The organism is Stutzerimonas nosocomialis, from assembly GCF_005876855.1.
GTDB classification, from domain to species: domain Bacteria; phylum Pseudomonadota; class Gammaproteobacteria; order Pseudomonadales; family Pseudomonadaceae; genus Stutzerimonas; species Stutzerimonas nosocomialis.
The window spans coordinates 1-56,443 of record NZ_QLAE01000030.1; the positions used below are offsets into that span (position 1 = coordinate 1).

The window sequence follows — 56,443 nt, forward strand, 5'->3', positions numbered from 1 at the left end:
CCCGACAACCCTGCCCGCCCGGTGTCTGCGATTGCGCCCGTGATCGCCTGCTGGAGGCGCAGGATGCCGATCTGCGGATCCTGCGGCTGACCCGGCAGGAGGAAAAGCGGCTGCTCGAACGGTTGGCCGATATCCAGAGCCTCGCGGACCTCGAGCGCATGCAGCAGCGCATGCACGAACAGCTGGGCATCCGCCTGGAGGTGGCGCCGGGACGGTCCGAAGTACGCAGCATGCGCGGCATCGGCATCCACATCCACGAGCAACCCGGCCTGTGCCGCAAAACGCGCCAGTCCATCCCGCGCGCCATCCGCCAGGGGCTCGAAAGGCGCCCGGAAATCGCCTACGCACTGCTCAACACCCACGACCTGCTGCGCGACGCCTGACCCCCGTCAGGTTCGGCTGCACCGCCCATGTGATTCATGGCTCGACGGAGACCATCAGTGGATCTGCTCTTTCTCGGCACCTCGTCCGGCACACCGACCCGGGCACGCAACGTCAGTGGGCTGGGGCTGCTCGAAGAGACCGGCAAGGGCTGGTACCTGGTGGACTGCGGCGAGGGGACCCAGCACCAGCTGCTGCGCACGCCGCTGTCGCTGCACGAGCTGCGCGGCCTGTTCATCACCCACGTGCACGGCGACCACTGCTACGGGTTGCCCGGCCTGCTGGCCAGCGCCGGCATGCTCGGGCGCAAGGCGCCGCTGGAGATCATCGCCCCGGCCGGCATCGAGCCCTGGCTGCGCAGCACCTTCAGCCTGTCCCAGACCTACCTGCCGTTCGAGCTGGTCTTCCGCGCGAGTGAAACCCTCGGGCCCTGGCATTGCGGCTCGCTCAAGGTCGAGGCCATCGCCCTCTCCCACCGCGTGCCGTCCTACGGCTACCGCTTCACCGAGGCGCGGCCCGACCCGCGGCTGGACATCGACAGGCTCGACCGCGACGGCATCCCCCGCGGCCCGCTCTGGGGCCGCCTGGTGCGTGGCGAGGATGTCCTGCATGAAGGGCGCCTGCTGCGCGCCGACGATTACGTGCTGTTCACCCGCGAACCCCGGCGCATCGTGGTGGGCGGCGACAACGACCGGCCCGACCTGCTCGCCGAGGCCTGCCGCGACGCGCAGGTGCTGGTCCACGAGGCCACCTACACCCAGGCCATCGCGGACAAGGCCGGCGAGACGTTCGGCCACAGCACAGCGGCCAGCGTCGCGGCGTTCGCCCGCTCCATCGCGCTCCCCAATCTGGTGCTGACCCACTTCAGCGCGCGCTACCAGGCCGACTCGACGCGCGGCCTGTCCATCGACGACGTGCGCGCCGAAGCGGCCAGCCATTACCAGGGCGAGCTGTTCCTCGCCCACGACTTCGCGCGCCTGCGCCTGGACCGCGACGGCACGCTGAAGCCCGTCGCCCCGCCGCAACGCCGGGCAGGCAGCGCGAACGGCGAGCCGGCCACCGGGTCGGGCAGCGGTACACTCTGAGCCCCTCGGGACGCGCTATCGCGGATCGCCGTCGCGCTCCGGCGCGAAGACCACGGCGGGCGAACCGTCGGCATTGATCTGCTCGACCCGCAGCGGACGGCCCTGCGCATCGAGCCGAACCCGGCCGATGCCCGCCGCGTTCCACAGCCGCTCCCCGGACTCGCTGCGGCTCGGTAGCCAGGGCTGGACGCGCACCCGGCGGCGCTTGGTGAACCAGTTGAGCGGCGAGCGCGGCGCGTACAGCCAGCGATTGAGCCGGTCGAACAGGTCCAGCAGGCGACGCGGAAACTCGTTCTTCACCCCGCTGCTGGTGATCTGCCAGAGCCTGGGGCCTTCCTGGCGCCCCCGAACGTGCACCTCGTAGGCGAACGAATAGTGCACGTCCCCCGAGAGGATCACGTAGTTGCCGGGCGTGCGGGTGTGGCGAAAGATGTTCAGCATCACGTTGGCCGCGCCCCGGTGGGCCATCCAGTTTTCCGCATCGACCATCAGTGACTGGCCCAGCCAGCTGAAGACCCGCTGCACGGTCTCGATCAGCTTGACGCCGAACATCGGTGCGGGCGAGACGATGATCACCGAGCGGTGGTCGAGCAGGTGCTGCTGGAAATCGGTCAGCGCCTCCCAGTCCATCAACCCGGACGGGCGGCTGAGGTGGCCTTCGCTGCGCCAGCGCCGGGTGCGGGTGTCGAGCACCACCAGCACCGGCTCGCAGGGCAGCACGTAGCCCCAGTCGTTCCAGCGCAACAGCGCGTCGACCACCTCGTCGTGCATGGCGCAGTCGAGCCGTCCCTGCGCGACGCTGCCGAGCAGCCGCTCGATGGCCGCCAGCGGCGCCTCGAACGCCTCCGGCTCGTTGCCCCAGGCCTGGCACAGCAGGTAGCCGAGCAATGCGTTGCCGATGATGCGGCGCGAGAACGGATGACCGTAGGCGGTTTCTTCCCAGCGCGCGGTGAGGTTCCAGTCGTCGGTGATGTCGTGGTCGTCGAAGATCATCAGCGACGGCAGGTGCGCCAGGGTCCGCGCCACCTGCGCCAGCCCCGCGCGGAAGCCCTCGATGCAGGCCGCTTCGCGGGCATAGCGCTCGGCCAGTTCCGCGTCCAGCGGCGGCATCTGCGGCTCGATCAGCTGCCAGGGCACCGGCGACCAGACCAGCAGGTACATCGCCAGCACCTCGCCGAGGGACACCAGGTGGTTGTGGGCGTTGGAGGTGGTGAACACCGGCTTTTCGACACCGCCGAAAAACCGCTCGCGCAGCGCCTCGTTGGACTTGAACGCCGGCAGCAACTGTTCGCGGTGGTAGTAGCTGGCCGGATGGGCCATCAGCGCATCGCTGTCGTCGACCACCGCGCCTTCGAGGCATTCGCCATACAGGCCCAGGCGCCGAATCAGGGCATGGATCGCCACCAGCATCGGCCCGGCGACATCGTCGGCATAGACCTGGTCGCCCGTCATCAGCAGCGCCGCCGGCCAGCGCTCCGGCGCCTGTCGCGCCTCGGCCAAGAGCCCGTCGATCGGCACCAGCCCGTCCGGCGCGGCGTGATGCGGCTTGCGGCAGGAGCCGTGCAGCAGGTCGTCGAAGCGCGAGCGCACGACGAAGGCCGGGCGCTGCGCCCCCTCGTGGATCAGCTGGGGCGCCCAGTCTGCAATGCCCTGCTCGATGCCGTCGCGGTCGATCAGCAGGTCGTATTCCACCAGCCGGTCCAGCGGCAACGGCGATTCCAGGCGCACGTCGATCAGGTGCAGCCAGGCCGAGGTGCCGATCCGCAACACCCGGCAGGCCTCGCCGGGCAAGGCCACCCGACGCGGCGCCTCGCCGTCGGGGTGCAGCTCCAGCCGCGGCGTCAGCGCTTCGCTGCCGACCAGCCAGATCACCACGCGGTCGGCCTGCAGCCTGCGCAACAGCGGTCCGGCCAGTACCGCGGGCAGGGGCGAAGGGGTGGCAAAGGCCAGGCTGTCGTTCATGCATCACTCATCAAGGGCAGTCGAGGATCAGAGTGTAACCAAGCCCGTGGGTTCGCCGATGCAGCCACCGCTCTCGGCCGCGCCCCAGACGCCTCGCCTGCCCGGCCCGCACGACGCGCGACGTCGGTAAGCGGAACGGAAACGACGAAGCCCGGCACAACGCCCGAAAACCCGTGCAATAATGGTCTCCTACGCAAACGGTAGGACTTTATGGAAACGCCTCAACCCGCCACCTCCCCCGTACCGGAAGCGGAACGTTATCGTTTGCTGGTCGAAGCGGTCATCGACTACGCCATCTACATGCTCGACCCCGCAGGCTTCGTCAGCAGCTGGAACCCGGGCGCGGAACGCTTCAAGGGCTATCAGCAGGCCGAAATCCTCGGTCGGCATTTCTCGACCTTCTACACCGAAGAAGACAAGCGCACCGGCCTGCCCCAGCGCGCCCTGGCCATCGCGCAATCGGAAGGACGCTTCGAGAACGAAGGCTGGCGTGTCCGCAAGGACGGCAGCCGCTTCTGGGCCCACGTCGTCATCGACCCCATATGGTCGCCCTCCGGTGAGCTGCTGGGTTTTGCCAAGGTCACCCGGGACCTGACCGAGCGCCGGCTCGCCGAGGCCGCGATCAGGAAGACCGAGCAGCAGTTCCGCCTGCTGGTCCAGGGTGTGACCGATTACGCCATTTTCATGCTCGATCCTGACGGTCGGGTCAACAGCTGGAACCCGGGGGCCCAGCGCATCAAGGGTTACCTGCCCGAGGAGATCATCGGCAGCCATTTCTCCAGGTTCTACACCGAGGAAGACCGTGCCCGCGGCGAGCCGGACCGGGGCCTGGCCACCGCGGCGCGTGAAGGCCGTTTCGAGAAGGAAGGGTGGCGCGTGCGCAAGGACGGCTCCCGTTTCTTCGCCCACGTGGTCATCGACGCCATACGCGACGAAGGCGGCGAGTTGATCGGCTTCGCCAAGATCACGCGCGACATCACCGAGTCCAGGGAGGCGCAACAGGCGCTGGAGAAGGCCCGCGAGACGCTGTTCCAGTCGCAGAAGATGGAAGCGCTGGGGCAGCTGACAGGCGGCATCGCCCATGACTTCAACAACCTGCTGACGGTGATCATGGGCAGCCTGAGCATCGTCTCCCGACACGTCAGGGACGACCCGAAGCTCTCGAGCCTGATCGACAACGCCATCAAGGGGGCCCAACGCGGGGCCTCGCTCACCCAGCGCATGCTGGCGTTCGCCCGCAGCCAGACGCTCCACCTCGAACCGCTCGAACTGCCCGACCTGGTGCACGGCATGACCGACATGCTGCAGCGCACCCTCGGCCCGATGATCCGGATCGAGACCCGCTTTCCGCTGGGCCTGCCCGGCATCCTGGCTGACCTGAACCAGCTCGAGCTGGCGGTGCTCAACCTGGTGACCAACGCCCGCGATGCGATGCCCGAGGGCGGCAGCATCGTGATCGCCGCCAGGAACGCGCACGCGGCCGAGGGCAACCCCCTGGGGGCGAAACCGGGCTGGTACGTCTGCCTGTCGGTCACCGATACCGGCATCGGCATGGACGAGGCGGTGCTGGCCCGGGCCACGGACCCCTTCTTCACCACCAAGGCAATGGGCAAGGGGACCGGCCTGGGCCTGGCGATGGTACGCGGGCTCATCGAACAGCTCGGCGGAGCGGTGGCGATCCACAGCACCCAGGGCCAGGGCACCTCGGTGGAAATCTGGATACCGGCCGCGACGCAGCAAGAACAGGAGCGGCGCACGGCGCTGCCCGCAGAGGCCGAACCGGCCCCCGCGACCGCCACCCCGACGCTCAGGGTCCTGCTGGTGGACGACGATGCCCTGGTGCTGACCAGTTTCAGCGCCGTCATCGAGGAACTCGGGCACTCGGTGCTGGCCGCCCGCAGCGGCGCCCAGGCGCTGGAAATGATGTCCCGCGAGATGCCGGTCGACGTGGTGGTGACCGACTACGCCATGCCCGGCATGACAGGGCTGGAGCTGGCCGAGGCCATCCACCAGCGCTGGCCGGACCTGCCGATCATCCTGGCGTCGGGCTACAGCACCCAGGTGCAGTTCCCGGACTACCTGACCCGCCTGGCCAAGCCCTTCGGCCAGGCCCAGCTGAGGCAGGCGCTGGAGGGATCGGTCAGGAACCGGTGACGGCACGACCGCCTCGTCGGCCTGCGCCGGGGCGGTCCGCATGAACAGGAGTGGCGCCGCTCACTCCCCCAGATGACCCCGGATCAGACAAAGCCGATCGAGCGGCCCGCGATGAGAATGGAAAGCCAAAGAACGGCTGATCCGGCGGCCAGGACGCGAACGGGCATCGTTGGCTCGCCGCACAGGGCGGCATCGAAGCCCTCGCCGCGATGCTGGAGTGCGACGTTGCCGATCGCGAGCACCAGCAGGGCGGCCTTGAAGAGGAAGGCCGGGTTCCCCGCGTACTCCACCGGTCTCACCGAGAACAACCAAAGCCCCGTTATCACCGCCAGTGCGGTGCCCGTTGCCGCCACGCGTACAAGAAAGGGGCCAATGGCCGTCAGATCCCGTCCGTGCGTTGAGCGCACCAGGAGTAGATCGAGCGGCAGGATCGCCCCCAGCAGCAGCCCGATGCCAAGGATGTGGGCTGCATTGACGACGAGATAGGCGATCCAGTGCTCCTGCAGGAAGACGGCGCCAGGCCAGCCAGCGATGGATTGCAGAAAGGCGGTCATCGCCTTGTCGTCATTCCTTGATGCGTTCCGGATACATGTCGTATTGCTTGCCACCGACCGTAATGCGCACGGCTTTTATATGCGCTTCGTTCGGCTCCTTGCTGCGGTTGCCGAGTACGGTGATGTCATCTCCCACCTTGGCGCTATCAGCGGTGAAACCGGATCGTTGCGTCTGGCTCGGATTCCCCAGATCGACCTGCCATGAACGGCCGTCCTGAGCCTTTACGCGCAAGGCCGGATGAGGTGGCGCCATCGAAATCTCGGTAATCGTGCCCTTCAACTCCGACTGTTCTTCTTCCGCCCAGGCCCAACCGTGGTGAGCGAAGGCCTGCGTTGCAAACAGCGCCATCGCCGTGACGCAGAGCATCAGGACCATAGGTTGCACAGCATCGCGCGCCGTGAGGCTGATGACTCCGGTGACGGTTCGGCTTTCGTTTGATACCGACATGATCAAGCTCCTGGTGGGCCGACTGAATAACTGAGAGCTCGACACATCGAAACCAGTTCCCGGTTTTTGCAGTCACCGACTGCAGCCTTTCGAGCGTTCGCTTCTGGCCGAAAGCACCCCTGACGAGCCGCCGCCGTAGGCCCGAGGAAGACCACCATGGCCACAGGTCCTGGACGACCCGGTGATCGACGACTGCAGCCGCGTCGTCGGCGAAGGAGAAGGCGGCCGGCACGAACTCACGCGGTTCGCCTCGAATGAAGTCAGGGCCTTTCCCCTAACGGCTCGCCAATGTTCGCGCGTTTATCGGCACCCCTGCCCCCTGGACGAATGACGATCGCCAGACACGCCGCCGCTGCGAATGCGGTTAGCGCACCGACCGCGCCCATGGCACCCAGCATGGCGCCGAACAGGGGCGTGCCGACGCTCTGCCCTATCGCCAGGACGAGAAAGGGAATGCCAAGGCCCAGATCAGGGCGATCGGGAAGCAGCTCGATGCCCTGAATCAGGAAGGCACCGGACGAGACGATGTAGGCCGCGCCGAACACCGCCATGGCCACGAAACCGTAGGCGGGCGAGATTCCCGTCGCCAGAAGGCCAACGATGGCTGCAGCCATTGCCAGCAGCGCAGCGCCATGCACACGCCCCGTACCGAAGCGGTTCGTCAGAACGCCGGTCAGCGACCCGCTGATGCCGGCCACCCCCAGCGCGATCCACGCCCAGGGAATATCGCGCTCGGTAAAGCCGAATTCGCTGCGCAGGATTTCCGCGCCGAACGTCCAGATCGTCGTGCTCGCCAAGCCCATGAGAAAAGCGCTCGTGCAGAGCGGTAGCACACCGGGTCGCTTCAGAAGCCGGAACGCGAACCCCTTAGGTCCGTCGTCGCGCGAGCACGACGGCACGGCGCGCCACAGCCACACCGTCACGCCGGCACCGATCAGCGCGAACAGGCCATAGAGCTCGCGCCAGGCGCCTGCAGCCACGAGCGCCGCAATGCCGGAAAAGACGATCCCGGCCGCAGTGCCGGCATTGATCGTTCCGTTTGCCCTGGGCCGTGCGTCGTCACTGAACTGCGCGGCGACGGCCGAGGCGAGCGGCGGAGACGTCAGGCCTGTGCTCAACCCGGCCAAGGCGATGCCCAGGCCCAGCGACCATCCCGACGACGCGACGGCGACGAGCGTCAGGCCTGCCGTAGCGGCGACCCCGGCCAGCACCGCGATGACGCGGGGGCTGAGGCTTCCGCTGCTGAAAAACGCCGAAGCGATGCCCACGCAGTACGCGGCAAAGGCGCTGCCTCCAATCCACCCCGCGGCGCTTACGTCCAAGCCGAGCGCCTCGCGAATCTGCGGAAGCAGCAGGCCATAAGCGAAGCGCGCCAGACCATAGGAAAGCGCGGTCAAGGCGAACGCGGCGGCGACGAGGTTCAGGTTGCGCTTCATCGTTGGCCTCCCCGAGCGGACTCGAGCAGCGACAGCGCGGCGCTTCTGGCATCGTCGATGACCGCAGCGCGGGTGACGCTGGCGGCGGCGGTGGCGCCCTCGAACAGAAGCCAGATCTGGTTGCCGAGTACCGCGTCGTCACGGCCGAGCGCACGCCGGACGCGCCGCCTGACCGCCTCCAGGAAGTCCGCCTTCTGCGCCTGAACCAGCGCGACGATCTCTTCGCTGGCCCCGGCATATTCGCTGCGCGCGCGCAGCAGCATGCACCCGCGCGCGCCGCGCTCGTCGATCCAGTGCCTCAGCGCATCGAACAGCGACCCGACCGGATCGACGCCGTCAGACTGAGCGTCGAGCCTCTCCATGAACGCACGGTGCCGCGCGTCGAGCACGGCAAGGACCAGCCCGTCACGGGAGCCGAAGTGTTTATAGAGCGTGCGGGTTGAAACGCCGGACGGCTCGATCACCCGACCGATGCCAATCCCCCGGAAGCCCTCGGCTTCGAATATGCGAGCAGCGCCCGCGATGATCTCAGTGCGCTTATCCATGACCTCAGTGTAAAACGATCGCTTTACAGGTCAAGCACTGTACGAACCCTCGCCTTGGGTCCCGGCCTCGTGTCGCGATGACGCCGCTGCGCGGGGCTCCAGACAGCCTCAGGTCTATGGCCCTCAGCGGCGAAGGCATGTGGAGACGGCCGTGGTAGTACAGGGAAGGCCATCGCCCATCGAACCGGCCCACCGCCAGCGACTTCCAGCGCCGGCAGCAGGACGTTGACCAGGGGTGACAGCCCTCGGCGTCAGCCTGCCGTGACCGTCATGCCGCCGTCGGCCATGACCACCGAGCCGACCATGAAGCTCGCACGCTCGGAGGCCAGGAAGGCGACCACTTCGGCGATCTCCTGCGGCTGCGCGGCCCGGCCAATTGGCGCGGCTTCGCCGTGCCGGGCCAGAAACTCCGGACCGTCGTCGACGACATCGTTGAGGATGTTGGTGACCACGTCGCCCACCCCGATGGCATTGACCCGGACGCCATGCTCGATGGCCTCCAGCGCCAGGGTGCGGGTCAGCTGCACCAGGGCGCCCTTGGACGCGGCGTAGGCGGCGATGGTCGGGAAGGCGAAGTACGCGGCATAGGACGCGATGTTGACGATCGCCCCGGACCGGTTCGGCAGCATCGCCTTCATGGCCTCCCGGCAATGCAGGAAAGCGGCCGTGGCGTTGACCGCCTGGATGCGTTCCCAGTCCTGCCGGCTCATGTCCACCACCGGTTTGTTGATGATGATCCCGGCGTTGTTGGCCAGGATGTCGAGCCGGCCGAACCGCTCCACCGCCAGGCCCACCGCGCGCTCGGCGGCGCCGTCCTCGGTGATGTCGGCCAGCAGCGGCACCAGTCCGGGGCGGGCCAGGTCTTCGACCGCCGGGTCCAGGTCCTCGGCGACGACCTTCGCGCCGCGCGCATGCAGCAGCAATGCGATGGCCTTGCCGATGCCGCTGGCAGCGCCGGTCACCAGCGCGACCTTGCCTTCGACCTCCTGCACAACCTTGTTTTCGATCTCGGCCATGGGTGAATCCTCCGCCCCGTCGGGGTGCTGTGGTTGATGACGATTTCACTCTGGCCCAGGCGGGCGGGTACGGCTTTCGCCGATTTGCCGAAGCTGTCGGGGTTTTGCGCCAGATGCGCCAACCGGGTGATGCCCTGCCATTCGCAGCACCAAGGCACCCGGCAACCACGGCGACGTTGCAGCCGCATCGGCGTGCGCTACCCTTTCGATCGCCCGCCTTTCCCGAGGCCTAGCCGATGGATCGACCTTCGTGAACCCGCCAGGACCCGCGCTTGCCCCAACGGATGCCCATCGGATACTCGCCGAGTCCATGGTGCGGTACATGCCGGGTGAGGCCGGGGCGGTGCCGCCGCACCCGGGGATGAATGACGTCGTGCTGCAGCTGTTCACGCACCGCAGCATCACCGAGCCGGTACTCGTTCCGGCGGTGGCCGAACCGCTGCTGGTGATGGTCCTGGCCGGATCGGCCGTCGTCGAAGAGCGCTTCGCCGGAGAAGAATGGGAATCGGCGCGGGTGCAGGTCGGCGACTTCTACCTGACCAGCACCACCCTGCCCTACGAGATGCGCTGGCAGACCCTGGGCGGCGATAGCTTCGAGGTGATGCACCTGTATCTGGGCCACGCGCTGGTCGACCAGGCGTCACGCGACCTGCTGGGACGCCAGGCCGCTCCGGTCAGCCTGCGCGACGTGTCCGCCGGGCGGGACGACCTGGTGCGGATACTGCTCGAACAGCTGCGCCAGGAGCTGGTCGAGCGGCGCGAGCCCAGCGCGTTGCTGGTCCGCAGCCTGGCCCAGGCGCTGGCGGTGCACCTGGTCCGTACCTACCGAGACCCGGACAGGCCGGCCCGGCGCGGCAACGCCCTGCAGGCCCACAAGCTGCGCCGAGTCATCGAACTGATGAACCAGCGCCTGGCCGAGGACTTCTGCCTGGCGAACCTGGCCCGGGCGGCGCAACTGAGCGAATACCACTTCAGCCGCCTGTTCAAGCGGGCCACCGGCCTGTCGCCCTCGCACTACTTCATCCGCCTGCGCATGGCCCGGGCGAGAGCGCTGCTGCTCGACACCGACCGCAGCATCATCGACATCGGCATGGAGGTCGGCTATTCCAGCCCCGGCCATTTCTCCCAGGTATTTCGTCGCGAAGTGGGCGTCACCCCGAGCGACTATCGCAACCCGGCGCGCTGAGCCCTTCGACTGCCGTCAGTCCCGGCGCGCGACGTTCTCCTGCTGGGCGATCGGAGCCGGCTCCAGCGCGCCCGTCGGCGCGTCCGGACCCGGCATGAGCACAGGCTCGCCCCGGGTCTTGTAGAGCGACAGCAACACCCCGCCGGCGAGTAGCCCGAGGGTGACCGCCAACGAGACGGCGGAGGGGATCTTGCCGATGATGCCGACCAGGGTGATCTTGGTGCCGATGAAGATCAGGATCAGCGCGAGCGCGTACTTGAGGTAGGCGAAGCGATGTATGAGCGCGGCCAGCGCGAAGTACAACGCACGCAACCCGAGGATCGCGAAGATGTTCGAGGTGTAGACGATGAAGGGGTCCTGGGTGATGGCGAACACCGCGGGCACGCTGTCCACGGCGAACACCAGGTCGGCGCATTCGATCAGGATCAGTGCGAGGAACAGCGGCGTCACCCATAGCACCGCCTTTCCGCCTTCCCCGGGTTGCCGGACGAAGAAGCGCTGGCCATGCAAGCGGTCGGTCACCCGCAGATGCCGGCGGAGGAACCTGACCAGCGGGTTGCGCTCGAGGTCGGGGTGATCGTCGACCGGACTGAACAGCATCCTCGCGCCAGTCACGGCCAGGAAGACGCCGAACACGTAGAGAATCCAGCTGAACTGGTGGATCAGCGCCGCGCCAAGCCCGATCATCGTCGCGCGCAGCACCAGCACTCCCATGATCCCCCAGAACAGCACCTTGTGCTGGTACTGACGGGGAATGGCCAGGGAGCTGAAGATCATCGCCATGAGGAAGACGTTGTCCATGGACAACGACTTCTCGACCAGAAAGCCGGTCAGGTAGTCCATGCCGGCATCGCTGCCTTTCTGATGGAACACCCACAGGCCGAACAGCAGGCCGGCGCTGATGTAGCCGCCCGACAGCAGCAGGCTTTCGCGCACGCCGATTTCTCGATTGTCACGGTGCAGGACACCGAGATCGAAAGCCAGCAGTGCGAAGACGATGGATATGAAAACCAGCCACAGCCAGGTGGCCGTGCCGAAGAACTCGGCAAGGAGAAACGGTTCTAGGGCGTTCATCGAGCCCCTCCTCAGTCGTAATTAAAAGACTGTGATCCGACATCGCGGTATTAACCGCCAGAGGGGCCCGGCATCACGGGCGCAATATACGGCGGCGCCGAACGCGATACAACGGGCAGATTCGTGGGCCGTTATTCTTCTTTTTCATTAGCTCATGACTTCATAGGCCTGATCGGAAGGCGCCCGCCCGAGGCCGTTCCGTTCAGCCGAAGGGCAGCACGACCCGGACCTCCAGGCCACCTGCCTGGCGATTGCGCAGCGTGAGCGTTCCGCCGTGTTCGAGCACCGTCGCCCGCGCCGCGGCCAGCCCCAGCCCGACACCGCCGGTGTTCCGGTTGCGCGAACCCTCGATGCGAAAGAACGGCATGAACACCGCCTCCTGATGCTCCGGGGCGATACCCGGCCCCCGGTCGAGGACGCGGATTTCCGCCCGGTTCGGTCGGACGATCAGCCGAACGCAGGGGTCGCGCCCGTACTTGATGGCGTTATCCACCAGATTGACCAGCATCCGCTTGATGCCGATGGGGCGCCCCACGTAGACGAAGCGGCTCGGCCCGCTCAGGCCGAAGCCGGTCCCGGCGTCCCTGAAATCGTCGGCCACCGTGTGCAGCAGCTCGGCCAGGTCGAACGGGATGGCCGGCTCGAGCCGTGCGTCGTCGCGAAAGAAATCCAGCGCGGAATTGACCATCGCCTGCATCTCGTCCACGTCGCGGAACAGCTTCGATTGCTGCTCGGCGTCCTCGATGAATTCGCCGCGCAACCGCATGCGCGTCAGGGGCGCGCGCAGGTCATGGGAGATGGCGGCCAACATCTGCGTCCGGTCGTGCAGGAAGTGCTGCAGCTGCGCCTGCATGGCATTGAAGGCGAGGATTGCCTGACGAATCTCCTGCGGCCCTTCCACCGGGATCGGCGGCGCCCGGAAATCGCGGCCGAAACGCCGGGCGCCCTGGGCGAAACGCTCCAGCGGGCTGGCCAGGTGCCGCGTGGCGACCAGGGCGACGAGGATCGTCGAGAGCAACACCAGGCCCAGCACGATCAGGTTGCGCGGCAGCTCGTCCAGCCCCCAGCCGCGCGTCGGCACCGAAAAGACGACCCAGGAGCCATCGCTGAGCTCGATCAGCAAGGCATAGCGGCCATCGGTCCGGCTCTGCGGCCAGTCGCTGGGCTCGTACGCCTCGACCGTCGCCGTGGGCCTGCCCAGCAGATCGCGCAGCATCGCCGCCCCCTTCTGGAAGCCGGGATCGTCGAGACGGGGCAAGCGAGCCTCTTCGTGCCGTTGCACCCACTGGGTGGTGAAGGTCTGATCGCTGGCGGCGCGGGCGATCTCGGCTCGCTGCCCGGGCGGCACCGAATCGAGGATGCGGGTGATGGCGGCGAGCTTCTCCATCAGGCCGATTTCCAGCAGCGGCGGCCGGGCCCAGCCGCCGGCCAGCACACTGAACAGTCCGTTGAGCGCCAGCGCGGTCAGCATCGCCACCATCGTCGTCACCGCGATCCAGCGCGCCACGGTATACCGCGGCCGGCGAAACCTGGCCAACGCCCGGCGCAGCGGGCTCACCGCTTCACCAGCACGTTCGGCGTGAACAGGTAGCCGCCGTTGCGGATGGTACGGATCATGGGCGCGCGGTTGGGGTCGGTCTCCAGCTTGCGGCGCAAGCGGCTGACCTGGACATCCACGCTGCGATCGTAGGCGTCGTAGGCTTCGCCGCGCGCCATATCGAGCAATTGCTGACGCGTCAGCACCCTCAGCGGGTGCTCGGCGAAGACCAGCAGCAGCTCGAACTCCCCGCTCGACAGCGGGATCATCACCTTGTCCGGCGAGCGCAACTCGCGCCGCGTGACGTCCAGCTGCCAGCCGGCGAACTCCAGGATCGGGCGCGGCTTGTCGTTCCAGACGCTTCTGACCTCTCCCGTGCGGCGCAGCACGGCCCGTATCCGCGCCAGCAGCTCGCGGGCGTCGAACGGCTTGGTCAGGTAATCGTCCGCCCCCAGCTCCAGCCCCACGATACGGTCGCTCAGCTCGCCCATCGCGGTCAGCATGATGACCGCGATGCCCTGTTCGGCGCGCAGCCGCTGGCAGAGCATCAGCCCGCTCTCGCCGGGAAGCATCACGTCCAGGATCACCAGGTCGGGCATCTGGCGTTCCACGGCGTGCCACAGCGTCGGCCCGTCGGTGGCGGTATCCACGCGATAACCATGCTGTTCGAGAAACTTCTTCAACAGGGCGAGAACTTCGAGGTCATCGTCGACAAGTAATAGATGGGTCACGATGGGCACGTGCGGACTTGTTGGAAGTGGATATCTAAAACCATTCGACCGGTTACGTCATATATTTCAATCGGGCAACAAAACTACCGGCACGCAATACAGCGGAAATCCTGGAGCAAAGAATCGCAGTCAGCATCGCGACCATTTCCTACCGAGACAGTCCCGATGCCAACCACACCTTCCGCTTCGCGTTTCATCCGTCCCCTGTTCGCCGGACTCATCCTGTTGCTGGCCAGCGGCTGCGCCAGCCAACCGGCCGCCACGCAACCGGACGCCTGCGGCAACGTCGCCTATGGCTACTACGACCCCGCCGAGTCCATCAACCGGGGAATCTTCGCCTTCAACCGAACCCTGGACAACTATGCACTGGCGCCCGTGGCCCGGGGTTATCGCCGTCTTCCGGGATTCTTCCAGACCGGCGTCCACAACTTCGTCGCCAACTTCGGCGAGCCCAAGGTATTCATCAACGACCTGTTGCAAGGCAACTTCAGACGTTCGGCCAATACCGCCGGCCGCTTCTTCATAAACACCACGGCGGGCATCGTTGGTTTGATCGATGTTTCGGGCAAGTTGGGCATTGAAAGACACCGGTCGGACTTCGGCCAGACATTCGGCGTCTGGAATATTGCCAGCGGCCCCATCGTCGAACTTCCGCTGTTCGGCACGTCCAATCTGCGAGATGCGACCGGCCGGGTGGTGAGCTTCGCGGTAAGCCCCTTCGGCGACAACAGCGATACCGTCGATACCCTGAGCACCCTCAATACCGTCGGCGGCGTGGTCGACGGCCGGGCGGAAAACCTGCCGCTGACCGACGAGCTGCGCAAACGGCCGGATTACTACGCCGCGCTGCGCGATACCGTCGCGCAACATCGCTCCAACGTCGTCGCGGAAGGCAAACGGGGCACGGCCGCAACCCCCACGCACGCCTGCGAACAGGGTGAAGCCGATGGCGATTGATCACCCGCTGGTGCTGCATCGCCGCATGAGGGCACCGGACCCCTCCTCGCTGCACTGCCGCGAGATCGAACTGCGCCTGGACGAGGACGGCCGTCATCTGGTGCTCAGCCGGTACACCGAACTGTACCGGGAGGAACGAACCGCCTGGTGCTCCATCAGCCATCACCACATACCGCTGGTGAGCGTCATCCGCTGGATGATCGAGAACGGAACGCCCTGACGGCCGACAAGACGGCCCCAGGCAAAGTCTTCAGGCCAACCAGGGGTTGGCCTGAAGATGCCGGGCCTCGAATGCCTTGATCTGATCGGTGCGCTGCAGCGTACTGCCGATGGCATCGAGCCCGAGCAGCAGCGCTTCCTTGCGCAGGGCGTCGATGGCGAATTCGAGGGTGCGTCCGCCGTCGAGGGTGATCGTCTGCGCCGCGAGGTCGATGCGGATCGGGGACGACTCGGGCCGGGCGACCGTTTCACCGACCTCGCGCAGCTGCCCATCGCTCAGCTGGATGAGCAGCAGGCCGTTGCGCTGGCAGTTGTCGAAGAAAATCCCGGCGAAGCTGGTGCCGATCAGCGCGCGGATGCCCAGCTGCTTGAGGCCCCACACGGCATGTTCGCGGCTCGAGCCGCAGCCGAAATTGGGCCCGACGACCAGGAAGCGGGCCTGGTTCCAGGGCTTTTGGTTGAGGATGAAATCCGGGTTCGGCTCGCCGTTCGGCAGCAGGCGCAGGTCGAAGAACACGCCCCGGTCGAGGCCGTTGCGGTCGATGCCCTTGAGGAACTGCTTGGGCATGATCACGTCGGTATCGACGTTGGCGGCGAGCATGGGCGCGGCGGTGCCGCTGATGTCAACGAAGGGTTCCATCTCAGGCCTCCAGGGGCAGCGAACGTACATCGGTCAAACGGCCCGAGACCGCCGCGGCAGCGACCATCGCGGGGCTCATCAGGTGGGTACGCGCACCGGCACCCTGGCGCCCTTCGAAGTTGCGGTTGGTGCTGGAGGCGCAGCGATCGCCGGGCGCCAGGACGTCGTCGTTCATGGCCAGGCACATCGAGCAGCCCGACTGGCGCCATTCGAAACCGGCGTCCAGGAACACCTGGGCCAGCCCTTCCGCCTCGGCCTGTGCACGCACCTGGGTGGAACCGGGAACCACCATGGCCCGCACATGGGGCGCGACCTTGCGGCCGCGCACGACACGGGCGGCGTCGCGCAGATCCTCGATACGGGCGTTGGTGCACGAGCCGATGAAGGCATGGCTGATCTCGATGGCGCTCAGGCGCTCGCCCGCCGTGAGGCCCATGTAGCGCAGGGCGCGCTGCAGGTCCTGGCGGCGGATGGCATCCGGCTCGTCCTGCGGGTCCGGCACCCGGTCGCCGATGGCGGCGGCCTGGTCGGGGCTCGTGCCCCAGGTGACCATCGGCTCCAGGGCGCCGGCGTCCAGCTCGATGTCGACGTCGAATTCGGCGCCCGGATCGCTGTAGAGTTCGCGCCAGCGCGCGACGGCCTGGTCCCAGAGCGCGCCTTTCGGCGCCCGTGGCTTGTCGGCCAGGTAGGCATAGACCTTGTCGTCCGGCGCCATGAAGGCACCGCGCGCGCCCGCCTCGACCGCCATGTTGCAGATCGTCATCCGCGCCTCGACGCTCAGGGCCTCGATCGTCGGGCCGGCGAACTCGATGGCGTAGCCGGTGGCACCGGACGCGCCGATGCGGCGGATCAGCGCCATGATGATGTCCTTGGAAGTCAGGCCGACGCCGAGCTCGCCATGGACCCTCACGCGCATGGTCTTGAGCCGCTTGTAGACCAGCGTCTGGGTCGCCAGCAGGTGCTCGATCTCCGAGGTGCCGATGCCGAAGCCGAAGGCGCCCAGCGCCCCGTAGGTGGTGGTGTGGCTGTCGCCGGCCGCGACCACCATGCCGGGCAGGATGAAGCCCTGCTCGGGCGCGACGACGTGCTCGATGCCCTGGCGCTTGTCCAGCACATCGAAGAGTTCGATGCCGAAGTCGCGGCAGTTCTCGGCGAAGTAGGACACCTGCCGCGCGCCACCCGGGTCGGGCATGGCGGCGATGCGGTTCGGGCTCGTGGGGTTGACGTGATCCACCACCGCCAGGGTGGCAGCCGGCCGCCAGACCTTGCGATCCGCCTCGCGCAGACCGCTGAAGGCCTGCGGGCTGGTGTATTCGTTGGCGACCTGCCGGTCGATGTAGAGCAGCACATGGCCCTGGTCGTCGAGGTCGCAGACGGTATGGGAGTCGATGTGCTTGTCGTAAAGGGTTCTGGGGCGATTCATGGCCGTTCTCGCTTCGTGCTTTCGTCCAGGGCAGCGCAGCGCCCGGCTGCCAGGCCTGCCCCGCCAGCATATTGAGCGTCATCGCCCACACAAAGCGCGTTAGTGGGATGCGAGAATTCACGATTCGTGAACGATGCCGGCGGCAGGGCGTTCGGTAGACAGGCGACGGCGCGCCGGGAGAAAAGTACGAGGGCGCCGGCCGGATTCCTTCCGGCGGCGCCCTGCGCGGGGCTCAGCCGAAAAAGGCCATCGCTTCGTCGAACAGCAGGTCCGGCACCTCTTCCGGCAGGTAGTGCCCGGCCGGAAGGGCCTTGCCCTGGACGTTGGTCGCGACCTTCCGCCACTCCGCCAGCGGATCGAAGCAGCGACCGACGACGCCCTCGCCACCCCACAGCACCAGCACCGGCATTTCCAGTTGCCGGCCCGCCTCGCGGTCCAGCCTGTCGTGCTCCAGGTCGATGCCGGCGCTGGCGCGGTAGTCCTCGCAGATGGCGTGCGCCGCGCCCGGCAGGCGGAGACAACGCAGGTACTCGGCCAATGCCTCCTCGGTGAAGGGCTTCATGCCGGCGCTGCGCGTGCCCATCACGCTGCGCAGATACAACTCCGGATTGCCCTCGAGCAGGGCCTCGGGCAGCGGAGCCGGGCGGATCAGGAAGAACCAGTGCCAGTAGGCACGGGCGAACGCCTCGTTGGTCTGAGAATACATCGCCAGGGTCGGGGCGATGTCCAGCAGGATCATCCGCCGGACCGCCGTGCCGTGGTCGGCCGCCAGGCGATGGGCGACCCGCGCGCCACGGTCATGGGCGAGCACGTCGAAGGTCGGAAACCCCAGGGTTTCCATCAGCTCCAGGGCGTCGCGCGCCATCTCGCGCTTGGAGTAGGCGTTGTGGTCATCGCCACCGACGGGTTTGTCGCTGTCGCCGTAGCCTCTGAGGTCGGCGGCGACCACGGTGAAGTGCCGGGCCAGCCGGTCGGCGATCTTGTGCCAGATGACATGGGTCTGCGGATGCCCATGAAGCAGCAGCAGGGCCGGCCCGGTGCCACCCTTGCGGTAGGCGATGCGCACGCCATTGACCAGGCACTCGTCCTTCTGGAACTCAGCGAACATACCCTCTCTCCTCTTCATTCAGTGCCCGCCATGCTAGGTAAGCCGAAGACGAGCGCAAGCCGCGAAACCGTGACCCGATCATTCATGAATCGTGGATGGTCGGGGCGATCCGCACGGCGCTATAGCGACAGTTGCCTGAAATGCTCGGCCAGGAACTCGACGCACACCCGCAGCTTGGCCGAACTGGACAGCCGGGTCGGGTAGACCGCCCAGACGTTGGCGCTTTCACTATAGTCCGGCAGTACCTGGACGAGCTTGCCCTGCTCCAGCAGCGGCTTCACGTCCCACATCGAACGCAACAGGATGCCGCGGTCGTTGAGCGCCCATTGCAGGACGATCTCGCCATTGTTCGAGGACAGCGGCCCGCTGACGCGCACGCTCTGGGCCTTCCCGTTGCGCGTGAGCTGCCAGACGCCGAAGGCGTTGTTGCGCTCCTTGAGCACCAGGCAATCGTGCTGTTGCAAGTCCTCCAGGCTCGTCGGCGTGCCGCGACGGGCCAGGTAGTCGGCGCTGGCGCAGAGCACGCGCCGGTTGGTGACCAGGCGCTTGCTGATGTGCTGGCCCGGCAGGTCGTCGCCGACGCGGATTTCCAGGTCGAAGCCCTCGGCGACGATGTCCACGACCCGGTCGAACACTTCCAGGCGGATCTCCAGCTCCGGATAGCGCTCGGCGAGCGCCGATATCGCCGGCGCCACGTGGTTGCGCCCGAAGCCGAAACTGCTGCTGATGTGCAGTTGCCCGCGGGGCGTCAGCCGCGCCTGGGAGAGTTCGTCGAAGAGGTCGTCCAGATCGCCCAGGATGCGCACCGCCCAGCGCTGCGTGCGTTCGCCGTCGTCGGTCAGGGCGATCCGCCGGGTAGTGCGATGCAGCAACCGGGTCTGCAGCACCCCTTCGAGCACCTGGATGCGCTTGCTGACATAGGCGGGCGACAGCCCAAGCTCGTCCGCCGCACCGGCGAAGCTCTGCTTGCGGATGACGGTGAGAAACACCCGAAGGTCTTCCGGCAGCGGCAATTGATCACGAACCGTGTTCATAGATTCCACATTACGCCAGCTTTAAACACGAAGCCCGAAATATAGCATGGCGATCGCCGCCCTCTCGGCCCCGCCGGCCTCGGCTTGCCGATTGGCCTGGAGCTCCGCCAGCGGCCCTGAAACGAGACGAGCCAGGCATCGCCTGGCTCGTGTCTGGCTCGGAGCGCCCCGCAGGGCGCGGGTGGTTCGGGCTATTTCCGTCTCTCGACCAGGCAGTGCCGGTCGAGGTCCTCGACCCGGGTCACGCCCAGCAGCGCCATGTCGCGTTGCAGCTCGGCCGCCAGGAGGTCGATGGCGTGCGACACGCCCGCTTCGCCCGCGTACGCTGCGGCATAGTTGAAGGGCCGGCCGATGAAGACCATGCGCGCGCCGAGCGCCAGGGCCTTGAGCACGTCGGTGCCGCGCCGGAAGCCGCTGTCGACCATCACCGGCAGATCGCCGACCGCCTCGACGACGCCGGGCAGCGCCTCCAGGGCCGAGAGCGTGCTGTCGAGCTGGCGGCCGCCGTGGTTGGAGACGATCAGCGCGTCCGCGCCGAGGTCGCGGGCCTTGCGCGCGTCGTCCGGGTGGAGGATGCCCTTGACCACCAGCTTGCCGGGCCACAGCCGGCGCACCAGCTCCAGGTAGCTCCAGTTGAGGTGGCTGCGCCCGGAGAAGTCGCGCTTGACGTTGCGCGAGATCACCGCGATGCCGCGCGTGGCGTAGTTGTTCTCGAAGTGCGGCAGGCCGTGGTTGACCAGCGTGCGCAGGAAGGTGCCGAACAGCCAGCGCGGGCGGATCAGGCCGTCCCAGGCCAGGCGCAGGCTGGGCCGCAGCGGCGAGTAGAAGCCCGAGCGGGTGTTGTTGTCGCTGTTGGGCGGCACCGGGTAGTCGACGGTGATGACCAGCTTGTCGAAACCGGTGTTGCGCACCCGCTCGATCAGCGCCTCGATGCCGGCGTGGTCGCCCGGCAGGTAGGCCTGGAACCAGTCGGTCTGGCCCTGGTTGAGCACGTCCTCCATGCGGATCAGCGAGCTGCCGCTGAGGATCATCGGGATGCCGGCCTTGGCCGCCGCCTGCGCCTGCACCAGGTCGCCGCGGTAGGCCGACAGCGCGCTGATGCCCATCGGCGCGATGCCGATCGGCAGGGCGTAGCGCTGGCCGAACAGTTCGGTCTGGAGCGAGATCTTCGACACGTCCACCAGCGCCCGCGGCAGGAACGCGTAGGCCTCGAAGGCGCTGCGATTGGCGCGGGCGGTGTGGCCGTCCTCGGCCACGTTGGCGATGTAGCCATAGATCGGCCGAGGCAGATGGCGTCTGGCGATGCGGTCGAGGTCGTGCAGGTTCAGGATCGACGCCAGGCGTCGCGAGGGATTACTTAGCATCGACGGGCGGTTCCTGCTCGGGTTGTGGAAAGCCGTTCGGGCGGGCCTGCGGGTTGACCAGGTCCCGCGGCCGCTCCCCTTGCAGGGCCTGGCGGATGTTCTCCACCGCGCAGCTGGCCATGGCTTCGCGGGTCTCGTGGGTGGCCGAGCCGATGTGCGGCAGGGTCACCACGTTGTCCATGCGCAGCAGCGGGGAGCCGGGCGAGACCGGCTCCTGCTCGAACACGTCGAGCCCGGCGCCGGCGATCAGGCCTTCTTCCAGCGCGCGGATCAGCCCGGCCTCGTCGACCACCTTGCCGCGGGCGATGTTGACCAGGAAGGCCGAACGCTTCATCGCCCGGCACTGCTCGTAGCCGACCAGGTGCTCGGTCTCTTCGGTCAGCGGCACGGTGAGGCAGACGAAATCCGACTCGGCCAGCAACTGTTCGAAGCTGCGCCGCTCCAGGCCCCATTCGGCCTCCAGCTCCGGCTTGGGCGAGGCGTTGCTGTACAGCACGCGCATGTCGAAGCCCAGCGCCCGGCGGGCGATGGCCCGGCCGATGCGGCCGAGCCCGACCAGGCCGAGGGTCTTGCCGTGCACGTTGCTGCCGAAGTGCGGCTCGCCGACGTGCTGGGTCCAGCGCCCCTCGCGCACCATGTTGGCCAGCTCCACCAGGCGCCGGGCGCTGGCCATGATCAGCATGAAACCGGTGTCGGCGGTGGTTTCGGTGAGCACGTCCGGGGTGTTGGTCAGCAGGATGCCGCGCCGCGTGAGCTCGGCCACCGGCAGGTTGTCGTACCCCACCGAGATGGTGGCGACCGCTTCCAGTAGCGGCGCCTCGTCGAGTATCGCCGGGGTGACCACGAGCTTGCCGCCGATCAGCCCGTGAGCCTGGCGCAGCGCGGCGGCGACCGCCTCGGCGTGCTGCTCGGGCTCCTCGAAATACTCCACCTCGAACGACTCACGCAGGCGCTCTAGCTGCGGCGCCTTCAGGCGGCGCAGGGCGACGATCCGTTTTCTCTCCATCAGCCAGGTCCCCTTCAGCCGCGTTTCAGGCCGGGCATGTCGAAGCCGGCCTCGTCGAGGGTGGCGAACAGGTCCTGGCGCTGCTGCTCGTTGAGCTCCACCAGCGGCGGACGCACCCGCGACCAATCCTCGAGGCCGCTGTAACGGGCGGCGGCGGCCTTCAGCGCGGGAATCATCGGGAAACGCTCGAACAGCTTGCGGGTAGCGGTCAGCGCCGCCTGCCGGGCGTCGGCGTCATCGCCCTGCCAGGCCTTGGCCAGGGCGGCGATGGGGCCCGGGTTGACGTTGGCGGTGGCGCTGATGCAGCCGGCGCCCCCGGCGCGCAGGGTCTGCAGCAGGAAATGTTCGCTGCCGGCGTAGACCTGGAAGCCGTCGGCGGCATAGTTGTCGATCATCGCCTGGGTGTTGCTCCAGTCGCCGGAGCTGTCCTTCACCCCGACCACGTTCTTCGGGTAGGCCTTGAGCAGACGCTCGATGAGCGCCAGCGACAGCGGCACCTGGGACACTGGCGGGATGTGGTAGAGGTAGATGCGCAGGCGCGCGTCGCCGACCCGCTCGATCACCTCGCTGAAGTAGCGGTACAGGCCCTCGTCGGACACGCCCTTGTAGTAGAACGGCGGCAGCATCAGCACGCCTTCCACGCCCTTGGCCACCGCATGGCGGGTCAGCGCCACCGCCTCGGGCAGCGCGCAGGCGCCAGTGCCCGGCATCAGCCGCGCGGCCGGCACGCCGGAGTCGACCAGCGCATCGAGCAGCTGCATCTTCTCCTCGAGCGACAGCGAGTTGGCCTCCGAGTTGGTGCCGAACACGGCCAGCCCCACGTCGTTCTCCAGCAGCCAGTGGCACTGGGCGACGAAGCGCTGGGCGTCAGGCGCGAGCGCCTCGTTGAAGGGCGTGACCACCGGGGACCAGACGCGACCCGTAGCTTGAATCATGTTTATCTCCTTGTATTTATGAAACCGGCGACCGAGGCCGCCGGGCGTGTCGTTCAGGCTGCCGGGTTGCCACGCCGAAACGGCGAGAGCATCCAGCGAAATAGCGGCGTCGCCTGCAGCACCGAGAATACCGCGAGACACAGCAGTACCACCGCGATCGGGCTGGACAGGAAGATGCGGTAGTCATCGTCGCCGATCAGCATCGACTGGTGGAAGCCGTTCTCCATCACCGGCCCGAGGATCAGCCCGATGACCATCGGCGCCGGCGAGACCCCGGCCTTGGCCAGCCAGTAGCCGAACAGGCCGAAGGCGAGCATCAGCCCCACCTCGAACAGGCTGTTGTTGATCGCATAGGCGCCGACGATGCACAGCGCGATGATGGCGCAGGCGATGAAGCCATCCGGGATGCGCGTGACCATCACGCTGGCCTTGGTGAACATCAGCCCCACCAGCAGCAGGCCGATGTTGGCGAAGATCACCGCCCAGATCAGGGTGTAGGTGACGTCGCCGTAGTCGGTCAGCAGGTTGGGCCCTGGCAGGATGCCCTGCACCATCAGCGCGCCGAGCAGGATGGCCGTGGCCGAGCTGCCGGGAATCCCCAGCGCGATGGTGGGGATCAGCGCGCCGCCGACCACCGCGTTGTTGGCCGCTTCCGGCGCGGCGACACCGGCGGGATCGCCCTGGCCGAAGCGGCTCTTGTCCCTGGCGAAGCGCTTGGCCTCGTTGTAGGCGAACCAGCTGGCGGTGTCGCCGCCGGTGCCCGGGATCAGCCCGACGATGACGCCGATGCCGCTGGAGCGCAGCATGTTCGGCAGCAGCGCCTTGAGTTCCGAGAACTTCGGGATCAGCCGGTCGGTGATGCGGCTGGCGACCTTGGCCGGCAGGTTGGAATTCTCGATCAGCGACAGCGCCTGGGGAATCGAGAACAGCCCGATCAGCGCCACCGTGAAGCTGATGCCGGAGAACAGGTTGATGTTGCCGAACGCCATGCGCGGCGTGCCGGTGGTCAGGTCCATGCCCACCGTGCTGACCAGCAGCCCCACCGCGCCGGAGAACAGCCCGTTGATCACCGAGCCCTGGGACAGCGAACCGATGATGGTGATGCCGAGCACGGCGATGGCGAACAGCTCGATGGGGCCGAACTGCACCACGATGCTGCCCAGCAGCGGCGCCGCCAGGAGCAGCGCGAAGCCACTGATGGTGCCGCCGATGAAGGAGGCGATCAGGGAGATGCCCAGCGCCTTGCCGGCCTGCCCTTGCTGCGACATCGGGAAGCCGTCGAGCACGGTGGCCGCGGCCGAGGGCGTGCCCGGCGTGCGCAGCAGGATGGCGGCGATCGAGCCACCGTAGGACGCCCCGACGTAGAGCGATGCGAGCATGCTCAGGCCCGTCGCGGTGTCCATGCTGAAGGTCAGCGGCAGCAGCAGCGCCAGCGCCATGGTGGCCGACAGGCCCGGCATGGCGCCGACGAACAGCCCGAGCAGCGTACCGCCGAGGATCGCGGCGATGTTGTACAGGGTGAACACATTGGTCAGCCCCGTGATGACGATCGAACTATCCACGTAAAAAGCCTCGCCGAATGGAAATGGACGGTGATCAGGAGATCGCCGGTGGGAGCAGAGGCACGGGAAGCCCCAGGAACTGAACGAACACCAGGCACACGATGGCCACCAGCGATGCGGTGCCGATCAGCGCGAAGCGCACCGACACGGTACGGATGACCAGCAGGGCCGCGCCCATGAACAGCACGGTCGCCAGCACGTAGCCCAGGGTGTTGATGAGTGCCACGTAGGCGATCGCCAGCGCGAAGACCCCGGCTGCCGCCAGATAGCGCGGGCGGACGGCGACAGCGCCGTCCTCCCCCGCCGTCGCCGCCCCGCTCGCTCCTGCCGCGGTGCGCGAGCGCAGCAGCTCGGTGGCGATCATCGCCACCGAGAGCAGCGCCACGATCACCGAATAGATCAGCGGCATCTCGGCCGCCCCGTGGGGGTAATGCCGTGCGTTGACGAAAAACAAAGCCGCCAGGGCGATACCGAAAAGCCCGAGCAGCAACCTGTGCTTATTCATGGATGCTTCCTCTGGTTGGCGGCGGAACTACTGCTTGTCGGCCACGTCCTGCCAGATGCCCTGGAATTCCTTCTCCATGCGCTCGAACATCGCGCCGTACTCGTCGCCGGTGACGATGTCGATATTCAGGGCGCGCTTCTTCGCGTCGGCGAGGAAGGCCTCGTCATTGCGCAGCGCCTCGAAGGCGGCGATCAGCTGATCGCGGGCCTCGTCCGGAATGCCGGCCGGGGCGCTGTAGCCACGCGAGGAACCGGCGACCACGTCGATGCCCTTCTCCTTGAGGGTGGGCACGTCGGGCATGTCCTCGATGCGCTCCTCGGAGAACACCGCCAGCGCCTTGAGGTTGCCGCTCTTGACCTGGCTGTAGACGGTGCCGACGTTGTTGAAGCTGACGTCGATCTTGTTGCCCATGGCGGCGGTGGCCGAAGGACCATCGCCCTGGAACGGCACCTTCTTGAACGACAGGCCGGTGGCCTTCTCCACCATCAGGGTGGTGAAGTAGTCGTCGCCGCCCATCCCGGAGTTGCCGACGGTGATCCGCCCGGGCTTTTCCTTGGCTGCGGCGATCAGGTCTTCGAGGGAGTTGATCGGGCTGTCCTTGGCGACCACGGCGATCCCCGGGTCGGTGACCACGTTGGCGATCGGGGTCAGCTCCTTGATGTTGTAGGTGATCGCGTCGTTCATGATGTAGTTGGTCATCAGCATCGGCGTGTTGGTGATGCTGATCACCGTGCCATCCTTCTTCGACTGCTTGGCCAGGCGCGTCCAGGCGATGGCGCCGGTGGCCCCCGGGATGTACTCGTTGACCATGTTGATGCCGAGCGTCTTGCTCACGTAGGGCTGCACCAGTTGCGCCAGCACGTCGCTGCCGCCGCCGGGCTTGAAGCCCTGCAGCACGGTGACGTCCTTGCCGGCGACGTACTCGGCCTGGGCGTTGAAGGACAGGGACACCGCGGCGGTGGCGGCGAGAATGGCAGCGGACAGTTTCTTGTTGATCTTCATTTGCGCTGACTCCAGTTTCTTGTTGGATTGTTATCGTCCGGCGCGAGGCCGGCGTACTGGGGAGGCCACGACGCATGCGTCGCGAGCCTCCTGTGGGTGTCGCCTTCTACCTCTCAGCGAGTGTTCTGCACGTTCAGCCAGGGGCCGCCCGCGGTGTTGAGCGAATAGCGCGAGACGGCCTGCTCGTCGAAATCGAAGCCCAGGCCCGGGGTCTGGTGGAGCTTGATGTAGCCGCCTTCCTGCTCCAGCTGGCGGTCGATCAGGCGGCGGAAGTTGAGCACCTGGTCGTCCCAGAAGAACTCCACGTAGCGCGCGTTCGGCGTGGCGGCCACCAGCGGCGCATGGACGTCGTGGAACCAGTGCGGGTACATCGGCACGCCGTAGCCGGCGGCCATGGCGGCGATGCGGCGCCATTCGGTGATACCACCGCAGACCACCGCGTCGGTCTGCAGGATGGCCGCGCCGCCCTTGTCGAGCAGCTCCTTGTGCCGCCAGCGGCCGACCTCCACCTCGCCGGTGGCCACCGGGATCGGCGTCGCCCGGGCCAGGCGCGCGTGGCTGTCGATGTCGTCGACCAGGAAGGGCTCCTCGACGAAGGCCGGGTTGTAGCGCTCGAAGCGGCGCACGTACTGCAGGGCCTCGGTGACGTCGCTCCAGCCGTTGTTGACGTCGAGCATCAGGTCGATGTCCGGGCCGATGGCCTCGCGCGCCGCGGCGACCCGCGCCTCCTCGTCCTTGGGCGAGAGGCGGCCGGTTTTCATCTTCACCGCCTTGAAGCCGAGCGAGACGTAGTGCGCCATCTCCTCGCCGAGCAGCTCGGGGGTCTTGCCGTCGAGGTAGTAGCCGCCGCTGGCGTAGGCCAGCACGCGGTCGGGGCTGGCCGCGCCCAGGTAGCGGTGCAGCGGCAGGCCGGCGCTGCGCGCGTTGAGGTCCCAGAGCGCGGTGTCGAGGATGCTGATGGCGCGCATGACCACCCCGGCGCGGCCCTGCAGCAGGGCTTCCTGGTACATCTCGCGCCACAGCGCCTCGACGTCCAGCGAGTCGCGGCCGATCAGCACCGGCGCCAGCAGTTTTTCCACGGCGATCGGCAGCAGCTCGCCGCCGGCGCTGCCGACGTAGCAGAAGCCGATGCCGGTCACGCCGTCCTCGGAGGTGACCTTGACCAGGCCGTAGTCCCGGGCGGACACGGTGCGATTGGAGAATGAGGTGACGCGGTCGAGCGGCACACGCGCCGCGCAGACGGAAATGGAGCGAATGACAGCCATCTTGTTTTCCTTGTTTTCGGCGGTGGAACGGGGACGCAAGCGCCCGATGTAACCGGTTTCATCGCGGCGGGAACGCGGGCTGCAGAGCCTCGGAGGCAATAGGGCGATCCCTTCGAGGTGCCTTTGTAACCGCTTACATTTGCGAAAAATTGCGATGTAACCGTTTACAAAAACCTAGTTTCGGTTTTTCCTAATGTCAACAGCCGATTCAGTTCGGTGCCTGCCGAAGATCCCCGATGACCTCATCCGCCCGTCCCACCTCCTCCCTGCTTTCCGGTGCCGGCCTGCGTGACGTCGCCCGCCTCGCCGGGGTGTCGACCGCCACCGTATCGCGCGTGCTCAACGGCAGCGCCACGGTCAGCGACGACAAGCGACAGGCCGTCCAACGCGCCTGCGACGAGCTGGGCTACGTGCTCAACGCCGCCGCCCGCACCCTCTCCTCGCGGCGCAGCATGACCATCGGCGCGGTGGTGCCGACGCTCGCCACCGAGACCTTCTCGCGCCCGCTCGCCGCCTTCCAGCAGACCGTGCACAAGGCCGGCTATACGCTGCTGGTGGCCAGCTTCGGCTTCGACGAGCAGGTCGAGCTGAAGGAGGTGCAGACCATGCTCGAGCACGGCGTCGATGCGCTGATGGTGGTCGGCCGCACCCACGACCCGAAGATGTGGCAGCTGATCGAGAACAAGGGCATCCCCTGCGTGCAGGCCTGGACCCAGGACGACACCCGCGCCAGCGTCGGCTTCGACAACGTCGAGGCGTCGCGGCGCATGGTCGAGCACCTGCTGGAACTCGGTCACCGCGATTTCGCCATGCTGGTCGGCGAGCCCTCGTTCAACGACCGGGTCGGCGACCGGATCTTCGGCACCCAGGCGCGCCTGGCCGAGGCCGGGCTGGAACTGCCGCCTCACTGGCTGCTGGAAACCAACCTGACCCTGGAAGACGGCATCGCCGCCACGCAGCGCCTGCTCGACGGGCCGACGTTGCCGACCGCGGTGATCTGCGCCAACGACCTGCTCGCCTTCGGCGCGCTGCTCGCGGCCAGGGAAGCCGGCGTGCGGGTTCCCGAGCAGCTCTCGGTGGTCGGCTTCAACGACTTCGACTACGCCCGCCACCTGTCGCCGCCACTGACCACCATTCGCGTCGAGCTGGAACAGATCGGCGCCCGCGCCGGCACCTACCTGCTCGACGCGCTGTCCGGCAAGCCCCACAGCGGCCCCATCGAAGTCACCACCGAGCTTGTGGTGCGCAAAAGCTCCGGACCGGCCCCCGCCTCCACCGGCTGAGGCGCTCGCGCCCGGCCAACACCTCGCCTGCCGTACGCCTCGGCACCTACAACAACAATCGAGAGGTAATCCCCGTGAACGACGACCAGAAGCCCGGCAACACCCCCGCCCAAGGCATGCGCAAGGGCCTGACCAACTACGGCGACGCGGAATTCTCGCTGTTCCTGCGCAAGGCCTTCATCAAGGGCGCAGGCTATTCGGACGATGCGCTGAACCGGCCGATCGTCGGCATCACCAACACCGGCAGCGGCTTCAACCCCTGCCACGGCAACGCGCCGCAACTGATCGAGGCGGTCAAGCGCGGCGTGATGCTCGCCGGCGGCCTGCCGGTGGACTTCCCCACCATCTCGATCCACGAGAGCTTCGCCCACCCCAACAGCATGTTCCTTCGCAACCTGATGTCGATGGACACCGAGGAGATGATCCGCGCCCTGCCGATCGACTCGGTGGTGCTCATCGGCGGATGCGACAAGACCGTCCCGGCTCAACTGATGGGCGCCGCCAGCGCCGGCGTGCCGGCGATCCAGCTGGTCACCGGCTCGATGCTCACCGGCTCGCACCGCGGCGTGCGCGTCGGCGCCTGCACCGATTGCCGACGCTTCTGGGGCATGTACCGCGGCGAGGAAATCGACCAGCAGGAAATCACCGAGGTCAACGACCAGCTGGTGGCCAGCGTCGGCACCTGCTCGGTGATGGGCACCGCCAGCACCATGGCCTGCGTCACCGAAGCCCTGGGCATGATGCTCCCCGGCGGCGCCACGCCACCGGCGGTCACCGCCGATCGCATCCGCATCGCCGAGCGCACCGGCGCCCAGGCCGTGGCGATGATCCAGGCCGGCATCACGCCCGACCGGATTCTCACCAAGAAGGCGTTCGAGAACGCCCTGATGGTGCTGCTCGCCATCGGCGGTTCGACCAACGGCATCGTGCACTTGGCGGCGATCGCCGGGCGTTGCGGCATCCGCATCGACATGGACGAGGTCGACGCCCTCGGCCGCGATATCCCGGTGCTGGTCAACCTCAAGCCGTCCGGCACCCACTACATGGAAGACCTGCACAAGGCCGGCGGGCTGGCGCCCGTGCTGCGCGAGCTGCGGCCCTTCCTGCACCTGGACGCGCTGACGGTCACCGGACGCACGCTGGGCGAGGAACTCGATGCGGTCGCCGCCTTCGCGCAGGACGTGGTGCGCCCGCTGGACAAGCCGATCTACCCGCAGGGCGGCATCGCCTTCCTGCGCGGCAACCTGGCGCCTGAGGGGGCGATCATCAAGCAGTCGGCGGCCAGCCTCGAGCTGATGGAGCACGAGGGCCGCGTGGTGGTGTTCGACGGGCTGGAAGACCTGGCGCAGCGCATCGACGACCCGGACCTGGACGTCAACGCCGACGACATCCTGGTGCTCAAGAACATCGGCCCCAAGGGCGCTCCAGGCATGCCGGAAGCCGGCTACATCCCGATCCCGCGCAAGCTGGCGCGCGCCGGCGTGAAGGACATGGTGCGCATCTCCGACGGCCGCATGAGCGGCACGGCCGGCGGCACCATCATCCTCCACGTGACCCCCGAAGCGGCCGTCGGCGGCCCGCTCGCGCTCATCGAAAGCGGCGATCGCCTGCGCCTGAGCGTGCGCGAGCGCGCCCTCGACCTGCTGGTCAGCGACGAGGAACTGGCCCGCCGGCGCGATGCGCTCAGCCTGCCGGCGCCGCGCGAGGGCGACGGACGCGGCTACCGCAAACTCTTCCTGGACACCGTCACCCAGGCCGACAACGGCTGCGATTTCGATTTCCTGCGCAGCCTCAACGAACACGGCAGCATCCCGCAGCAACGCTGAACCCTGCGCCGCCCCGCGGTCGCGGGGCGGCTCCGAGCAACACGCCAACCCTGGAGCGACACATGAGTTCGTCCGAGCAGACCGACTACCTCTTCACCCCCGGCATCCCGAGCCTGGCCATCGCGGACAGCGGCCAGCGCTTTCCGGTCCGGCGCATCTACTGCGTCGGGCGCAACTACGCCGATCACGCCCGCGAAATGGGTCACGACCCGGACCGCGAGCCGCCCTTCTTCTTCACCAAGCATCCCGACAGCCTGCTGCCCGACGGCAGCGAATTCCCCTACCCGCCAGGCACCGAAAGCGTCCACCACGAGATCGAACTGGTCGTGGCCATCGGCCGCGGCGGCTCCGACATCCCGGTCGAGCAGGCGCTCGAGCACGTCTACGGCTACGCCGTGGGCCTGGACATGACCCGCCGCGACCTGCAGGCCGAAGCGAAGAAAATGGGCCGCCCCTGGGCCGTGGCCAAGGGCTTCGACCACGCCGCCCCCTGCTCCGCGCTGGTACCAGCCGAGAAGATCGGCCACCCCACCGAAGGCCGCATCTGGCTCGACATCAACGGCGAAACCCGCCAGGACGGCGACCTCGCCGCGCAGATCTGGAGCGTGCCCGAAGTGGTCGCCTACCTCTCGCGCCTGTTCGTCCTCGAACCCGGCGACCTCATCATGACCGGCACCCCGGCCGGCGTCGGCGCCGTGCAGCGCGGCGACACGCTCAGCGGTGGCGTTGAGGGTGTGGGGACGTTGAAGATCACCGTGGGTTAAGGAGTTGGGTCTGCCGTTACGTGACGTGCCGGCAAGCGGACGCAGCGCCGTTACGTGCAGCCCGCTTCCGTCTCCAGACCTGAAAAAAGAAACGGAGCGCGAGGCTCCGTTTCGTCCGTACCGACGGCTCAGACCAGCTCAGCGCGCAGCTGGCGGGCGGCGGCCACCATGTTCACCAGCGCCGCCTCGGTTTCCGGCCAGCCACGGGTCTTAAGACCACAGTCCGGGTTTACCCACAGGCGCTCGGCCGGTACGCGCTGGGCGGCCTTCTTCAACAGGCGGACCATCTCCGCGGGGTCCGGCACGCGCGGCGAGTGGATGTCGTACACGCCTGGACCGATCTCGTTCGGGTACTCGAAGCGCTCGAACGCATCCAGCAGCTCCATGTCCGAGCGCGAGGTCTCGATGGTGATCACGTCAGCATCCATGGCGGCGATGGACTCGATCACGTCGTTGAATTCGCTGTAGCACATGTGAATGTGGATCTGGGTTTCATCGCGCACGCCAGAGGCGCTCAGGCGGAACGATTCGGTGGCCCAGTTCAGGTATTCCTGCCATTGCGCCTTGCGCAGCGGCAGACCTTCGCGGAAGGCGGCCTCGTCGATCTGGATGATCTGGATGCCGGCAGCCTCCAGATCGACCACTTCGTCGCGGATGGCCAGGGCCAGCTGGCGCGCCTGCTGCTCGCGGGAAATATCGTCCCGCGGGAAGGACCACATCAGCATGGTCACCGGGCCGGTCAGCATGCCCTTCATCACCTTGCCGGTGCAGCTCTGGGCATACGTGATCCATTCGACGGTCATCGGCCGCGGACGGCTCAGGTCGCCGTAGATCACTGCCGGCTTCACGCAGCGGGAGCCGTAACTCTGCACCCAACCGAAGCGGGTGAAGGCGTAGCCATCGATCTGCTCGGCGAAATACTCGACCATGTCGTTACGCTCGGCCTCGCCGTGCACCAGCACGTCCAGGCCCAATCGTTCCTGAATGCCTACGGCGTGGCGAATCTCGCTGTGCATCGCCTCGGTGTATTCGGCAGCGGAGAGCTTGCCGGCCTTGAACGACTGGCGAGCCAGACGAATGGCCGAAGTCTGCGGAAAGGAACCGATGGTGGTGGTCGGGAAGGCCGGCAGATCCAGGCGCGCGCGCTGCACGTCGATACGGGTGGCGAACGGCGAAAGGCGCTGGCTGTGACACGGAGTGACGGCTGCCAGGCGGGCCTGGACGGTCGGTTTGTGAATACGCGGCGAGGTGGCGCGGCTGGCCTGCACGGCGCGGCTCTCGGCCAACGCGGCCTGCACCTCGGCGTCCTGCGGATCGTTCAGCGCGGCCGTGAGCACGGCCACCTCGCGGCACTTCTGCACGGCGAAGGCCAGCCAGCTCTTCAGTTCAGCGTCCAGCTGGTCCTCGCGGGCCAGGTCGACCGGGCTGTGCAGCAGCGAGCAGCTCGGAGCGACCCACAGACGGTCACCGATGCGCTCCTGGGCCTGTTGCAGCACCGTCAGGGTTTTTTCCAGGTCGGCACGCCAGACGTTGCGGCCGTTGACCACACCGAGCGACAACACCTTGTAGGGCGGCAGTCGGTCGAGGATCGCCGGGAACTGTTCCGGCGCACGCACCAGGTCGATGTGCAGACCGTCCACCGGCAGGCCAGCGGCCAGGCCGAGGTTGTCCTCCAGGCCAGCGAAATACGTGGCGATCAGCTTCTTGCCAGGCTCTTTCTGCAACAGGTTGTAGGCACGCTCGAAGGCGTTCTTCCAGTCCTGGGGCAGGTCGAGGACAAGAATCGGCTCGTCGATCTGCACCCACTCGACGCCCTGGGCGGCCAGGCGCTGGAAGATCTCGCCATAGACCGGCAGCAGGCGCTCGAGCAGGTCGAGACGGTTGAAGTCGCCTCCTTTCTCCTTGCCCAGCCAGAGATAGGTCAGCGGGCCAATCAGCACCGGCTTGAGGTCGTGGCCCAGGGCCTTGCCCTCTTCCACTTCCTCGAACAGCTGCTCCCAGCTCAGGCTGAATTGCTGATCGGCGGAAAACTCGGGGACCAGGTAGTGGTAGTTGGTGTCGAACCACTTGGTCATTTCCTGGGCGTGGGCGCCGCCGCAGCAGGCGTTGCGAGTGACGCCGCGGGCCATGCCGAACAGGGTTTCCAGGGTCGGCTTGCCCCCTTGCACGTGGAAGCGCTCGGGAATCACGCCGAAGGTCAGCGAGTGGGTCAGCACCTGGTCGTACCAGGCGAAGTCGCCGACCGGCAGCAACTCGATGCCGGCGTCCTTCTGGACCTGCCAGTGCGCAGCGCGCAGCTCGCGGCCTACGGCGCGCAGGCCGGCTTCGTCCAGCTCGCCTTTCCAGAAGGCTTCCTGTGCCTTTTTCAGTTCACGGTCGCGACCGATACGCGGAAAGCCAAGGTTATGTGCCAATGCCATGTGAATCTTCCATCGAAAATTGAGTTGGAAGAATTGTCGGCACCGGACATACATGAGACAAACTAAATTTATTTGTACTTAAGACAAGTTTTACTCATGAACCATGTGCATTCTGCCAAGCGCTGCGAGAACGAACGGCTTACCCGTTGCGCGAGCCAGAGGGGACGCCCGAGCGCACAGCCGTTGGCGGAGCAGCGGGCAGCGTATCGACTCGACGATACGAGCGCATGCCCTCGCCAGCCGCGCCTTCCGACAAGGACGCCCTCCTACGCCACACGCCCTAGCCTTAATGCTTTCTGGGATTTTCCCCGGCCCTTCACTACAGTAGCGAGCGATGGTTTTGATCCTTCGGGATCGAACTAAAAGGGAATGAGGTGCGAGTCCGTACGATCAATAACTCAGCTGCCCCCGCAACTGTAAGCGATGAGCGATGCCCGAGAACCACTGGCTTTTGGCTGGGAAGGTGGGTGGAGCGATGACTCGCGAGCCAGGAGACCTGCCATCGACACCGGCGGTTTGCCGGTCCCCCCAACCATACGTTCCGCGCGGTGGGCGCGGTGGAGTTTCGACATGCATATCGAACCGGGCGTCGTTGATGGCGCCAAGATACTTCTCAGTTACGCCACTGCGGTCGGGGCCTTTGGCCTCGCCGGCAAGATGGCCCTCGACAGCGTCCGGCATAACGGCGGCGTCGCGGCACTGACGGTACGCAGCCTCATCACGACCGCATTGGTGTTCTGCTTCTTCGAGGTATTCCCCCACCACGCGGTAGGGGTTTCGGAAGTTCATCTGATCCTGGGATCGACCCTGCTACTGATGTTCGGCGCGGGCGCCTCGGCGATCGGCCTGGCTCTTGGCCTGCTGATTCAGGGCGTTTTCTTCGCCCCGTTCGATCTGCCTCAATATGGGATGAACGTGACCACACTGTTGGTACCGCTCTGGGGTATCAACTCGCTGGCGCGTCGTATCATTTCCCGGAACACCGCCTACGTCGACACGAGCTATAAGCAAGCATTGGCGCTGTCCACGGCATATCAGGGCGGGATAGTGGCCTGGGTAGCGTTCTGGGCCCTTTATGGCCATGGCTTCTCTACCGAGAATCTGGCGAACATCGGCTCGTTCGGCATCGCCTATATGAGCGTCATCTTGCTGGAGCCACTGGTTGACCTCGGCGTACTGGCCGCTGCCAAGGCCCTGGCCCGATACAGCCGCGGCCCGATCTTCAACGTGCGCTTGCACCAGCCAGCCTGAACTCCCCGCCGCGAGCCTTAAACCGGCCGTGTCCTACAGGCACGGCCGGCAGGGCTCAGCTGTACTCCCGAGTCAAACAGTCGCTTTAAATACGCCTGCATCCGCAAGCAATTGCATCAGGTTTTCCGGCCATACCGTTTCACTCGTCGTCGATAGCTGCTGGGCTGACCGCCAGTGATGACCAGGCGGAACGACAAGCCAGGACGTGTGACTGGCTGCTAGCGGCCAGGAGCGGACGGTTGGTTGACTCCTTAGCCTTCTGAATAGCAGCATGCGGGCCTTCAACCGATGCAGGAATGCCGATGGCCCGTAGCGCTGATTTCTCCAGTGACGTGGCTAGCAGAGACGTCGCCCTCATCTTCCTGTGGAGTCGTAGCTTTCGGCCTTAAAAATGCTATGAACTCGTTGACCACTCAACGCGCGTTGCGCCGGACGGAAGTTTCAGCACCATGACCAGACTATTGGCCCATCTGTCAGCGTGGCGCGCCCGTCGCCGAGCAAAGCTTTACAACGATGCCGCTCCCGCCAATCAACCGATTGGCGAAATCGGATCGGAGGCACCGATTCGAAAGAGCTCCGAGGATCGCCTTAGGAGAGCTGATTTCGCGGACCGTATAGCCGGCGTACTCTCGGAGCTTAGTCCGCTCGAAGGCAGAGTGTTCGCAATCCGCGGCGGATGGGGCTTTGGCAAATCATCCCTAAAGAACCTAATCACTGAACGACTTGAAGTTAGAAACGATGACACGGCCTGGCTTGACTTCAATCCCTGGCAGTGGGGTGATAGCAGCGCAATATCTCGTGCGCTCTTCGGTCAAATCGCTGATCGACTGGGGGGCGAGCACTCCAAGGCGGAGCTCGCTCGTGCCGAAGCGCTGCGACGATACGGGAAGATCCTTACCGGAGTTAGCGCTCCCCTTAAAAAGGCCAGTGGTTCCAATCACATCATTTCGTCAGTACTGACGAGCGCTTCAGTACTCTTCGTCGCGTCAGCCATAGGCTTTGATCTTCCGACAGCTGCGAAAGTCGCGGCCGCTCTTGCCGCCCTTTCCGTTGGCACGTCCCTTCTCGGACGCACGCTGTTGCATCTCGGAAGGGACAGAAGTGAAGAGCCGCTCGACAAGGTACGCGAAGCACTGGACGCACGACTTCGCGAACTCCATCGTCCATTAATCGTTTTTGTTGACGATATTGACAGGCTCGAACCCGAGCAAATTCGGGTTCTCCTCCGGCAGGTAAAAGCAAACGCCAATTTACCCAATATCGTCTTTGTGCTGCTGTTCCAGCCCAGCATCATAGAACGAGCGCTTGATCCGGTCGCTGACGGCGATGGTCGCGCCTTCCTCGAAAAAATTGTGCAAGCCAACTTTGATCTGCCTGCCGTACCAGTGTCGGTCGTGCATCGCATTTTTTTGGAGGAGCTATCCCAGTTGGTAGGCCGCTATGCGACGGAGTCGAACGGTTTTTCGCAAACACGCTGGGGTAATGCCTTGATCGGGTGCATCCAACCCCGCCTACGCAACATGCGAGATGCTCGCAGATTGCTCTCGTCCATCGCTGTTCACGTGCCGCTACATGTATCCGGCGACGTTTTCGAAGTGAATATTGTGGACTTCTTAGTTCTGGAAGCTCTACGAGTCTTCGAGTCAGATCTACACGAGGCGCTGTTTAGAGAAAGGGCGCTGGTTCTCCAGGAAGGGCGTTTCCGCCGTGACGGCCGGCAGGATGCAGAAAAAGAGGCAGCCGAGCGATTTCTTGAGGTCGTGCCGGAGGCGCGTCGCGCCCTCGCCCGAGACACGATCAAAGAGCTTTTTCCGCCTCTCGAGTGGGCGTTCGGTGGCACAAACTATGGTGACGGTTTTCATCTCAATTGGCTGGCGGCAAAACGAGTTTGCTCGCCGCGCTACTTCCCACGGTACTTCGAACTTCAGACTGCACTCGGCGAGTTGTCGGAACGTCGCTTCACCGAATTCCTAGACGCGACTGCGACACATGACGGGCTGGCTGAGATGATCGCAGCGGTCGAAGCTGATGGGTTGTTATCCTCACTTGTTGCAAGATTCGATGAGTCCGTTGATCGCCTTCCTGTAGAGAACGCGGCCGTGTTACTGCCAGGAATGTTCAGCATTGCTCAGAAACTCGTAGGCCTGCGCGGTGGCGGCCTCAGCTCCCCGTGGATTTCCGCGTGGCGAGCGACTTCGTGGTACCTGAAGCGGATTCCGGCAGAGTTACGAGGTGGTCTAATAATTGAGGCGCTTCGCCAGACTCAAGCGCTATCGGTTGCTGCGATACTAATTCACCTGAGTGATCCCTCCGATCAAAAAGAAGGCAAGGCCGATACCTTTGATCCAGCGCTTGATCTCGAGACCGTCGAAGCGATGAAGGAGCTATGGTTGGAGTTGATAAGGGCGCGCGCTGCTGGCGGTCACGCTTTAATTGCTGAGCCGGATCTTGTGTCCCTACTTTACCAATGGAAGGATTATACGGGGTCCTTTGATGAGCCTCGTAACTGGCTGTTGGGCGCTATCAGCACCGACGAGGGCTTTGCAGGTATGGCAACTAGCATGATGAGCACTGGTACAAGCCATTCATGGGGTGATCGAGTCTCCACATTGCATAACTACTTCAACAGAAAAGCGATTGAGGACTTCATTGGTATCGACGTGGCCAAGGCTAGGTTCGACGCGATCAATCCCGCAGACTTCTCGGAACATGAATTGTCCTTGAGGACTTTGCATAATCATCTCGAGGTCTGGCTCGGAATAAAAGAAGGCGACCTTTTCGGCATATAGCGAGGCTATTGAACGGAAAAGAAGACAGATTTATTTCTCTACTCGGACTGTCCGCTCCTGGCCGCTTAGCGACCATAGTTCTGGCAAGCCACCCTTGTCCTCCCTCACGTGGAGGACAAGCCATGAACACCACTGCCACCTTCAGTCACCAGCCTTGGAACAAGGGAAAGCTAATCGGGCAGAAAGCCCCACTCCGGCTCAGCGATATATGGGCCATCAGAGTAAGGCTCCAGATCGCGGAGAGAACCCGGGATCTTGCTCTATTCGACTTGGCTATCGACAGCAAGCTGCGAGCCTGCGACTTAACCAAACTTCGTGTGCGGGACATAGCCCATGGAGAGCACGTTTCGCCGCGAGCCATCGTGATGCAGCAGAAAACTCAGCGACCAGTACAGTTTGAGATCACAGAGCAAACCCGGGCGGCTTTGGCGGCCTGGATACACCAGGCCCAGCTCCGTAACGAGGATTGCCTGTTTCCAAGCCGGTTGCGAGGCTCAGATCATCTCTCCACCAGGCAATACGCTCGAATCGTCAAAGCCTGGGTGACAGCTATTGGCCTTGATCCGGCAATGTACGGCACCCACACGCTGCGGCGTACGAAGGCATCCCTGATCTACCGTAGGACGAAGAACCTGAGGGCAGTCCAACTTCTGCTCGGCCATACGAAGCTTGAAAGTACCGTCCGATACCTGGGCATTGAGGTCGATGACGCCTTGGAAATGGCGGAACAGACCGAGGTCTGACCATGCACAGCGACGGTCGATGCCTGGCCGTCGCTATCCGGCCAGAAGCAGCCAGTGGGCGTCGAATTTCGAGTAGGCTATCTTCACCATCCGAACATCCGGCGCTCAGCAGACATTAAAGACATGACGCATAAGAATTTTCAGGCGATGCGTGAAGAGATTGACACCACGATCGTGGTGACGGTGCTGCATTGAGACCGGGGCTCTGCCATTTTTGGGCCAATCCTCCTTGCCCCTGGCAGCAGCCTCTCGGGCGACGCTTCATCCTGCATACATTACCTCTATATATACGATCTGCGCGGCGCTCGATTTAATCTCCCTTAAGGATGCTCTGAAGTAGCCCGATATTTCTGAGCAACGTCAGCCTCTGCCGATTTTGAAAGCGGTGAACCGATCAAAAACGCTCAGATCACCCGCTCATTTCAGTGCATTCAGCCGTCGCGAGCACCTCGCGGCAGCATTTTCCGCATTAAAGACGCGCCTCTCCTGCATTCAGCAAATGTCGGCGAGCCATCCAGAGGTTCGACAGAGCGAACAGCGTCACCAACTGCGCCGTGTTCTTTGCCAAGCCACGGAAGCGCGTCTTCACATAACCGAATTGGCGCTTGATTACCCGGAACGGGTGCTCGACCTTGGCGCGCACTTGGGCCTTGGCCTTCTCGATCTTGCGCTTGGCTTTGTATAGCGCGCTTCGCTTATCGAGCTTCTTGTAAGTGCTGCGGCGTGCCGCCACCTGCCAGATAACCTTCCGCCCTTCATGCTCCGGACGCTTTTCAACACCGGTATAGCCCGCATCAGTGCTCACCACGTTCTCGTCGCCGTGCAGCAGCTTATCGACCTGGGTGACGTCCGCCACATTGGCTGCCGTTCCCACCACGCTGTGCACCAGACCAGACTCAGCATCCACGCCGATATGCGCCTTCATGCCGAAGTAGTACTGGTTGCCTTTCTTGGTCTGGTGCATTTCCGGGTCGCGCTTGCCGTCCTGGTTCTTGGTCGAACTCGGCGCGTGGATCAGCGTAGCGTCGACGATGGTGCCCTGGCGCAGCGACAGACCGCGATCACCCAGGTAGCCGTTGATTACGCCGAGGATGCCAGCTGCCAGTTCATGTTTCTCCAGCAGGCGCCGGAAGTTGAGGATGGTGGTTTCATCGGGGATGCGCTCCAGACTCAACCCAGCGAACTGGCGCAGGATGGTGGTCTCGTACAGCGCTTCCTCCATCGCCGGATCGCTGTAGCCGAACCAGTTCTGCATCAGATGGACGCGCAGCATCGCCATCAGCGGATAGGCCGGGCGACCGCCGTCGCCCTTGGGGTAGTGCGGTTCGATGCAACCAAACCCTTCCACGGCACCACCTGATCCATCTCGATCAGGAACAACTCCTTGCGAGTCTGCTTGCGCTTGCCGCCGTACTCGGCGTCGGCGAAGGTCATCTGCTTCATCGGGAAACTCGGGCAACGGGATCGGCGTATTTCACCAGAAACGGGAAGTCTTCTTCAGGATTTCCCTTAACTGCGGTCTTCGATGCTTCAAGAGCCATTTTGGCGTAAAGATTAACTGTTCGAGGACATCAAAACTCTCTGCAGAAGAGCCGTTAGGGTCGACTTGATCAGCAGCGGCACCAGCTGCCCCCAGTTAGTTCGGGCTCTCCAGCTTCTTTGCTAACAAAAGGCCATCACGATAGAATCCAGTAAGCGCTCACTGGAATACTGTATATAAAAACAGCCCCAATGATTGGTCTACTTGGCCTCTGCGCTTATAGCGGTTTTTCTTATTGCTGGATGAGACTTGCCAGGGTGGCTGTATCTCACGCTCCTGGTGAAATTCACCTTGTCACGACAATAACGTGATGGGCGGAGGACGTGTTGAATAAGCTCGCTAATAATGCAACGAGATTACTCGAAGCCATTTCCTATCAATTGATAGTGACGCTGGAGTATTGCCATGCTCTGGCTAAAGGGCAAACCCTTTGGCTTGAATATTATGGCGACGTCACTGTAAGCGGCGAGGTTCAGGTTGAAGTAAAGGATTTTGTCGAAGACTTGACAGACGGCCACATTAATTTCTGGAATACACTGAAAAACTGGATGTCGCCCAGTTTTAAACAGGCTAAGTATTCTGAGTTGATCTTGTTGACTACACAGACATACGGTGCCGCTTCAAAGCTTCGTCACTGGAACCATTCGACGGTTCAGGAGAAGCTAGATTTTCTACAGGGTGTCCTTGAGCAAAGCGAGGCCAGGATTGCAGCCTCAGGGGATAAGCCGTCGCGGGCTGTCCAAGCTCAGCGGTTTGTGATGGCTGAAGAAAGAAGGGAGACACTGCTGGATGTTATCGAGAAAGTCCACATCCTTACCGATGAGCCTAATTTAGTCACGCGTGCTGAACACGTAAAAAGTGTGTACTGCAAGGGGGTGCATCCTGAGAAACATGACGATTATTTCCGGGCTATGATGGGGTTCTTGATTGATCCTGAAAAATCCAGGAATGGTTGGAAGGTTACCTATGAAGACTTTGACTTACAAATCGCCTCACTAAATTCGTTGTATGGTCGGCACTCTCGAAGATTTCCAGTCGTGGATAAGAGCCTATTCAAAGACAAGGTGGGCGACCCTTCATATTTAGATCGTCTGTTTGTAAAGAAGCTTCATGAAATTGAATATCCAACAAAAGTTCCTACGGCGATTTTGGAACACATGGTCGCTGTGTACACCATCAGTAGTGAGCTCCAAAGATTCAACCTAGAGAAGGATGATATTGATCGCTACAAAGAAGAACAGCTAAACCGTCATGTAAGCCTTAGGGCTGCGGCAATGAGGAGATGTAGCCGTGAGCCTAAAGAGTACTGGTGTGATGAGTCAAAGAGTTTCTTCGATCTTCGCTGCGGTGAAACCCCAGACAAAATACCCACCTTCGATGATACAAGCTTAGATTTCCGCAATGGCATCTGGCATATGCTTGCTGATGACGAAGATGAAGTGGATTCTGAAAAACTTCATTGGAGACTCTGGTAAATGGACGTTATGGGAATGAAGGTTCCAGCATCTGATCATATCCACACGCTGCATCGAAGCCCATTTATAATGGCTCCAATTATTCATGCCTTCTATAGCGAACTAAAACCAAGCCCAAATAATATTCTATTCAGCTACCTTATTCTTCCCCTTGTGCTTCATGAACCCACATCCGCTTATTTATACCGTTTGAGCACGCGTAGCAACTGGCGAACCATGATCTCGGATAAGACCAGGATATCAGGAGTGCATAAGAGAATCCAGACTCTGCGAGAGATCACTAACGTCACTATCATGAGCCTTGAGAGTGCTGGATATTTAGAGATTGACGAAAATTTGGCTGTAAAGCCGACCACCAAGAAATTTCCACAACTGCAGGGTGTGGAGAGAAAGATTGCATCGGCTCGAAAGCTTGCAGGGGTAGTGGAAGATAGAGAGCCACAGTATATATATAAGTCGCTAGGGATTGCTCAGTTATGAAGTGCTTCGTCAAGTCGGTTGGCGTCATTGATCACGACAATGAAATACACAAGGTAATATTCAAGCCAGGCTTGAACGTCATTACGGGAAAATCTTCGATGGGCAAAAGCGCCATCATTGAGATTTTTGACTTCTGCTTCGGCAATAGTGATAACACTATCCCCAAAGGGGTCATAACGCAGCGCTCAAAATATTACTTCACTATCCTGCAGTTTGAGAGCCAAACTGTCGTTCTGGCTCGTGACAGAATTAGTGACCGAGTCTTCATTAGTGAGGTTCCTGGCGCACTAGATGAAATCCTCACCAGGATGAATGAGCCTAAAAAGTTCTTCAGCCCTAATTTGTTTCTCCCTTTGCGTGACTTCAAGAAAGAACTAGGCCGGCATTTTGCGGTAACAATGACGGATATTGATGAGGATCAAAGTGGCAGGGCATTTGGCAAGAGCAAAAGCGCGACACCCTCTGTTCGTAGCTTTGTCTCTTTCATGTTGCAACACCAGAATCTTGTGGCTAACAAACATGCTCTTTTCTATCGTTTTGACGAGAAGGAAAAACGTGAGCAGGTTATTGATCACCTCAAGATATTCATGAATTTTGTGGATCAAGATTATTTCTGGTTGTCCCAGGAATACAATGCTCTTAAGGCAGACCAAAGGAAGCTTGAGGCACAGATACCTAAGAACAAAGATGCAAAAGACAAGTTCATCACGAGAGTAGATGAATTGCTTGCAGAGTATAAGTCTGCCGCAGGCACTCCTTTAACTGCGTTGACGGGATCGCAGATTGCAGCCAGCCTCAAGTCCTCGCTTGAGAAAATCAGTAATGCTAATGTTCGAATTGATAGCCAGGCAGACGATTATGCCGTACAGAAAAAAGAGCTAGAACAGCAGAGGTCAAGTCAAACTCTAGTGGTTCGTGAGCTTAACGATCAATTAAGCGCTGTCAGGTCTTCAATTAGTTTCACCGAGGACTTTGCAAAAAATATAAGCGAAATTCCTCTGCCGGAATATGCAGAGGTCAAAGAGGCGCACTGTCCATTTTGTGACTCACCTAGCCAGCATGTTGAACACGAAGCGAATAAGCTTACTGATGCCATTGACTGGATGAATAAAGAACTTAGAACCTCCTCCTATGCGCGCGAGAGCTTTCGTGAAGAGGAAGGGCGGATTCTATCCAAGTATAAAGAAGAAAAGGAGAAGCTATTAGGCATTCAGGCCAAGATTGCTCAGCTGGATAAGCAGGTACACGATCTTAAGAAGAAAAAGACAGTTGACGAGATTGCACTACGCGTCAAGCATCGAATTGAAATAATTATTGAGGATTACGCCAGTAGACCGAAACATGAAGTCGACGGCACTTTGCTGACCATTAAGAATAAGCTTCTGGAAATTAAGCCACGCTTAGACGCTTATGATGTGCCCAATAAGATGAATGATCTAAGCGGCCTGATTAACAGTGAAATGGCTCGCATAGGCGCCGGGTTCGACTTTGAGGAAGCTTACAAGCCGATCAACCTCAAGTTCGACTTGCACAACTTTGATCTATGGCATGAAAGCACTGAAATGGGGAGCGTATATCTGCGTTCAATGGGCAGCGGAGCGAACTGGCTGTATTCGCACTTAACCTTATTTCTAGCCCTCCATTCTGTATTTGCGTTGAAACATGAGGAGGGATGCAAAATACCCCCTATCCTTTTCCTCGATCAGCCAACACAGGTGTATTTCCCTGCAAAGATTGATCATGGCCAGGCATTTGACGCAAAAGCACTGGCCGCGCTCACGAATACGACGGCAAGAGTAGATGCAGATCTACAGTCGGTCACCAACATGTTCGACAAGCTCGTCGAGTTCTGCCAGCAAACAAAAGACGCGACTGGAATCATGCCGCAGATCATCGTGACCGATCACGCCGACGAACTGGAGCTGAATGGCGATGCTACGTTCGAGTCCTTCGTGCGTGCTACTTGGCGTACGCGCGGATTCATTGCCGACCGCATCGCAGGCGCTCCTGCAGAGCCCGTAGATGAAGAGGTTGTAGCGTCACAGGCTCAGGATTCTACTCAAGCTTCGACTGACGACTCCGGTGAAGATCTGGCTGGAGACCCTGCAGAAGATACGACCGGGAGCCCTGCGTAAGAGCCTGTTTGAGGAGACGCTGCCGAAGGCAGTTAGACTGTGTTGAATGGCTGTATGCAGTGGCCGCATTTCGCTGGACGCCTGGTCACCCCGCTCGGCTAACCCCGTTCCGGTAGACATCCCCGACCTATGCTTTGGTCCTGTGAGCGTTTATGACAGGCAGCTTCTGGCCGTAAGCCGCCGGTTAATCATCTGTCCCATCGACCCCGGCGGATCCGTCCAGCAGGATCAAAAGCGTCTAGCGACCTCGTCTGAGGCGACGCGACGCTCAGGTCCCACCAATGGCCTCACGAACGAAGCCCTCGTAGCTACGCAGCGGTCGTCCCAACATGGTTTGCAGCCGCTCCACCGCCCCTTCCGTGCCTAGCATGCCGTGCTTCTGGATGCCGGCCATCATCAAGCGCATGTCGTAGGCCATCCACGAGGGGCCGAACGAGGCCATCTGTGCTTCGAAAGCCGCCACGTCGTCGCCGCCGTAGGAGATTTCACGGCCCAGGGCGGCACTCCAGACCTGCGCCGCCGAGTGGCCGGTCAGCACGTTCGGGCCGACCAGTTCCAGCGTAACCCGCTCGAGCGCGCCGGGGGCGTTATCGCGCCGGGGGCGTTATCGCGCCGGAGCAGTTCCGCGACGGCAATGTCCGCGATGTCGCGCGTGTCGATCATCGAGACGCCCGCCGAGCCGATCGGCATCGGATAGACGCCGTAGTCCTGGATGGCCTGCTGAACCATGAATTCGTTCTGCATGAAGTAGGCCGGGCGCAAGATGGTCGCGGGGATGTCGAGGCTTTCGATCATGCGCTCGACGGTGTGCTTGCCGGTGAAGTGAGGCACATTTGTGTACCTGTCGGCATGGATCACCGAGAGGTAGACCACCCGCTCGATGCCCGCTTCCCGGGCGAGGTTGAGCGTGATGAGGGCCTGGGTCAGCTCATCGGGCGTGACGGCGTTCAGCAGGAACAGCGTTCGCACCGATGAAAGCGCGGCGCGTATGGAGGGCACGTCGGTCATGTCTGCGACCACGTCGGTGACACCTTGCGGAAAGGCCCGCTTACCTGATTGGCGAACGAGGGCCTTGACCTCGGCGCCGGCATTGGCGAGGCCCTGAACGATGAGTGAACCGATCGTGCCCGTGGCACCTGTAACAAGAATGCTCATGTGAAAGCTCCCGTGTTGGATGGAGGGTTAGCGCGAGAAATCCGCCACGACCTTGCCGGCTCGCGAGGCGATGCGATTGCGTTCGATGGCCAGAGGAATGTCGGCAAAGCCGACCACCTCGCTCACCCGCGATTTCAGTGCGCCACGTGCGACGTCGGAGGCCAGGGTTTCCAGAAGCGCGGCGTCCGGCTTGTTCATGAACCACAGGCCACGCCGCCCTGCCGGCGTACGGGCCAGGATGTCCGGTGACGAGGTACCGACGATGACGCCGTTCGGCGCCAGCACCTGCCATGAGCGATCGAGTACTTCACCCCCGACGTAGTCGAGCACCAGGTCGATATCCCGGACGACGTCCTCGAACCGTTGCGCCTGGTAGTCGATGACATGATCGGCCCCCAGGCTGCGGACATAGTCGAGATGAGCGGCGGCCGCCGTTGCGAACACTTCGGCGCCCGCCTGCCTGGCGAACTGCACGGCATAGCCGCCCAGGCCACCGGCCGCACCCTGGATCAGAATTCGCTGCCCCTGGCGGATCGGCCCCGCATGGTGGAGGCTCTGCCAAGCCGCCACGGTTGCCACCGGGAGCGCGGCAGCCTGGACGTCATCCAGCGCGTCCGGCGTGCGGGTCAGGTTCGCCTCGTTGACTGCGACGAGCTCGGCATAGGCGCCGAGCCCGCCCAAGGGACCCATGACGCGATCGCCGACACGAAAGTGGGAGGCTTCGCTGCCGACGGCCTCGACGACGCCTGCCAGCTCGATGCCCAGCACAGCCGGCAGTTGCAGCGGAAAGGCGTCTCGCACATAGCCCTCCCGGACTTTCCAGTCGAGGGCGTTCACGCCCGCGGCGCGGACCCGAACCAGGACCTGGCCTTGTGCCGCTTCTGGCTTGGCGATCTCGGCCACTTCGACGGCATCGACGCCGCCGTAGGTCCGGATCAGTACGGCGCGTTGGATGGTGCTCATGGGTGGTGCCTCTATCGGTCTGTGGGTGAACGGACGATAAGTCGTTGCAGCCATAAAACGCAGACCACAAACTGGAGATACCTCGTTCCAAAAATGGAACACCATGGATATCAACGCGCTGGTCGACTTCGCACTCGTGGCAACGAACGGAGGGTTGGGAAAGGCAAGCCGGGCGAGCGGCAGGTCGAAGGCGACCTTGTCGCGCCGCATCGCCGACCTCGAGGATCAACTCGGCGTGCGGCTGATCGAGCGCAGTGCCCGTGGGCTGAAGCTCACCGAAGCCGGCGAGCTGTTGATGGCTCGAACCGAAGGGCCGATGAACGAGGTGGCCGAAGCCATGACGGCGGCCCGAGAGGGCCTGTCCGTTCCACGCGGGCATCTGCGCGTGGCTTCCCCGGTACTGTTCGCGCAGCTCGCGATGGGGCGAATTGGCGCCGAGTTCTGCGCGGCCTACCCGGAGATCACGCTCGAGGTGGTGGCGGAGGACCGCGTGGTCGACCTCGTCGAAGAACGGTACGACGTCGCCATTCGGGTCAACCCGAGCCCAGACAGCGGCCTGGTCGGCCGCTGCTTCGCCAAGGACCGGATGGTGGTCGTAGCGGCGCCATCCACGCCTGCCCCGCCCCCCGGTGCGGTCAGGCAAGTTCCGGCCATCGTGTTCTCGAGCTTCCAGCCTACCCACTGGAACCTCGACGAAGGGCGCCTGGTGCTGGAACCTGTCCCGAGGCTGCGGTTTTCCTCATTCCTGACGATTCGCGACGCGGCTATTGCCGGCGGCGGCGCCGCCCTCATTCCGCAGTCCATCGCCTGGAACCCACTGGAGCGTGGCGAGCTGGTCCAGTGGGGAACGGTGTCGGGGGCGGACGCTTCGCTCTGGGTCCTGCACACCTCGAGGCGCCTCGCTGCGCCGAAGGTTCGGGCGTTCGTCGAATTCATGTGCGCCCGCTACCCGGACGCGTCGCTGGTGCTGACGGGATGATGTAAAGAGTCATGGTCGCTGCTGACCGATCGGCGTCATCGGTGAGTGACTACAGCGGATCGCTAGGACGTTAGGCCATGAAGCGCTCAAACCAATCCAGCATCGGCTTAGGGTTGTTCGGCAGGTAGTTGTATCCGTCGAAGCGCCGATGCGTGCCTTCGATCCAGATCAGTTCCTTCTTCTCAGCCGGAATGGCGTCGAAGATGGCCTGCACATCTGCCGGCGTCGTCAGCCTGTCCTCGCGTACTTGTAAGAGCAGGGTCGGGATATCGACCGCCGCCGCGTACTGCGGCATATCCATGTCCTTCAGGTCCATGCTGGTGACGCGGCGCAGTGCTTCCGCGACTTCGGGAAGCGCGTCAGGCATGCCCATGTGGCCCAGGAGGGTTCGATAGAACGAGCTCAGCGAGATAGGCTGTGGCGCGACGATCGCGCGAACCCCTTCGAAGTCGCCCGGGTGCTTCGTCATGCCCACCATCGTGGCGTTCATTCCACAGCATCGGCTGAGAAGGCCGATCTTCATGTCGCGCAGGTCGGATCGTGATCGAGCGTAACGCAGCGAACCGATCACATCGCGATACTCGCGAATGCCGTTTCCGATAGCACCACCACCGCCCGAGGCGCTATGTCCGAAGTTCCGCAGGTCGTACGCCAGGACGTTGTAGCCGGCATCGTGCAGATGCTTGTAGTCCGGCATGAAGTTGACTTCGATGTTATTGCCGCTCGCCGCCCATGCATCGCCATAGGGAGCGATGTGGCCGGGAAAGCCATAACGATTTGCCCAGATCGGATGGTTGGCGATGATCAGCTTGTCGCTATCGCCGGGGATGAACCAACCGTCGAGCCGGACACCATCGATCGCAGGGAAGTAGATGTCCGAGTATTCCAGGCCATCGTCTGCCGGATTCCGAATGATGGGCGATCGCAGGGGATTGACCATGGCCGAAACGAGCCCGGCGATCAGTTCGGCGCGAGACGGGGAAGCGTTCGAATGTTCATTCAGCTGGCTCATCTGTAAGTCTCCAGGGTGTGTGAGGTTGCCGGTCGTCGGCGATGCGAAAGGTGGGTCGATGCGTCGCCACTTTTACCGCTTGCCCTGCGCTTGCCGGGGCAGTGCTAGAATATGAAGGATTCTTCATGTTTGGCATTCGCATATGGCCAGAGCCAACCGTAACGCCCTGAACCCCAGAAAGACGCCTGCTCAAGGCCGGTCGAAGGTCACTGTCGATGCGATCTTCGAAGCAACCGTTCAGGTTTTGCTGGCAGATGGACTGCAGCGCCTGACCACCACTCGCGTGGCGGAACGAGCAGGCGTGTCGGTGGGAACGCTGTACCAGTACTACCCGAACAAGCAGTCGCTGCTCTTTGCGGTGCTCAAGCGACACCTTGAGCGCATAAGCCAGTCGATCGAAGCGGCCGCGCAGAGCTCACACAACAAACAGAAGGCGATCATGGTGCGTCAGGTCGTCAACGCCTTCCTGTCAGCGAAGATGGCCGATGCCGATGAAGCGAGAGCGCTGTATGCGGTAGCCAGCGAGCTGGACTCGCTTGAGCTGGTGGTTGAGGCCGCCAATCGCTGCAATGCAGCCCTTGCCAGTATGTTGGCGACTGCGCCTGACCAACGAATCCGTGATCCTGAAATGACCGCGCTCTATCTGTTTTCCGCAATGACCGGACCTACGCGGGCCATGCTGGAGGCTGGTGTCGATGGTGGGATGCTGGAAACACTGTCCGACCAACTTGAGCGACTATGTCTCGGTTACCTGGATCAGGTGGCAAAGGATCGTTAGCTCAGCTCTGACGGCGAGATGCATTCGCTACATGCTTTCTGCGAGCGGCGCTTTCGGCAATCCAGGTTTCAGGGCGCAGTGCTTCATGTTCCGTGTACTGAAGGATCGTTCGGTCGCGCGATCTCAACGCTCGTTCGCGAAGAGCGACGCCATGGCGCGCCCTCTGCGAGTACGGTTCGGCACCGCACCGGCCGTGAGGCACCAGGGCCCTGGAAACTAGCGATTGAGCAACGCTTGTATGGCCGGAATGATCGCAAACACCATCGCCAGCACGACGACCGGCACGATCACAAGATGGCGCTGCCATATCGGCCAGTCCCCGGCCGCTCCCTGCATCAGATAACTTAGCGCGGTCACAAGTGGATAGACAGCCGCGAACACCAAGAGGCAGAAGATTGATCGGGTAACGTGTCGCGAACGTAACATGAGTGTCTCCGTGGTTTCTGACAGGACGCCAGCGTCGTTAGTAATCTGCACTCGGACGTGCCCGGAAGCGGTCGAACCAGGCGTTGAGACGCGGATGGAAATTTCCGAACGGCAGATCGAATCTCTCGCGAGCGGTCTGAAAAATCGTGAACGTCGTAAAGTCCGCGATCGTCGGCTCGGCGCCGGCCAGGAAAGCGTTCTCCCCGATCTCCTTCTCCAGCACATCGAGAAGCTCCGTGACATAGCGATGCGTGCGATCCGCCGTTTCCGGGGACGGAGCCGGCTCCTTTGCCGGGAACGCATCGGTCCGGTTCCAGAGCCACAACTGACCGCGCGCAATCAGATCATTGCCAAGCCGCTCAAGCGACCGTACCCGCGCACGGGATAACGGGTCCGAGCCGATCATCGGGTTCGCGGGATAGAGTTCCTCCAGATACTCGACGATCGCCGCTGACTCTGTGATCGCAAGGCCTGAGTCGGTCACCAGGGTCGGGGCCCGGCCTGCGGGATTGATCTTCAGGTAACTGGCGGAGCGATGTTCGCCGTTCACATAATCGAGTTCGTAGCGCGGGACGTCGATGCCCTTTTCCGCCAGGTAAATGATGACGCGCCGAGGGTTCGTACCCTTCCGAAATTGATAGAGCAGCATTGTTCTAACCATCCCGCAGTTCGATGGTTACGAATCTATACTCTTGCGCAAAGCCCTGGAAGACAGCACATTTTTGTACTCCAGGCACACGGAGGGTACTCATGGTCAACACACTTCATGGTCGGAACTACGAGGAAACGGAGCTGGGACCGCGTCTGAAACCCTGCGCGCCCCACGACGTGCTATCGCGCATGGGCGACAAATGGACGATTCTCACGCTCTTGCTCCTCGCCATCGTTCCTGGTCACCGGCTACGGTTCTCCGCGATCAAGAACGGGATTGAAGGCATCACGCAGCGTATGTTGACGGTGACGCTCCGAAACCTGGAGCGGGATGGCTTTCTCGTCCGGCACTACTTCCCGGAAGTCCCGCCACGCGTTGAGTACGAGCTTACCGACATGGGTTCGAGCCTGCTGCCGGCCTTGGAGGGCTTCACCGGCTGGATAAGGGAGCACTGGCCCCTCATCGAAGAGGCACGCCGCACTTTCGATGAAGAACACCATCGTCGGACGGGAGGGAAATAATCGCCCCCGCCCTGCGCCTCACGCTCGGCAGCGCCGCGTTCGACAACATCCACACGGCATTGAGCACACGGCTGCAAACGCTGGAGGCCTACCGGCACGAGGCGTTCCAGGCCGACAAGCCCTCGGCCTGAACCACGAGCAACGCAGGCCCGTAACCGGGGCCTGCCGAGAGATCGTTTCGCACTCACCAGCGCGTGCAGCAGGTGGAGCCAGGAAAACCGGCGTTCCACGCCTTGAGTGCCGGGCCCACCGTCTGGGAGCGGGTCCGGTAGCGGATCGGGCGAGCGTTCCTTGTGCGATCCAGCGCGGTTATCTAACGTGGCCAGCACCGATTCGATAGCTGCAGCGCCCCGAGGATCGATCATGATCGTCCCTTTCGAAATGCCCTACGACGCGGAGCAGGTCGCCGACCTTCGTGCCCGCCTGGCCCGGACGCGCTGGACCGACTCGGTCGTCGACGACTGGCGCATGGGCACCGAGCGGGGTTTTCTCCGCCAGCTGGTGGCGTTCTGGGGCGACCAGTACGACTGGGCGCAACGCCGCGAGCAGTTGAATCGACTGCCGCACTTCCGTGCCACGGTCGATGGCCATGGGCTGCACTTCCTGCATTTTCGCAGCGACGCCAGCCACGCCATTCCACTGCTGCTGATGAATGGCTGGCCGTCCAGCTTCGTCGAGTTCCAGCGTCTCGCACCGCTCCTGACCCAGGGCTCGCCGGCGTTCGAGGTGGTCATTCCGACGATGCCCGGGTTCGGCTATTCGGACATACCGGAGGTGCCTTACGGAGCCGAGCCCGTGGACCTGTATCCCCGCCTCATGTCCCTGCTGGGCCACCGGCAGTTCATGGTGGCCGGAACCGACATCGGCTCCGGCCTCGCGACCCGGATCGCCCTGCACCACCCGGACCGTGTCATCGCGGCGCATGTATCCGCCGTCGCCCCCAAACCCCTGGCGAAGGACAGCCCGCCGCAAACGCCCGCGGAAGTCGACTACGAGCATCGGCTACAGGCCTGGAGCCGGGAGGAAGGGGGATACCAGGCGATGCAGAGCTCGCGGCCCCAGACGCTGGCCTTCGGTCTGGCCGATAGCCCGGTCGGGCTGGCGTCGTGGATCGTCGAAAAATTTCGCGCCTGGACCGACTGCGACGGCGACCTGCTCTCGGTCTGGCCGCTCGAAACGCTGCTGGACACGCTGATGATCTACTGGACCACCAACACCATCGGCTCTTCCATCCGCTACTACTACGACGCCACCCGGTTGCGCCCGCCCCTCGCGGCCGACGACTTCGTCCGCGCGCCGACGGCGGTCGCCATGTGGCCGCACGATCTCGCCCTGGCGCCGCGGGAACTGGCCGAAAGGCTCTACAACGTACGGCACTACACCGTCTTTCCCCGTGGTGGACACTTCCCCGCCTGGGAAGCGCCGGACCTCTATGCAGAAGACCTGCGAAAGATCGCGCTGACCGCCGCCCCGTGAGGTCGCATCGCTGATCCCCGTTCCCGCCTGCGTGGGGCCTGAACCTCCCTTGGCGCTGCAGCCGAAAACGCAGCACCGCTCGACGAAGCCTTCAATCCCTGCGCCCCACTCCACGCCTTCATGCCCAATGCCGGCGCCCGTCCCGCTCGCCCGCGCTCAAGCGGAAGGAGGTCATAGCGAAATATTCTATGCGCGGCGCATGTAAATATTAGCCGTCTAGATATATGCTTTACGCATACATCAACAGCGGAGATTACCCATGCATGCCCTCGCCAACGTCCAAGCCATTCCCGACACCGCCCTACCGAAGCTCGCCAAGGTCAGCCGAACGATCGCGCTCACCGGTGCGGTGCTGCCCCTGCTCCTGATCGGGCTTCTGAAATTCACGCCCATAGAAGTCGCGGCGCTGAAACCGCTGATCAGCGGCACGCCCTGGCTGGCCTGGCTTTATCCGGTGCTTGGCGAGGCCGGAGCCTCCTACCTGCTGGGTGTCGTGGAGATATTCACGGCGCTGCTTCTCATCGCTTCGCCATGGTCCGCCCGCGCAGCCGTTGCGGGTGGTCTTCTGGCAGCGCTGATCTTCCTGACGACCGTTTCGACCATGCTCGTACTGCCGATATGGGAAGAAGCCTCGGGCGGTTTCCCCTGGCTCAACTTCCTCGGAACCTTCCTGCTCAAAGACGTCGCGCTGCTGGGCGTGAGCCTGGTGATTCTCACGGAAGGGCTTCAGCGGCTGCGCGAACCCGCCCTCCAAACCCAGGGGAGCTGAAGCCATGCATTACGCCGAATACAAGCAGCACGACCCTTCGCTGGTACATGAAATGGTCAGGACCTTTCCCTTCGCGACGATTCTGGTGAACGGCAGCAACGGGCCACTCGTGGCCCAGGCGCCCCTCACGCCGCGTTCCGGCGAGGGCCCCGCGGGAGCGGTCGAGTTTCACCTCGCGCTGGCCAATCCGATTACCGGGTCACTCGTACCCGATGCTCCGGCAACCCTCCTGGTGCAGGGCCCGGGGGCCGCCGTCTCGCCCAGCTGGTACACCGCGAGCTTCGCGGGGCCGACGCCGGACCGGAGCAAGACGGCGCCGACCTACAACTACCTGAGCATGGTCATCCGCGGGCGCCTGAGCCTGATGGACGACCATGCGCTGCAGGACCAGATAAAGGATCTGGTGCTCGCGAACGAGCCCGCCGATGGCTGGCGGATCGAAGAGCTCGCCCCACACCTCTGGGCAGGCTGGCGCAAGGCGATTCGAGGCTACCGGCTGGAAGTCACCGAATTCGACCTGACCGCCAAGCTCAGCCAGGGCGACTCGCCTGGAGACAAGCCGGGCGTGGTCCAGGGGCTACGCCGGCGAGCGCTGCAGGACGACGCGACGATGGCCCGACTGGTCGAGGGCTACGACGGCAGCGCCGCATCGCTTCATGCGCTGTTGAACGATTTGAGGGTGCGGTAGCGGGCGGTCGGTAATTTCGTCCGCACGCTGCGACTGGTGATTGCGGGGGGTCTTCGCGGTCAAGACCGCTCCCATAAGAGCATCCCGCGCCCCATACCAGTTCGTAGGGTGGATCACGCTTCACCGATCCACCCTTTCGACGGGACGGTGGATGGAAAGAGCGCCATCCATCCCTACGCAACTGTGACAACGCGGGAAATGCATCAAGGTCGCCCTGGTGGCTTGCGTGCATATGCTCTTGATCAGGCTGAACGCGATGCTGCGCGACAACACTCCGTGGAGGACTGAACCAGTTAACAAGGCAGTCGCTCCCACGAGGCCCTGTGGGAGCGGTCTTGACCGCGAAGGGCCAGGGCACACAAGGCCCACGGGTTGCACTGTCGGCATGAGGCGACAACCCAAGCCTAACCCTCGTCGGAGCGGTCCTGGTCGCGAACGGCGTGCCGGGTCTCTGCGGGTGGGCATTCACCGGCGCCCTCTTCCAGCGCCGCTCCGACCGGGCAATTGGTGCAGACGCCCGGGTCGCACAGCCGGCACACCGAATAGGCCTGGTCCAGGTCCCGCACCAGGCCGCGAAGGAGCTTCTCGGTGAGCAGTCCGAGCGTTTCCAGCTCGATGGGGCTCAAGGTCTCCAAAGCATGGGCGATGTGGTCCTGACGCACCGCCAGGACGGCCTCGCAGTTCGCCCTCCCGGCTTCGGTCAGATGGAGCGCGACGGCACGTCGATCCGTTGCGGACGGCCTCCGCTCGACCACCCCCTCCGCGACGAGCCGGTCGACCAGCCGTACCGCGCCGGGATGGGACAGCCGCAAGGCCCGCCGCAAGCGCTCGATCGTCATGCCGGGCTCATGGCCCAGCAGGGCGATCGCAGCCGCGGCGGGGCCGGCTTCGGGCGCCTGGTTCTGGGTGCTCTGGAGCACGCCATCGGACAATGCGAGCGCCAGGGCGCCCACCATGTTTTCGATTTTCAGGTTTCTCATTGCGCAACTGTATGCTTCGAACATAGAAATGCAAAGAGATTTCCCGAGTAAACGGCCTTGGCGCCGGACAATCGGCCAGGCGAAGCAACCTCGGATGGCGCCCCGCGCTTTCACGCGGGAGCAGAAGTCCTAAGCGAGCCGTACCAACCGAATCCGACATGAGCCCTGCGCTACCCCACCCGCACCGCCCGGGCGGGCAAAAGCAGGAGGATTGCCAGCCCGCCGGCCAGCATCAGCACCGCGATGGTGAAGATGCCGTTGTCGAGGTTGCCGGTCAGGTCCTTGATGAAGCCGAGCAGCGACGGACTGACGAAGCCGCCGAATACGCCTATCGAACTCACCAGCCCGATGCCCACCGCCGCGTTGGCCTTGCCCAGGTAGGTGGAAGGGATCGCCCAGTAGGCGATACCGGCGCCGAACTGGAAGAAGGCCACGAAACTCAGCACCACCAGGCTTGCCAGAAGCGAGTCGGTGAGGAACGGCGTGCTGGCCAGCCCGACCGCGCCGATGATCAGGGACCCGCCCACATGCCAGCGTCGCTCCCTGCGGCGATCCGAACTGGCGGACACCAGAATCACGCCGAGCGCCGCGAAGACGTACGGGATGGCCGAATACAGGCCGATCGCCCCCACGTCGGTGACCCCAAGCCCCCTGACCATGGTCGGCAGCCAGAAGGTGAAGGTGTAGTTGGCACAGGCCGTGGTGAAGTAGATGAACGCGAGCAGCCACACCCGGATGTCCAGCGCGGCCACGAGAAGCTTGCCCATGATGCGGTCGTGGCCGCCTGCCGCGCCGCCGTTGTCGTGCTGCATCACGGCTTCGACGACCTTCTTCTCCTGTGGCGTGAGCCACTTCGCCTTGGCGGGCGTATCGGCCAGGCAGAAAAAGCACACCACGCCCAGCACGGAGGCCGGCAACCCTTCGACGAGGAACATCCATTGCCAGCCGCTGAGCCCGGCCAGGCCGTCCATGTGCGCAATGATCCAGCCTGAAACGGGGCCACCGATGATCCCCGCCAGGGGGATGGCCAGCATGAACTGCCCCGTCACCTTGCCGCGGCGCGTCGTGGGGTACCAGTAGGTGAGGTAGAGGATGATGCCGGGGAAGAAACCGGCCTCGCAGATGCCGAGCAGCAGCCGCACCGCGTAGAACTGCTCGGGTGTGGTCACGAACATGGTGGAGGCGGAGACCAGGCCCCAGAGCACCATGATGCGCAGCAGGGTAACGCGCACGCCGACCTTTTCCAGCCAGAGGTTGCTCGGCACCTCGAAGAGCAGGTAGGTGATGAAGAAAAGCCCTGCGCCCAATCCATAGACCGCCTCCGAGAAGCCCAGGTCCGCGCTCATCTGCAGCTTGGCGTAGCCGACGTTGATACGGTCCAGAAACGCCATGAAGTACGCCAGAAACAGAAGCGGGATGAGTCTCCAGGTGATCTTCCGGTAGATGGCATCCTCGATGGCTTTTTCACGCGGAACTGCCACGCCGTCCTGCGGCGCGGTGGCGATATCGTGGCTCATGTTCACCTCTTTTATTGTTCTTCTGGATGTTCAAACGGGCCGGACGGCAAGGCTCCGGCGAGCGGCCGTCCGGCTGGGCGGCACGCGTCCGGCGCTAGAGATTGATCTGGTTCCTGCCCTTGAGGCCGAGGATCTGGCGCGCTTCATCGGGCGTCGCGACGTCGAGGGAAAGCTCCTCCAGGATGCGCCGGATCTTCCGGACCTGGTCGGCGTTGCTGGCAGCCTTGGTCCCCTTGGCCAGGTAGATGCTGTCCTCGAGCCCTACCCGGACATGCCCGCCCATGATGGCGCCCACCGTGAGCAGCGACATCTGGTGCCGGCCCGCCCCGAGGATCGAGAACTCGTAGCTGGAACGCCCGAACAGACGATCGGCGACGGTCCGCATCATGGCGAGGTTTTCAGGATCGGGGCCCATTCCGCCCAGGATTCCGTAGATCGACTGGATGAAGAACGGCGGCTTGATCAGCCCCTCGTCGACGAAATACGCCAGGTTGTAGAGGTGGCCGACGTCATAGCACTCGAGTTCGAACTTGGTCCCGGACTCGCCGAGCTCGCGCATGATGTGCTGGATGTCCTTGAAGGTGTTGCGGAAGATCAGGTCTTCCATGCCTTCGACGTAGGGCTTTTCCCATTCGTGCTTCCAGTTCCGGATCTTCCTCGCGACCGGATGGATGGAGAAGTTCATCGAGCCC

At 63.8% G+C, this 56,443-nt stretch carries 50 protein-coding genes, 3 pseudogenes and 1 riboswitch (1 of these 54 cut by a window edge); of the genes and pseudogenes, 23 read left to right on the forward strand and 30 right to left on the reverse strand.

The features are described from left to right. Together DN824_RS16845 and DN824_RS16850 are read left to right on the forward strand one after the other, a co-directional pair. Window positions 1–383 (forward strand): hypothetical protein (locus tag DN824_RS16845; protein ID WP_138409572.1); only part of this gene is annotated, 383 nt, incomplete at its 5' end. A 57-nt stretch (window positions 384–440) separates the two neighbouring features. Next, entirely contained in the window at window positions 441–1,466 is a 1,026-nt protein-coding gene (locus DN824_RS16850) for a ribonuclease Z (RefSeq protein WP_138409573.1), read from the forward strand. Between the two features lie 15 nt (window positions 1,467–1,481). On the opposite strand, the gene DN824_RS16855 is transcribed toward DN824_RS16850, so the two are convergent. Then, window positions 1,482–3,428 carry a metallophosphoesterase family protein gene (locus DN824_RS16855; protein ID WP_138409574.1) on the reverse strand — a complete coding sequence of 649 codons (1,947 nt, stop codon included), beginning with the start codon at window positions 3,426–3,428 and terminating at the stop codon, window positions 1,482–1,484. A gap of 210 nt (window positions 3,429–3,638) precedes the next feature. On the opposite strand from DN824_RS16855, the gene DN824_RS16860 reads away from it, so the two are divergent. Continuing rightward, window positions 3,639–5,582, forward strand: a complete 1,944-nt coding sequence (locus tag DN824_RS16860; protein ID WP_138409575.1) for a hybrid sensor histidine kinase/response regulator — start codon at window positions 3,639–3,641, stop codon at window positions 5,580–5,582. Window positions 5,583–5,665: 83 nt separating this feature from the next. On the opposite strand, the gene DN824_RS16865 is transcribed toward DN824_RS16860, so the two are convergent. The 5 genes from DN824_RS16865 to DN824_RS16885 all read right to left on the reverse strand — a co-directional run bounded on the left by DN824_RS16865 (window position 5,666) and on the right by DN824_RS16885 (window position 9,581). Continuing rightward, a complete protein-coding gene (locus DN824_RS16865) occupies window positions 5,666–6,136 on the reverse strand; it encodes a DUF2214 domain-containing protein (protein ID WP_138409576.1) in 471 nt (156 codons plus the stop codon). 10 nt (window positions 6,137–6,146) lie between these two features. Beyond that, window positions 6,147–6,584 (reverse strand): DUF6152 family protein, encoded by a 438-nt coding sequence (locus DN824_RS16870; protein ID WP_241663919.1) that lies wholly within the window; start codon window positions 6,582–6,584, stop codon window positions 6,147–6,149. 260 nt (window positions 6,585–6,844) lie between these two features. After that, window positions 6,845–8,020 carry an MFS transporter gene (locus tag DN824_RS16875; protein ID WP_138409577.1) on the reverse strand — a complete coding sequence of 392 codons (1,176 nt, stop codon included), beginning with the start codon at window positions 8,018–8,020 and terminating at the stop codon, window positions 6,845–6,847. Beyond that, window positions 8,017–8,565 (reverse strand): TetR/AcrR family transcriptional regulator, encoded by a 549-nt coding sequence (locus DN824_RS16880; protein ID WP_138409578.1) that lies wholly within the window; start codon window positions 8,563–8,565, stop codon window positions 8,017–8,019. The genes DN824_RS16875 and DN824_RS16880 overlap by 4 nt, the downstream gene beginning before the upstream one ends. A 251-nt stretch (window positions 8,566–8,816) precedes the next feature. Beyond that, complete coding sequence (locus tag DN824_RS16885; protein WP_138409579.1) at window positions 8,817–9,581, reverse strand: SDR family NAD(P)-dependent oxidoreductase; 765 nt, start codon at window positions 9,579–9,581, stop codon at window positions 8,817–8,819. Between the two features lie 322 nt (window positions 9,582–9,903). On the opposite strand from DN824_RS16885, the gene DN824_RS16890 reads away from it, so the two are divergent. Continuing rightward, window positions 9,904–10,767 (forward strand): helix-turn-helix domain-containing protein, encoded by an 864-nt coding sequence (locus DN824_RS16890; protein ID WP_241663918.1) that lies wholly within the window; start codon window positions 9,904–9,906, stop codon window positions 10,765–10,767. A 15-nt stretch (window positions 10,768–10,782) separates the two neighbouring features. On the opposite strand, the gene DN824_RS16895 is transcribed toward DN824_RS16890, so the two are convergent. The 3 genes from DN824_RS16895 to DN824_RS16905 all read right to left on the reverse strand — a co-directional run bounded on the left by DN824_RS16895 (window position 10,783) and on the right by DN824_RS16905 (window position 14,109). After that, a complete protein-coding gene (locus DN824_RS16895; RefSeq protein ID WP_138409580.1) occupies window positions 10,783–11,841 on the reverse strand; it encodes a TerC family protein in 1,059 nt (352 codons plus the stop codon). Between the two features lie 202 nt (window positions 11,842–12,043). Then, window positions 12,044–13,399, reverse strand: coding sequence for an ATP-binding protein (locus tag DN824_RS16900; protein WP_414718419.1), 1,356 nt, complete (start codon window positions 13,397–13,399; stop codon window positions 12,044–12,046). Further along, on the reverse strand, window positions 13,396–14,109 hold the full coding sequence (locus DN824_RS16905) for a response regulator (protein WP_138409581.1): 714 nt from the start codon (window positions 14,107–14,109) through the stop codon (window positions 13,396–13,398). Before DN824_RS16905 ends, DN824_RS16900 begins: the two co-directional genes overlap by 4 nt. A gap of 165 nt (window positions 14,110–14,274) precedes the next feature. Between DN824_RS16905 and DN824_RS16910 the strand changes: the two genes are divergently transcribed. Continuing rightward, window positions 14,275–15,066, forward strand: a complete 792-nt coding sequence (locus DN824_RS16910) for an MlaA family lipoprotein (protein WP_138409582.1) — start codon at window positions 14,275–14,277, stop codon at window positions 15,064–15,066. After that, window positions 15,056–15,286 (forward strand): hypothetical protein, encoded by a 231-nt coding sequence (locus DN824_RS16915; protein WP_138409583.1) that lies wholly within the window; start codon window positions 15,056–15,058, stop codon window positions 15,284–15,286. Before DN824_RS16910 ends, DN824_RS16915 begins: the two co-directional genes overlap by 11 nt. Window positions 15,287–15,316: 30 nt before the next feature. On the opposite strand, the gene leuD is transcribed toward DN824_RS16915, so the two are convergent. The 11 genes from leuD to DN824_RS16970 all read right to left on the reverse strand — a co-directional run bounded on the left by leuD (window position 15,317) and on the right by DN824_RS16970 (window position 27,129). Next, window positions 15,317–15,925 carry a 3-isopropylmalate dehydratase small subunit gene (gene leuD, locus DN824_RS16920; protein ID WP_138409584.1) on the reverse strand — a complete coding sequence of 203 codons (609 nt, stop codon included), beginning with the start codon at window positions 15,923–15,925 and terminating at the stop codon, window positions 15,317–15,319. A 1-nt stretch (window position 15,926) separates the two neighbouring features. Further along, window positions 15,927–17,348: a 3-isopropylmalate dehydratase large subunit gene (leuC, locus tag DN824_RS16925; RefSeq protein ID WP_138409585.1), complete on the reverse strand. Its 1,422-nt coding sequence runs from the start codon at window positions 17,346–17,348 to the stop codon at window positions 15,927–15,929. A 232-nt stretch (window positions 17,349–17,580) separates the two neighbouring features. Next, the gene (locus DN824_RS16930) at window positions 17,581–18,456 is read right to left on the reverse strand and encodes an alpha/beta fold hydrolase (RefSeq protein ID WP_138409586.1); all 876 of its coding nucleotides are present in this window, start codon (window positions 18,454–18,456) and stop codon (window positions 17,581–17,583) included. A gap of 119 nt (window positions 18,457–18,575) precedes the next feature. After that, window positions 18,576–19,490 (reverse strand): LysR substrate-binding domain-containing protein, encoded by a 915-nt coding sequence (locus tag DN824_RS16935; RefSeq protein WP_138409587.1) that lies wholly within the window; start codon window positions 19,488–19,490, stop codon window positions 18,576–18,578. Window positions 19,491–19,681: 191 nt separating this feature from the next. Next, on the reverse strand, window positions 19,682–20,854 hold the full coding sequence (locus DN824_RS16940; protein WP_138409588.1) for an alpha-hydroxy acid oxidase: 1,173 nt from the start codon (window positions 20,852–20,854) through the stop codon (window positions 19,682–19,684). After that, window positions 20,844–21,860, reverse strand: a complete 1,017-nt coding sequence (locus tag DN824_RS16945) for a 2-hydroxyacid dehydrogenase (protein ID WP_138409589.1) — start codon at window positions 21,858–21,860, stop codon at window positions 20,844–20,846. Before DN824_RS16945 ends, DN824_RS16940 begins: the two co-directional genes overlap by 11 nt. A 14-nt stretch (window positions 21,861–21,874) precedes the next feature. Beyond that, entirely contained in the window at window positions 21,875–22,795 is a 921-nt protein-coding gene (locus tag DN824_RS16950; protein WP_138409590.1) for a dihydrodipicolinate synthase family protein, read from the reverse strand. A gap of 53 nt (window positions 22,796–22,848) precedes the next feature. After that, window positions 22,849–24,357: a tripartite tricarboxylate transporter permease gene (locus DN824_RS16955; RefSeq protein WP_206666170.1), complete on the reverse strand. Its 1,509-nt coding sequence runs from the start codon at window positions 24,355–24,357 to the stop codon at window positions 22,849–22,851. A gap of 34 nt (window positions 24,358–24,391) precedes the next feature. Further along, window positions 24,392–24,862 carry a tripartite tricarboxylate transporter TctB family protein gene (locus DN824_RS16960; protein WP_138409591.1) on the reverse strand — a complete coding sequence of 157 codons (471 nt, stop codon included), beginning with the start codon at window positions 24,860–24,862 and terminating at the stop codon, window positions 24,392–24,394. A 27-nt stretch (window positions 24,863–24,889) separates the two neighbouring features. Continuing rightward, complete coding sequence (locus DN824_RS16965) at window positions 24,890–25,864, reverse strand: tripartite tricarboxylate transporter substrate binding protein (RefSeq protein WP_138409592.1); 975 nt, start codon at window positions 25,862–25,864, stop codon at window positions 24,890–24,892. A gap of 113 nt (window positions 25,865–25,977) precedes the next feature. Further along, window positions 25,978–27,129, reverse strand: a complete 1,152-nt coding sequence (locus DN824_RS16970) for a mandelate racemase/muconate lactonizing enzyme family protein (RefSeq protein ID WP_138409593.1) — start codon at window positions 27,127–27,129, stop codon at window positions 25,978–25,980. Between the two features lie 236 nt (window positions 27,130–27,365). Between DN824_RS16970 and DN824_RS16975 the strand changes: the two genes are divergently transcribed. From DN824_RS16975 to DN824_RS16985, 3 genes are all read left to right on the forward strand, one after another. Beyond that, window positions 27,366–28,412 carry a LacI family DNA-binding transcriptional regulator gene (locus DN824_RS16975; protein ID WP_138409594.1) on the forward strand — a complete coding sequence of 349 codons (1,047 nt, stop codon included), beginning with the start codon at window positions 27,366–27,368 and terminating at the stop codon, window positions 28,410–28,412. Between the two features lie 116 nt (window positions 28,413–28,528). Continuing rightward, on the forward strand, window positions 28,529–30,238 hold the full coding sequence (locus tag DN824_RS16980) for an IlvD/Edd family dehydratase (protein WP_138409620.1): 1,710 nt from the start codon (window positions 28,529–28,531) through the stop codon (window positions 30,236–30,238). A gap of 62 nt (window positions 30,239–30,300) precedes the next feature. Next, window positions 30,301–31,002 (forward strand): fumarylacetoacetate hydrolase family protein, encoded by a 702-nt coding sequence (locus DN824_RS16985; RefSeq protein ID WP_138409595.1) that lies wholly within the window; start codon window positions 30,301–30,303, stop codon window positions 31,000–31,002. 128 nt (window positions 31,003–31,130) lie between these two features. Here DN824_RS16985 and metE read toward each other — a convergent pair whose 3' ends face one another. After that, window positions 31,131–33,422, reverse strand: coding sequence for a 5-methyltetrahydropteroyltriglutamate--homocysteine S-methyltransferase (gene metE, locus DN824_RS16990; RefSeq protein WP_138409596.1), 2,292 nt, complete (start codon window positions 33,420–33,422; stop codon window positions 31,131–31,133). 318 nt (window positions 33,423–33,740) lie between these two features. Further along, window positions 33,741–33,940, forward strand: a riboswitch (cobalamin riboswitch). A gap of 52 nt (window positions 33,941–33,992) precedes the next feature. Between metE and DN824_RS16995 the strand changes: the two genes are divergently transcribed. The 4 genes from DN824_RS16995 (at window position 33,993) to DN824_RS22500 (ending at window position 38,400) form a co-directional block, all read left to right on the forward strand. Then, window positions 33,993–34,673 carry an energy-coupling factor ABC transporter permease gene (locus tag DN824_RS16995; RefSeq protein ID WP_138409597.1) on the forward strand — a complete coding sequence of 227 codons (681 nt, stop codon included), beginning with the start codon at window positions 33,993–33,995 and terminating at the stop codon, window positions 34,671–34,673. Window positions 34,674–35,122: 449 nt separating this feature from the next. Continuing rightward, entirely contained in the window at window positions 35,123–37,462 is a 2,340-nt protein-coding gene (locus tag DN824_RS17000) for a KAP family P-loop NTPase fold protein (protein ID WP_138409598.1), read from the forward strand. 122 nt (window positions 37,463–37,584) lie between these two features. After that, the gene (locus tag DN824_RS17005; protein WP_138409599.1) at window positions 37,585–38,205 is read left to right on the forward strand and encodes a tyrosine-type recombinase/integrase; all 621 of its coding nucleotides are present in this window, start codon (window positions 37,585–37,587) and stop codon (window positions 38,203–38,205) included. 54 nt (window positions 38,206–38,259) lie between these two features. Further along, the gene (locus DN824_RS22500) at window positions 38,260–38,400 is read left to right on the forward strand and encodes a hypothetical protein (protein WP_158295396.1); all 141 of its coding nucleotides are present in this window, start codon (window positions 38,260–38,262) and stop codon (window positions 38,398–38,400) included. 274 nt (window positions 38,401–38,674) lie between these two features. On the opposite strand, the pseudogene DN824_RS17010 reads toward DN824_RS22500, so the two are convergent. Then, window positions 38,675–39,648 (reverse strand): annotated as a pseudogene (locus DN824_RS17010) (IS5 family transposase). 420 nt (window positions 39,649–40,068) lie between these two features. On the opposite strand from DN824_RS17010, the gene DN824_RS17015 reads away from it, so the two are divergent. Genes DN824_RS17015 through DN824_RS17025 form a run of 3 tightly spaced genes read left to right on the forward strand, consistent with a single transcriptional unit; the run spans window position 40,069 to window position 43,835 of the window. Beyond that, a complete protein-coding gene (locus tag DN824_RS17015) occupies window positions 40,069–41,220 on the forward strand; it encodes a hypothetical protein (protein WP_241666723.1) in 1,152 nt (383 codons plus the stop codon). Beyond that, on the forward strand, window positions 41,221–41,700 hold the full coding sequence (locus DN824_RS17020) for a three component ABC system middle component (protein ID WP_241666724.1): 480 nt from the start codon (window positions 41,221–41,223) through the stop codon (window positions 41,698–41,700). It begins immediately after the preceding gene. Beyond that, a complete protein-coding gene (locus DN824_RS17025; protein ID WP_138409601.1) occupies window positions 41,697–43,835 on the forward strand; it encodes a DUF3732 domain-containing protein in 2,139 nt (712 codons plus the stop codon). Before DN824_RS17020 ends, DN824_RS17025 begins: the two co-directional genes overlap by 4 nt. A 268-nt stretch (window positions 43,836–44,103) precedes the next feature. Here DN824_RS17025 and DN824_RS17030 read toward each other — a convergent pair. Beyond that, window positions 44,104–44,990, reverse strand: a pseudogene (locus DN824_RS17030) (NmrA/HSCARG family protein). A gap of 27 nt (window positions 44,991–45,017) precedes the next feature. Further along, window positions 45,018–45,953, reverse strand: coding sequence for an NADP-dependent oxidoreductase (locus tag DN824_RS17035; RefSeq protein ID WP_138409602.1), 936 nt, complete (start codon window positions 45,951–45,953; stop codon window positions 45,018–45,020). A 103-nt stretch (window positions 45,954–46,056) separates the two neighbouring features. Between DN824_RS17035 and DN824_RS17040 the strand changes: the two genes are divergently transcribed. Continuing rightward, window positions 46,057–46,932, forward strand: a complete 876-nt coding sequence (locus DN824_RS17040) for a LysR family transcriptional regulator (protein WP_138409603.1) — start codon at window positions 46,057–46,059, stop codon at window positions 46,930–46,932. A gap of 70 nt (window positions 46,933–47,002) precedes the next feature. Here DN824_RS17040 and DN824_RS17045 read toward each other — a convergent pair whose 3' ends face one another. Further along, the gene (locus DN824_RS17045; RefSeq protein ID WP_206666171.1) at window positions 47,003–47,944 is read right to left on the reverse strand and encodes an alpha/beta hydrolase family protein; all 942 of its coding nucleotides are present in this window, start codon (window positions 47,942–47,944) and stop codon (window positions 47,003–47,005) included. Between the two features lie 142 nt (window positions 47,945–48,086). On the opposite strand from DN824_RS17045, the gene DN824_RS17050 reads away from it, so the two are divergent. Continuing rightward, complete coding sequence (locus DN824_RS17050) at window positions 48,087–48,722, forward strand: TetR/AcrR family transcriptional regulator (RefSeq protein WP_138409604.1); 636 nt, start codon at window positions 48,087–48,089, stop codon at window positions 48,720–48,722. Between the two features lie 216 nt (window positions 48,723–48,938). On the opposite strand, the gene DN824_RS17055 is transcribed toward DN824_RS17050, so the two are convergent. Both DN824_RS17055 and DN824_RS17060 read right to left on the reverse strand, forming a co-directional pair. Further along, window positions 48,939–49,148, reverse strand: coding sequence for a putative antibiotic biosynthesis monooxygenase (locus tag DN824_RS17055; protein ID WP_138409605.1), 210 nt, complete (start codon window positions 49,146–49,148; stop codon window positions 48,939–48,941). Between the two features lie 37 nt (window positions 49,149–49,185). Then, the gene (locus tag DN824_RS17060) at window positions 49,186–49,797 is read right to left on the reverse strand and encodes a glutathione S-transferase family protein (RefSeq protein WP_138409606.1); all 612 of its coding nucleotides are present in this window, start codon (window positions 49,795–49,797) and stop codon (window positions 49,186–49,188) included. Between the two features lie 101 nt (window positions 49,798–49,898). Between DN824_RS17060 and DN824_RS17065 the strand changes: the two genes are divergently transcribed. From DN824_RS17065 to DN824_RS22940, 5 genes and pseudogenes are all read left to right on the forward strand, one after another. Then, the gene (locus tag DN824_RS17065) at window positions 49,899–50,321 is read left to right on the forward strand and encodes a winged helix-turn-helix transcriptional regulator (RefSeq protein ID WP_138409607.1); all 423 of its coding nucleotides are present in this window, start codon (window positions 49,899–49,901) and stop codon (window positions 50,319–50,321) included. A gap of 363 nt (window positions 50,322–50,684) precedes the next feature. Then, window positions 50,685–51,797, forward strand: coding sequence for an epoxide hydrolase family protein (locus tag DN824_RS17070; RefSeq protein ID WP_138409608.1), 1,113 nt, complete (start codon window positions 50,685–50,687; stop codon window positions 51,795–51,797). A gap of 259 nt (window positions 51,798–52,056) precedes the next feature. Further along, a complete protein-coding gene (locus tag DN824_RS17075) occupies window positions 52,057–52,566 on the forward strand; it encodes a DUF417 family protein (protein ID WP_138409609.1) in 510 nt (169 codons plus the stop codon). A gap of 4 nt (window positions 52,567–52,570) precedes the next feature. Further along, complete coding sequence (locus DN824_RS17080) at window positions 52,571–53,254, forward strand: FMN-binding negative transcriptional regulator (RefSeq protein WP_138409610.1); 684 nt, start codon at window positions 52,571–52,573, stop codon at window positions 53,252–53,254. Between the two features lie 190 nt (window positions 53,255–53,444). Beyond that, window positions 53,445–53,546, forward strand: a pseudogene (locus DN824_RS22940) (IS110 family transposase); the annotation flags it as partial. A 112-nt stretch (window positions 53,547–53,658) separates the two neighbouring features. On the opposite strand, the gene DN824_RS17090 reads toward DN824_RS22940, so the two are convergent. The 3 genes from DN824_RS17090 to kce form a co-directional block, all read right to left on the reverse strand. Further along, entirely contained in the window at window positions 53,659–54,234 is a 576-nt protein-coding gene (locus DN824_RS17090; protein WP_174236533.1) for a MarR family winged helix-turn-helix transcriptional regulator, read from the reverse strand. 170 nt (window positions 54,235–54,404) lie between these two features. Further along, window positions 54,405–55,751, reverse strand: a complete 1,347-nt coding sequence (locus DN824_RS17095; RefSeq protein ID WP_138409611.1) for an MFS transporter — start codon at window positions 55,749–55,751, stop codon at window positions 54,405–54,407. Window positions 55,752–55,845: 94 nt separating this feature from the next. Further along, window positions 55,846–56,443, reverse strand: the 3' portion of a protein-coding gene (kce, locus tag DN824_RS17100) for a 3,5-dioxohexanoate:acetyl-CoA acetone transferase (RefSeq protein WP_138409612.1). The gene runs 341 nt beyond the window's last position; the window shows 598 of its 939 coding nt (coding positions 342–939); the start codon falls outside the window, past its right edge — the gene reads right to left on this strand; it ends in the stop codon at window positions 55,846–55,848.

What these genes read in the sequence shown, in the direction of transcription:
- DN824_RS17050 (WP_138409604.1), top strand. Translation starts at nt 48,087, where the DNA reads ATGGCCAGAGCCAACCGTAACGCCCTGAACCCCAGAAAGACGCCTGCT.
- DN824_RS16985 (WP_138409595.1), top strand. Translation starts at nt 30,301, where the DNA reads ATGAGTTCGTCCGAGCAGACCGACTACCTCTTCACCCCCGGCATCCCG.
- DN824_RS16890 (WP_241663918.1), top strand. Translation starts at nt 9,904, where the DNA reads ATGCCGGGTGAGGCCGGGGCGGTGCCGCCGCACCCGGGGATGAATGAC.
- DN824_RS17005 (WP_138409599.1), top strand. Translation starts at nt 37,585, where the DNA reads ATGAACACCACTGCCACCTTCAGTCACCAGCCTTGGAACAAGGGAAAG.
- DN824_RS16875 (WP_138409577.1), bottom strand. Translation starts at nt 8,020, where the DNA reads ATGAAGCGCAACCTGAACCTCGTCGCCGCCGCGTTCGCCTTGACCGCG.
- DN824_RS16950 (WP_138409590.1), bottom strand. Translation starts at nt 22,795, where the DNA reads ATGATTCAAGCTACGGGTCGCGTCTGGTCCCCGGTGGTCACGCCCTTC.
- DN824_RS17075 (WP_138409609.1), top strand. Translation starts at nt 52,057, where the DNA reads ATGCATGCCCTCGCCAACGTCCAAGCCATTCCCGACACCGCCCTACCG.
- DN824_RS16855 (WP_138409574.1), bottom strand. Translation starts at nt 3,428, where the DNA reads ATGAACGACAGCCTGGCCTTTGCCACCCCTTCGCCCCTGCCCGCGGTA.
- DN824_RS16870 (WP_241663919.1), bottom strand. Translation starts at nt 6,584, where the DNA reads ATGTCGGTATCAAACGAAAGCCGAACCGTCACCGGAGTCATCAGCCTC.
- DN824_RS16885 (WP_138409579.1), bottom strand. Translation starts at nt 9,581, where the DNA reads ATGGCCGAGATCGAAAACAAGGTTGTGCAGGAGGTCGAAGGCAAGGTC.
- DN824_RS17040 (WP_138409603.1), top strand. Translation starts at nt 46,057, where the DNA reads ATGGATATCAACGCGCTGGTCGACTTCGCACTCGTGGCAACGAACGGA.
- DN824_RS16860 (WP_138409575.1), top strand. Translation starts at nt 3,639, where the DNA reads ATGGAAACGCCTCAACCCGCCACCTCCCCCGTACCGGAAGCGGAACGT.
- DN824_RS16945 (WP_138409589.1), bottom strand. Translation starts at nt 21,860, where the DNA reads ATGGAGAGAAAACGGATCGTCGCCCTGCGCCGCCTGAAGGCGCCGCAG.
- DN824_RS17095 (WP_138409611.1), bottom strand. Translation starts at nt 55,751, where the DNA reads ATGAGCCACGATATCGCCACCGCGCCGCAGGACGGCGTGGCAGTTCCG.
- DN824_RS16980 (WP_138409620.1), top strand. Translation starts at nt 28,529, where the DNA reads ATGCGCAAGGGCCTGACCAACTACGGCGACGCGGAATTCTCGCTGTTC.
- DN824_RS17065 (WP_138409607.1), top strand. Translation starts at nt 49,899, where the DNA reads ATGGTCAACACACTTCATGGTCGGAACTACGAGGAAACGGAGCTGGGA.
- leuC (WP_138409585.1), bottom strand. Translation starts at nt 17,348, where the DNA reads ATGAATCGCCCCAGAACCCTTTACGACAAGCACATCGACTCCCATACC.
- DN824_RS16960 (WP_138409591.1), bottom strand. Translation starts at nt 24,862, where the DNA reads ATGAATAAGCACAGGTTGCTGCTCGGGCTTTTCGGTATCGCCCTGGCG.
- DN824_RS16995 (WP_138409597.1), top strand. Translation starts at nt 33,993, where the DNA reads ATGCATATCGAACCGGGCGTCGTTGATGGCGCCAAGATACTTCTCAGT.
- DN824_RS17035 (WP_138409602.1), bottom strand. Translation starts at nt 45,953, where the DNA reads ATGAGCACCATCCAACGCGCCGTACTGATCCGGACCTACGGCGGCGTC.
- DN824_RS16975 (WP_138409594.1), top strand. Translation starts at nt 27,366, where the DNA reads ATGACCTCATCCGCCCGTCCCACCTCCTCCCTGCTTTCCGGTGCCGGC.
- DN824_RS16935 (WP_138409587.1), bottom strand. Translation starts at nt 19,490, where the DNA reads ATGAACACGGTTCGTGATCAATTGCCGCTGCCGGAAGACCTTCGGGTG.
- DN824_RS16880 (WP_138409578.1), bottom strand. Translation starts at nt 8,565, where the DNA reads ATGGATAAGCGCACTGAGATCATCGCGGGCGCTGCTCGCATATTCGAA.
- DN824_RS16865 (WP_138409576.1), bottom strand. Translation starts at nt 6,136, where the DNA reads ATGACCGCCTTTCTGCAATCCATCGCTGGCTGGCCTGGCGCCGTCTTC.
- DN824_RS17070 (WP_138409608.1), top strand. Translation starts at nt 50,685, where the DNA reads ATGATCGTCCCTTTCGAAATGCCCTACGACGCGGAGCAGGTCGCCGAC.
- DN824_RS17060 (WP_138409606.1), bottom strand. Translation starts at nt 49,797, where the DNA reads ATGCTGCTCTATCAATTTCGGAAGGGTACGAACCCTCGGCGCGTCATC.
- DN824_RS17025 (WP_138409601.1), top strand. Translation starts at nt 41,697, where the DNA reads ATGAAGTGCTTCGTCAAGTCGGTTGGCGTCATTGATCACGACAATGAA.
- DN824_RS16915 (WP_138409583.1), top strand. Translation starts at nt 15,056, where the DNA reads ATGGCGATTGATCACCCGCTGGTGCTGCATCGCCGCATGAGGGCACCG.
- DN824_RS17055 (WP_138409605.1), bottom strand. Translation starts at nt 49,148, where the DNA reads ATGTTACGTTCGCGACACGTTACCCGATCAATCTTCTGCCTCTTGGTG.
- DN824_RS16965 (WP_138409592.1), bottom strand. Translation starts at nt 25,864, where the DNA reads ATGAAGATCAACAAGAAACTGTCCGCTGCCATTCTCGCCGCCACCGCC.
- DN824_RS16895 (WP_138409580.1), bottom strand. Translation starts at nt 11,841, where the DNA reads ATGAACGCCCTAGAACCGTTTCTCCTTGCCGAGTTCTTCGGCACGGCC.
- DN824_RS16910 (WP_138409582.1), top strand. Translation starts at nt 14,275, where the DNA reads ATGCCAACCACACCTTCCGCTTCGCGTTTCATCCGTCCCCTGTTCGCC.
- DN824_RS17080 (WP_138409610.1), top strand. Translation starts at nt 52,571, where the DNA reads ATGCATTACGCCGAATACAAGCAGCACGACCCTTCGCTGGTACATGAA.
- DN824_RS17045 (WP_206666171.1), bottom strand. Translation starts at nt 47,944, where the DNA reads ATGAGCCAGCTGAATGAACATTCGAACGCTTCCCCGTCTCGCGCCGAA.
- DN824_RS16930 (WP_138409586.1), bottom strand. Translation starts at nt 18,456, where the DNA reads ATGTTCGCTGAGTTCCAGAAGGACGAGTGCCTGGTCAATGGCGTGCGC.
- DN824_RS17000 (WP_138409598.1), top strand. Translation starts at nt 35,123, where the DNA reads ATGACCAGACTATTGGCCCATCTGTCAGCGTGGCGCGCCCGTCGCCGA.
- DN824_RS16940 (WP_138409588.1), bottom strand. Translation starts at nt 20,854, where the DNA reads ATGCTAAGTAATCCCTCGCGACGCCTGGCGTCGATCCTGAACCTGCAC.
- DN824_RS16970 (WP_138409593.1), bottom strand. Translation starts at nt 27,129, where the DNA reads ATGGCTGTCATTCGCTCCATTTCCGTCTGCGCGGCGCGTGTGCCGCTC.
- leuD (WP_138409584.1), bottom strand. Translation starts at nt 15,925, where the DNA reads ATGGAACCCTTCGTTGACATCAGCGGCACCGCCGCGCCCATGCTCGCC.
- metE (WP_138409596.1), bottom strand. Translation starts at nt 33,422, where the DNA reads ATGGCATTGGCACATAACCTTGGCTTTCCGCGTATCGGTCGCGACCGT.
- DN824_RS17020 (WP_241666724.1), top strand. Translation starts at nt 41,221, where the DNA reads ATGGACGTTATGGGAATGAAGGTTCCAGCATCTGATCATATCCACACG.
- DN824_RS17090 (WP_174236533.1), bottom strand. Translation starts at nt 54,234, where the DNA reads ATGAGAAACCTGAAAATCGAAAACATGGTGGGCGCCCTGGCGCTCGCA.